This window comes from Sphingobacterium sp. JUb20, from assembly GCF_004342035.1.
Taxonomy (GTDB): domain Bacteria; phylum Bacteroidota; class Bacteroidia; order Sphingobacteriales; family Sphingobacteriaceae; genus Sphingobacterium; species Sphingobacterium anhuiense.
Map to the genome: position 1 here is coordinate 173,015 of NZ_SLYV01000004.1, position 57,671 is coordinate 230,685.

The window sequence follows — 57,671 nt, forward strand, 5'->3', positions numbered from 1 at the left end:
TGTCTCCATTTTATCACTTCAAATTTACATTATTTTGGAGATGTAGAAAAAGGAAACGTAATCGAACAGACGCAGATACTAACCGTTTGGTGGACTTATCCATTTCAGATATTCTGTTTCTTTTTCGGATGGACACATGGTATTCATCATTTTGTCGTTAATGAATCGTTCTATGTAAGGCATATCGCCCGTAAAAAAGCACATGAAATCATGAAAGCACATGGTGTCCGTTTTAACGATATGGGAACATTTAGAAGAGCAAACCGTTTTAATGAAATAGGTTAGTTTTTATAAGTCTTGGAATTGCGAATGAAATTGATTGTTGGCGCTTGGATGTAGGTTTTATTGCTGTCTTCCTGTGCCATTATCTTCCTTGAAGCAAACCACTCGATGTCGCTTTCTCTTTCGCTTCTTTTAACTTTTCTTTTTCATTTTTATAATTGTTTTTTAACTTTTCGAGACGTATTTTCTTTTCGCTTTTGCTTAAATAATGATCAGCCTCAATAAGTTTTTTGTCGGCATCATAACGATTTTCCAATTTTTCTAATGCCTCATCTGCCTTGTCGGTCACATTATCTTTAATGGAGGCTCGTTCATCACCATATTTTTCCAACCAGGTTTTTTGTTGTTCTGCAGTTAATACGTTAAAAATTTCTTTCTTATGTTGCAATGCAAGTTCACGTTTCTTTTGTCCCTTTTGATAGCCGGATAAAGATGAGTTGCGGCCAATTGCTTCAAACTTAGCCCCTGTACTTTTATTTATAGCATTAATTTTTTCTTCCTGTTGAAGAGTTAGTCCGAGTTCCTGATCATGTTCCAGACTATCGGTGTATATAGAAGTACTTTCATTTTTTGTTCCATTTTGTTGCGCGCAAGCACTAAAACTGAGGGTGAAAAGAGAGATACCTGTTAATATAGTACGTTTTATCATATTAATTTATTGAACTTGAGTACGTTGAAAATCGTGCCAAACATACCTGATTTAATCTTCAATTAATACAGTTTGCATTGATGGGCGGTAGAGCATGCAAAGAAATGTTATACGGGTTTAGTAAAAGTGGAATCAGTAAATTTTACAAATCAAACTCAAAATACCGTAAAATACCAAACCCAACTTTTGCTCATCTTTGTATTGTCCTTTCGATAGTAGATATTTAAGTAGGGCGGAAAACAAAAACGTAGATTTCAAGATTTAATCTACAAACAACATGCATATATGAAAAATTTAAAAAATATATTTTTAGGATTGACAGCCATGACAACATTAGTAGCCTGTAACAATCCAGGAAATAGTAAAACAGAAACCATGACAGCACAACAAGACTCGACTCACAATCACGAACATACTTATGCCTGTACGATGCACCCTGAAGTAACAGGACATAAAGGTGAAAAATGTACCAAATGCGGTATGGAATTACAGCCTATTCATAAGGCAGATGCCGCGAAGCTATCGGTTAGTATTTTAGCTTCACCGCAGCCTATAGAAGCCGGAAAACCAACAGCACTTTCGATCTCGATAAAAGAGAATGAGAAAAATGTAGCATTAGAAGAAGTACATGAAATGAAAATGCACCTCTTGGTAGTAAGCGAAGATTTATCCTGGTTTGATCATATTCATCCCGAAGAACAGCTGGATGGTAGTTATAGTGTGAAAGAAACATTTCCCGCCGCAGGCAACTACCTGCTGTTTACAGATTACAAACCTAAGGGATTGGCTGGAGAAGTTGCGATGAAGAAACTTGAAGTAACAGGTACTGCGGGTGCCACTTCTTTTGAATTGAATCCAAAAGCAGTTTCAACAATAGCAGGATATACCGTTACTTTGATTAATGCTAATGATCTAAAAACAAATTATACACAGGATCTGCAATTCTCAGTCGAAAAGAATGGCAAGAAACTCGTGGAAAGCGATTTTCAAAATTATTTAGGAGCAACGGCTCATATTGTTATGATCGGAGCAAAAGATAAAGATTTCCTTCATATCCATCCGGTATCAGACAAGCGCTTTCCGATATATGCGCAAACCAATATTAAAAAAGCGGGAGTATACCGCATGTGGGCGCAGTTTAAAATTGATGGACATGTGCATACAGCAGATTTTACGGTCAATGTAACAGAGGGAGCAAAAGGTGCTGGTGAAGGAAAAAACCATGGACATCAACATTAAATGAGCATAAATAATTAATGTAAGAATGCCTAACTTATTAATTAAAGTTAGGCGTTCCTTTTTATAATAACTTTTTAATCGCTATCTACAGTCTTGATAGTCTGTTAACTTAGTTTAATGGTAATAGACAAAGTTGTGTTTTTGTTAAACAGAAGTAAGGTGTTTTTAGACTTGATTTGGCAACACATTTTTATATAAATTTTAGGTGAAATGAAGACACTTGAAAGGTGTAAGGATTGAAATATCAAGGAAAAATTTTATTAGCGGTATTGTTAAAAATGCCTTTAAAAATTTTAGTGTAAAAATTTCGTAAGAAAAATATAAATTTGTTCTGAGAAATAATGCTTCTCTATCAATTCTTAAAATCATTCTATGAAAACATTTAAATTATTCCTTTTCTTTTGCTTATTTGGTGCCGCATCATGCTCAGATAAAGAAGAAAAAAGTGTTGTAGATTGTTTGGGTGACGCTATTTTAACCAGTATCGACCATTTAGCTTCAGCTCAAAATTCATCATTAATTAATTTTGAAGTGAAATATTCAGGGAATTATACACTTGACAGCACTGTTAAATGGGATTTTGGAGACGGAAAACAACAAACTGGTACAGGTAAAACCATAAGTCATACTTATACAGCTCCAGGTACTTACCATGTTATCGGAAAAGTTAGTGTAAATAATGGTGGATGCATTCATGATGTTAAGGAAACAGTTGTTATACCTCAATAATTATTTTAAGAACGTAAAAGCTATTTATTCATAATTCCTTTGGATATTATCAATTCATAGCGGTTGAGATTTTTTTTTATGTAGTTTATTTTTAGGAATTACGCAAGAACTAATAAAACAAAAAATCTGGAAAACCCGATATATAAGCAAAGCCATTCTTTTAAGAATGGCTTTGCTTATATATCCCATTGTGACTTTGAATAAGTTCTAATCAAATCTCTCCGAAAACAAAAGAGATCGTGACATTTACGCTATTTTATGATTACATTTCAGCACTAACATCATCTTTCTTTTTGTTCATTTTTACTTCGAGATAAGGATTGTGATACTGTTTGTAAAACAATTTCTTGTCATCTCTATAGCTAGAAATAGCGCCCAGTTTATGCATTAATTTGATGTAATACCATGCGAGATCTACCTGATGAGGTTTGAAACCACTGCGTGCACTTTTAGGAAATAAATGGTGATTATTATGCCATTCTCCTGCCACAATTCCGGGCCATACCTGGTTGATAGATTTGTCATTCACACTGAAATCTGTGCCTTCCTTTTGTTTATCTTCTCCTTTGGCATGACCTTCATAGTTAAAAGTACGGACACCAATTCCCCAGAAAGCTGCCGCACCAAACAAACTGCAAGCAAGTGGATGACCGCCTATTAGGAAAAATACAGTGTACCAAAATGCCCAGTTTAATAATGATGCTACTATAGCATAAACAGGAGGTACATATGATCCCCATTTTTTATATTGATGATAAGAGTTCGCTGGTACACCCGTATGTGACATCAAAGATTTTACTCTGTTATAATCCTGCTCATTTAGGTTCTTAGATATCGGCTGATGATTAACATCCGCCAGGAAACAATAAAGAAATCCGGCTTGGGCGTTATAAGGATCACCCGGCTGATCTGATTTTGCATGATGTACGTGGTGTGATATGACATATATCTCTTCAGGAATAACACTGATCGTGAGATTTTGGGTAATAAATCGCCAAAAAGGATTTTTAAATTTATAGGCCCCATGCGTACAATAGCGGTGGTGCCAGATCGTTCCATGGGTTCCCATGATGATCATGCTGTATACAAAGGCCGCCAGGACTGTCCACCAGGTCAGGTAATTCGTTAAAAAAATAAAGAAAAATGGAATGAGGCAGGCAATCTTGAACCAGCTAAAAAAAGGAAGCCAATTTCGACGATCCTTAAAGATATTAAGTCTCTTAAAGAACTCAGTAATGATTTCTTTGTTACTCGGCTTAATTAGTTTGCCCGTCGCGTCTTGCCACCCATAGGAAGGAAGTTGTAGCACATGATCTAAAAATGACATGTTATTAATAAATTTATAGTTTAGTGTGATAATAAATACATTTTTCAATGCAAATCAATCGCAATGATAATAAATATTTAAAATATATACAATTGAAAAATAGTTGTGCGAATCGATAAATGAAGGGACTTATTTGGTCAATATTGGAATTGATCTGTTGATGTAATTAATGCAAGTATAATCTTTTGGAAATTAATCACAAGTACATGGTAAAGACCATTTTTGGCGTGGTTGATGAAAATGATTTATGATGGGAGGGTACATTTAAAAAATGTAGTTAATTAGCACAGATGCTAATCACTACATCAAAATACCGAGAATTAAGATAATTCCCGAATTCTTTTATCTTGCTATGCGCACATTAAATGCGTTAACACCTTTTTGACCGTTTTCTACTTCGTAAGTAACTTTTTCGTTTTCGCGGATATCATCCATTAAACCTGTTGAATGTACAAATACATCCTGACCACCGTTTGCTGGTGTAATAAAACCGAAACCTTTAGTAACGTTAAAGAATTTTACTGTTCCTTCTTGCATTATATTATTGTTTTTATTATAAATTATTTAATTCTGAACTCCTGTAAAAGACATGAAACATGACTTTCAGAAGTTAATCGATCTGCTAGAAAGAAAAAGAATGTGTGTAAATTGAAGGTTGATCGGAGTCAAGCTCTAAGAGTACTGCGCACTTTTTATGAATAACAAAAATTAGCAATTAATATGCGAAGACAGTTATCATAGGATGTATCCTACTATTTCTAATAACCGCAATTACTGCTTGATTCTATGACAAAGATAAGTATAAATTATTTTAAATCAAAATATTTTTTCAAAAGTCATTAATTTTTATTTTCGGTAGAATATTAAAACTGTAGCTCAAATTAATGAATACTGAAAGGTTATAGAGTCAGAACCTGTAAAATACTAATATACCAGTCCACTTTCACCAATTCCGATCCAGGCATATATGGTATTCTCTTTTATGAAAGGATTATTGTTTTAATTCAGATTTTTCAGCTAAACCTTTTCTGTGATTACTAATTTAGAGATCAATTCATCATATTCTATAGAGCGAGTCCGTTATCTGTGGAAGTGATTTTTTATTGAATTGAAAAACCATTGTGAAAGGCTTATGAGTTTTATGCTCATAAGCCTTTTATTATTAGTTCCTTTTTATCATTAATTAGTAAAGCCCCAATTCAGCTATAGCGGCATTTCCTGTCCCATCCCAAGAGGATTTAAGAATAATTTTAAATGATTTTACGCTATGCTCGCTGTTGAAGTGAAAGTACTGAGGGCCTTGGCTATATATCGTTTGAAACTCGCCTGCTGAAGTAAAGTTTGTACCATCATCACTTATCTGCACCTCAAAGTTCTTACTATGTCTATAAGCACCTGGGCGAGCGTGATACACAAGTCCTTTCGCTTTTACAGCAGTAGATCCAACATTGATGGTGAGCGAATGCGGATAAACAGTTGCATTGGAAGACCAACGTGAATGCCAATAGCTCATTAAATTCTGGTCAATAGCTGCCACTGCCTTTCCTTCTCCAGATTCTTCAGAGCTAAAAGCATCAATAGACCAATCAGCTTTGCTAAGCTCCGTTCTTGTGCTGATGTTGAGAACGGGCAGGTTATTAACAAACCGGTATGAATAAAAGGCATTAGAAAAGATACCATTTTCATGGATCAGGAAAATTTTAATTTCATAATCTTCATTGTTTCGATAGGTGAAATCAGTTACCGGCATTTCCAGATAAAACCGATTCCCATTTAAAGGTTTCGTAGCAAAGCTTACGGCATTGTAATCCTTGTTGGTTCCGATACCTTCGTTGTTGACTTGCGGATCATTGTATACCGCAATGCCTGTAATAGGTATGTCAGTCTCATATTTCCCCGACAAAATAATTGCACCCTTAGACTGATCGTAATTTCCGGTGATCTCTGTAATCCGTGCTTTTGCCGCACCGTAGTATTCTTTCTGTTCCTTATTGAACAGCTGGTTTACGGACAGCATTTCACAGTCGGCAGGAGTTAAAAAAGTAGGTTTTGTTCCTAACGTATAATTACCGATATGCATCATAGACGATCCTTTATTAGGATCATTTAGTTCACTTACAGTCTGCATATTGTGCGGTAGATTGAGTGCATGGCCGAGTTCATGTAGTAGACCGCCATAGTACAATCTGAACCATTTACCTTTATCAGTTTTGTCGTCCATGTTTTTCATTTCCATGTCTTCGTAATCAAGTACAAAACAGGTTCTGTTTTTGCCATACGTAGCTCCATGGTAAGGGGGGCCGGTAGGTTCTCCAGAAACTTTGAAGCTATACCGTGGCACAATATTAAGAAAGTGATCGCTTAATCTTTCCTGCGGATGTGCTTTGTAATATGCTTCTATTTCATCCCAGATCGGTTTTGCTCCTCCCTCCAGGGTATATTGACTTGATGTTTTTGTACCGTAAATAGTTGTTATCCGCACTTTAGTTTTCTGGTCATTGGTTAATAGACCAAAGGTCTTGTCATATGAATACAGTTTCATTTTGTCGTGAAACCACTGTTGACCCCAGAGCATCATTTCATCCAATCGCTTTTCATAGCCTACAAGGGTGTCCAAATCTTTAGGAACAAAATAAACAATATTGAGATTGTAGGGACGATCGGCTTTATCCGTACCGGATCTTGAACCCGATTCCCGCTTGTTTACTTCTATAGGCAATTCAGGTTTTGGAGATGGAGATTGCGGTAATGTAGTCGTTTTCGAACAACTCAAAAATAGTACAAGCCCAATCGCTTTTAATAATAAATGGTATTTCATAGTTAATAACGATATATATTTATCTCTCCTAAATTGGTTGATGCTGCTGTACTGGTATTTCCGACGGTCATGACAATTTTGATAAACTGCCAATATCCATGTTCTACAGGATATTGTTGAAAAGCCTTGTTTGCAGGATCAAATACCAGATCTTGGCCGAGCACAGTCCACTTAGTACCGTCCTTGCTTGCTTCAATATTGAACTTGGTAAATCCATTAGTAGTATTCTGTCTAGCAGAAAGATCGATACGTGTCACATAAGATTCTTCTTTCATATCAATCTGTAACCAGTGCGGAAATTTGTCTGCTGTTCCTTGCCATTTGGAGTGCCAGTAAGTATTGACATTGTTGTCTATAGCCTGTTGCGCCCGTCCATTGGATGATCCTTCCCCCACTAATTCTTCACTATTTGCTGTAATGCTCCAATTAGTTTTGCTAATCGCGACCTCTTGCAGTTGACTAGCGATTAGAAAAATTGTTTTATTTGAACCGATCTTATAACCATTAGCCATACTGACACTTATTGGCAACATATAGTCTTTTTTCGGATCAAATTTGCTGGAGAAGTAGTCAACTGATAAATAATCTGAATGTAATTCTCCAGCCTTTATAATCGTATTGTAATTGCTGATTTTGTATGCATCTGCGGGAAATACTTCATATGGCGTCAGTCCCGCCTTTGTTCGACCGCTGTTAACACTGTCCAATGCACGCTGGTCAATAGCGAATTCTACTGCTATATCTTCTGCGGGTACGCCGACTGCTCCAAATGAGGCGTTGAATTTAAAGGATCTAGCTTCATCCGTAAACGGAAAAGTTACTAACGGCTGATCTTTCCCCGTAAATCTGGCAACATATATGGAAGCAGCATTTTTATCTGTGATAGCTTCTGTATAAGCGCTTGGTGCTTTCTCACAGGAAAGTGCGAGGAAACACAAACCAATACTTAAAATATTTAAAAATTTCATATCATTATTCATTAATATCCAGGAAATTGCACCAATTGTTTATTTCTGTCCATTTCGTCCTGTCCATGTGGATAGAAGTAAAATTTACGTTGCCATACTGCTCGTCTGAAGGCTAGCGTTCGTTTATGAAATTGTGGATCGGATAATGATGTTCCAGCATCGACATTCATGCCGTAATAAGCTCCTCCTTGTATAAAACCTTGTTTTTCGGGAACTTTCCAACGGCGGACATCAAAATAGCGGGTACCATTTTCATAACAGAGCTCCACGCGTCGTTCGCGCCAGATGTGAGCTCTCACCACCGATTTGTCTGTATCTGTAATATTAGAAAGCCCGCCACGGTTGCGTACAGCATTGAGGTATTTTAAAATATTCGGATTTCCTGGGTCACTTTCATTCAATGCTTCTGCATAATTCAAGTACAGTTCTGCCAGTCGGATCAGCATAGCAGGTCTGTTTACACGTATAGATGGACTAAAGCTAAAGGTCGGATGTACATTCTTTCGGGCAGTATAACCTGTTTTTGGCCAGTTCCGTGTTTCTCCAGCTTTACCAGAGTTACCCGTATAGAAAAATTCAACACGAGCATTGTTACTGCCTGATTTCGGAACACCAATGGTCGGAGCACCATTAAAGGTTACATACGCATAAAAACGAGGTTCCCTGTTGGTGTACATGGTGTTGGTGCCTGAAACGTAATAATCAGTAGCCGTTGTTGTATACGTGTTTTCATTATAACCGCCACCACCGATTTCAGAACCATCTTTCATACGGAAATCGTCGACTAGCTCCTGTACAACTGCCATTCCGTTCCAGGCAGTTCCTTGCACCGATCTAGGTGCCGCATGGTTTTCCCAACCTGTATAATCATTGGAAGTCCGTATCCATATTCCTTCGTCTTTCCATCCATCCCAGAATAGATTCCGTGACGATAGAAATGCGGCTTTAAAAGGATCTGCATCATTGACTTTGTATAATTTTTTGCCATTTCCTTCTGCCAGATCAATGGCTTGTTTTGTCATCTGCGCTGCAGTGGTCCAGCGCTGTGGATCTGCAGTCTGATTGAAGAGCTGCTTGCCGTCGAGATTCAGGAAGTCAGCCAATTCTGTGTTGCCATTAAATAACGGACTGGCATGGAATAGAAGAATCTGTGATTCTACCGCTGTTGCTATCATCTGATTAATTCGGCCTACTTTCGTCGGATCAACAGTTGTTGTGCCGTTAGCAAAATTATTCACGGGCAATTTTTCTTTCGCTTCAGCTATCTCTTTTAAAACAAAGGCTACACACTCATCCCAGGAGCTGCGCGGAATCTGATAGTTATCCTGAGGCCCACCTGACTGGAGAGGTAAAATGGCAACAGGGCCGTACTGTTTCATCATGACCCAATAGTAGTAGGCACGTAAAAATTGTGCTTCTCCCTTATATTGACGGATGATCTCTTCACCATTGTTCAGGTTTCTGATTTCTGCGTTTTTATCAATATTTTCAAGAAAAATAGAAGCGAGACGGATTTTTTCATAAAATCCCAATCCTCCCATATTAACCGAAGTTCCATTCAGTGCACCACTGTTCATTCCGGGATTATCCCAGTTGCTGATATCGAGTTCGTCGGTTGTCACGGAAAACCAGTAATTAGAACGTTGTGACCATGGATCATGGATCGATGTGTATAGTCCTGCAAGCCAGCGTTCTGATTGTCCCCGATTTGTAAATACACCGTCTATGGTGACGATATTATCCGGAATGGAGTCGAAGAACCCCTTTTTGCAACCGGTTACTGATAGCATCGTAACAATTGATGCTGCCATAAAATATTTTTTCAGTTTCATGATTGTCATTTTTATTTAAAGTTGATACGTAACCCAACATTGTAAGTCGTAATGTTGGGGTAGGAGGCTCCGCGACCATCACCCAGTTCAGGATCCCAAAATTTCCATTTACTAAGGGTCCAGAGATTCGTACCATTGGTGTACAATCTTATCTTCTGGATTGACCATTTTTTCATAAAACCGCCATCAAAGGTATAGCCAAGCTCTGCACTTTTTAAACGGATATAATCTGCGCGCTGTATCCACCAGGTTGAAGTCTGATAATTGGTGGTTAAATCCTGATTAGTCGATAGTCTTGGGTAGAATGGTCTTGGATTCGGATTCTCCGGTGTCCATCTGTCCAATACTTGTTCGTACATATTACCCCAGGTTGGTCCCTGAGAAAATGGGGTCGTTGCATATCCCGATGCATAGTTGAAATCGACCTGTCCAGCTCCTTGAAAAAATAGAGCAATATCAAAACCGCTGACGCCAGCTCCTATATTAAGACCATAAACAATTCTTGGTACAGCGCCATATCCGATAGCCGTCTGGTCATCACCGTTAATAATACCATTGCCATCCAGATCTTTATATCGGATATCTCCCGCACGTGTGTCACCTGCTTGGGTCGCAGCATTGTCTACCTCATCCTGCGATTGAAACAGTCCCGTCGCAATGTATCCAAACCGCTGACCGATGGGACGTCCAATGCGATCCAGATACGGATATTTCCAGCGTGCATTTCCATCTTCGACCACCTCGTTCTGATTGTAATTAAATGATCCTCGGAAGCTGATAAAATTCTTCACTGCGAAATTTTTCGTGTAGTTTAGACTGATATCAATTCCTTTGTTTTTGGTTCGACCCACATTTCCCCAAGGTAGGTTCTCATAGAGGAATCCAGAGTTGAACGGGATGTAAGTAGAAGGAGTCAATATATTTTCACGACGTTCCTTAAATAGTTCGACAATCAGTTCCAGATCTTTGTTTAAAAAGTTCATTTCCACCCCTAAGTTTTGTCGATAGGATGTTTCCCATTTCACATCACCACCGATCAAGGTCTCTTTGTAACCCGTATATCCGATCGTACTTCCAATATCGCCAAAGGTATAGGACGAACCATTCCCCAAAGTGGAAAGATATAAGAAACGGTAATTTGGATCATTCAATGCCGCATTACCCGATAGTCCGTACGTATAGCGTAATTTAAAGTGACTAACAACAGATTTTATAGGTTCAAAGAAGGACTCGTTGGATACAATCCAGCCCAGTCCTCCTGAAGGAAAAAAGCCAAAACGTTTACTGGGTACGAATGCATCGGATCCGGAATAAGAGAAGTTCCCTTCCAGGAAATAACGATTACTGTAGCCGTACGTAGCTCTACCTACAAAGTTGCGCTGTCTGTATGGTATTGCTGCTTTATAGCCAATATCGTCCACACGCGATTGCGCATCGCTAAAATCAGACTGGTTGAAGAGGAATAGACCTGACACATCATGATCACCAAATTTACGTGCATAATTGATAGCTGTTTCCGTGTAGATTCGTCTATCGGAGAATCGGCTGATCCCGAAGTTAAGATCGTTTGTTCCTTCGTATGCAATTTGGGTGAGCAACTCTCCGGCATCGTCACGTCCTGTGGCAAAATAAGTCTGTGGTGTTCTTCCACGGCTCGTCGTTGAGTTGGAATTGACATCAAAGGCAAACATGGTCGAAACCCGAAGGCCTTCGGTTACAAAGTCAAGTGCCTGTTCGGCCTTGATATTTGAGCGGAGCACGTTTGTAAAAATAGTCCGTACTCCAGATTGGGTCAGGAACATATAAGGACTGGGAATGGATCCCTGTAGCTGTGGCCACTGCCCATTGCTGTATCGGGTTGGCATGGTATGTGGCGGAGCCTGCGTAGCTATTGCGAAAATGGTATTGACACCATAGTTTGGTTCATTGTAATTGGTAATATATCCGTTTGCTCCAAAATCCAGTTTCGTGGTCGGCGTAAGCTTCAGGTTGAGATTACTGGTGAAATTAAAGCGATCTAGTTTAAGGACTGAATTGAAGCTTTGTACTTCATCTTGTTTAAACATCCCCGTTTCGCCGAAATATCCGGCAGATAAATAATATGAAGCATTTTCGGAACCTCCATTGGCATTTAAAGTCGCGCGTCTGTTTTGCCCATATTCTTTAAACAGTTCTTTATACCAATCTACATTTGGATATAAATCTGGATCAGTTCCATCCTTATGTAGATTTATACGCTCATCTGTATAGAGTGCTGTGCGGCCTCTCATAGTCAATCCTTCGTTATAAAGTTGCATGAAAGTTGGACCATCCAAGAATTTTGGTAACTCTGTAAATTTATTTATTGCCTGGTTGACTTCGGCGTTTATCTGTGGTTTTCCTATTTTTCCTTTTTTAGTATTAATAATGATAACACCATTTGCACCCCTTGTACCGTAGACAGCAGTAGCAGATGCATCTTTAAGCACCGTAAAGCTTTCTACATCTTCTGGATCTATGTTGTTTATGGATCTATCAGGTACTCCATCTACCACTAAAAGAGGTGAGCGTGGACTAGAACCAAGTGTTGCAATACCCCGAATAAAGATATCTGCCCCATCTGCACCGGGAGCTCCTCCTCTTTGGTAGGCAACAACCCCAGCAAGCCTTCCTGCAATTGCATTGGTAAGATCTCTGACTGGTAGTTTCAGCTCCGCGGGTTTAATCGTGGATTGTGAACCAACCAGACTTTCCTTCTTTTGTGTTCCGAATCCGACTACAACTACTTCTTCTAGACCTTGGGTGTCATTCTGAAGGGTGATGTCGAGCTTATTATCCGTTACATTTTGAACCTCTTGTGTAAGAAATCCTATGGATTTAAAGATGAAAGTTTGTCCCGGTTCAACAGAAAGTATATAACGCCCATTTTGATCGGTTATCGTCCCGGTGCCGGTTTTTCCTTTAATGGTGACGGAAACACCTGGAAGTACGTTACCAGCAGCATCTTTGATTATACCTGAAACTTCAATTGTTTTTTGGCTTACATAGTTTAAAACCCCATTCTCTCCTTTTGCGATCGGAGGGGTTAACATGAGTATACCCATTAAGGTAGGAACAAAGGAAAATCTTCGTCCAAATTTCAGCCCATGCGAGAGTAAATCAAGTCTCTTGCATCGATTTTGTTCGATATTCATTATTTTAGATTAGTGGTTAAATATTTGGTTATTTGATTTGGAGGTTAGGGTTTAGGAGCCCTAGCCGTTGTATGCTCATAATTTTTTTGTCGTCCTCCTTCTTTAAATGGTTATTAATTTTTAATTTATTATAGGGCAGTGATTAATAATACCACACTGCTTCGCTTAGCGCTTACTTGCGGATTAAAACCGACTTTATGTAAAAAATCGCCTGAATAAATTGCGTTACTGTCGATCGGTGACTTTTCCCCTGGAAAAAGGTTGACTTCGATTATTTTATATTTTTTACTTGGATCGAGCCCTTGCATTTTGATCGGTTTGGCGATTGTGGTTGCATAAGTGATGGGCATATGGTAATTGAGCACCACTGCTGTGTCTTTTTTACTGTCGACGTAGCTTAAAGAAGCAACCTTGTTTTGATAAGGATCTTGTAAACGATAGAGATCTCCCCGCCAGATGAGATGTTTTAAATTGTCATATTGCTTGATCGCATGTTGCGTAAATAATAATTCGTCGGGTTTTAACTCTTCCACTTTAATATCAAAACCAAGCTTTCCCATAAGTGCAACGTCGATTTTAAATTTGATAGATTGGTTCCCCATGTCCGTAACATGGTTATCTACACTTATTGACGGGAAATAATACGAATATTCCCACTGCATGAAAATGCGGTCATAGGCATTGGTATTGTCGCTGGGCCAGAATTCGGTAAAATACTTCAAGGCGCCGTAATCCACACGCGAACCTCCTCCTGCGCAGAGCATCATCTGCAGATTCGGGTGCTTTGACCTCAAGCGTTCCAGAATAGAATAAAAACCCTGGACATAGTTGATATAGAAATGATTCTGGTTTTTTAGTGTCGCAGAATGGGCGTTGTAGATGAGTGAATTGCAATCCCATTTTATAAAAGCAAGTTCTGGAATTTCCTTAAAAATATTTTCAATCGTCTGAATGATAAAATATTGCACCTTTGGATTGGAAAGGTCCAATACAAGCTGGTTACGCATATAATATTCCGGAAGTTGCGCATGTTTTACCACCCAGTCCGGATGTTTTTCATAAAGTTCACTTTTGGGGCTTATCATTTCGGGCTCGAGCCATAGACCAAATTTTACACCTTTGCCATTTGTCTCCTGGACAATCTTCCCTAAGCCGTGGGGAAGCTTTTGTCTATTTGCTTGCCAATCTCCCAGTGCTGCGTTCGCCGCATTTCGGGGATATTTATTACCAAACCATCCGTCATCGAGAAGAAAGACATCAACCCCGATCTCCTTGGTATCAGCAACCAGACTTTTAAGTTTATCTTCATCAAAATCAAAGTAAGTTGTTTCCCAGTTGTTCAAAAGTGTGTAACGTTCACCTTGACCATGTGCAATTTGATATTTTCGCGCCCAATTGTGCATATTTCTGCTTACCTGTCCACGGCCTTGATCTGAATAGCTGTAGACAAAAGCAGGAGTGGTCAGCGATTTGCCTTTCTCTAGCGTATAAGCAGAAGCGAAGTTATTGATCCCAGCTGTTACGCGCAGGTAGTATTCGTCAAAAGTCTCGAAATCGATTTTGAAATTACCGGACCAGGCTAAGCTTCCCGCAATCACTTCACCGGTTGTTTCGGTAGCCTGTTGATCTAGCGATAGCATAAAACTTGACGAATGCAGCAAATTGTTTCGGGTACCGAGTTTAGAGTCCAAAGTGTAGATTCCCGACCCAAGTTTTTGATCTGCAGAAAGCATCTCTTTTCCCCAGCCGCTATGATGGCTTTTTAGATGAAAAGAATTTGCGGTGAGGGTTAAATTTGCAGAGCCAAATTTGTGCAGGGTGACGTCGCCTTTTTCATTGTTCTTAATTTCAGACCATTGTTCAATCACATCTTCAGCAAAATAAGCTCTGTAATAGAGGACAACCGACAGTTTGTATCTGGGATCGATAAGAATGATTTTGGTCAACCTGCGATTACTATCTATTTGCTCAATCTGATGACTAGAATACTGGAGAACAAGAGCATTATTACCATCCGCATGTGTTAACGCCAATGCCGGTTCAAGGAGATTTGTAGTTCCAGAAGAGACATAGGCAAGTCTCTGGTTAAAAAGATCGTCGTTTCCGGGTTTAAATTTATCAAGGCTCTGAATAGCACTATATTCATCATGAAGGAGCTTTTTTCCAAAGTAGGTCGATAAAAGCTGTCCCTCTTTAGTGGTTTGAAGACAAAGTACAGTGTTTCCAGTCTCTATCTTTAAGGTCTGCTGTGCCAAAAGTTTACTCATAGTTGATAGCAATAAAATTATAATCGGGGTTACGTGAATTGATTTCATCTGTTATTATTTCGATCTCGATTTTTGGTTATTTCTGAATATAGGGCACTGTGGATAAGTCTTGAAAATCCGTGTCATTAATCCATCCCCAGTTCAGTTTTTTATCATGATTTAAATATCTTTCGTAAAAGTTTTCATTTCTGCTGTCTCCATATTTATATAGTTCGAATACATCTCCATGGCCTAGGATTCTTGGATCCTGTTGTTCCCGCAATTTTGTGAAGAGTAATTCTTTCATGTTTCTGTACTGCTTGCTATACGAGCTATCGCCCATTAGATTATGCAGGCACTCCGGATCCGTTTGTAGATTATAAAATTCCTCCTGTGGGCGTTTTCCAAAAGACCATTCCCAAAAAAAGGCTTCTTGTGGTGTATGTACCTTTCTAAGGATTACTGATTTTGTTGGACTACCGTCGGTATTCGGATATCCCGTTTCGGGATTTCCTGCCGGCCATCGCTCAGGTTTAAAATTGTGAATATAGAGCATGTTGTCTTGCACTATTCCCCGGATAGGATAACCCTGATCGTGGGGGCGTCCTATGTCATGACGTTCTTTTCCGATCAGTACAAAGTTGTCACGGTTTTCTACAGGATCATTTTCCAAGATAGTAACTAGGCTACTTCCTGTGATAGGTTGCATATTGGTGTTTTGCTGCTCAATATGAGCGAGCTCTAAAAAAGTAGGGGCAAAGTCTATAAAACTCATATAGCTATCTACCGTGCGCCCTGGAGACTGAATACCATCGGCCCACATCATCGCTAGCGGTAAGTGGTTGGAGTATTCGTAAGCTTGGCCCTTTACTCTAGGGAAAGACATACCGTTATCACTGGTGACAACAATTAGTGTGTTATTTAATTCACCAATTTCTTGAAGCTTGTCTAGCATTTTTCCGAGTTGCAGATCGAAGTATTCAATTTCGAAAGCATAATCCAGAAGATCCGTTCTTACGGAGTCATTATCAGGAAAAAAGGAGAAAATATCTTTTTGCTTTAAATCAGTTATTTTTTTGTTTCCTTTAATCGTTCCTGACCCATATTCATATCCCCGATGAGGCTCAAGTCCACCATACCAAAAAAAGAAAGGCAGCTTGTTATCTTTCTGCTCGGACAAAAAGGCTTCAAAATTGGCGGCATAGTCCACATTGCTGATATTTGGAGTTGGGGGCAATGTTTTAATCGTATTGTATGGCCTGATAAGCAGATCTCGGTTTTTTCCATGGGCATCTTTTGTTACTGCTGGGGCAAAACCTTTACCTGTATAGGCCACCTGATATCCGTTTTTTGCTAAGACCTCAACGAAGGACACAAACTTTTGAGGAAAGTGTGGCCAGTGGTTGGCGGCTTCTTCGAGTTGCCAGGAATTGCGGCCTGTCAAAATATTAGCACGAGAAGGGGCGCATTTGGCATTATTGGTATAGGCACGTGTAAAAAGAAGACCATTTTTTGCAATGCGGTCAAAATTAGGTGTTCTTACCCAGTTACAGCCATATATTCCCATATGTTTATAAGTAACGTCATCCATGACGGCAAAAAGAATATTCGGCTTTTTTGCCGGTATTGAAGACGATTTACATTGATATAATACACTTATAACTAAGAGTATGTGGAACATATGGAATTTCTTCATTAATCCTGGTAATTTGGTTATAATTAATAGGGTTAGGTCTGTAACAAATATGGTCCGAAAAAGGGAAAGTGATGTTCGATAAATCTGTTTGTTTTGTGTGTCGTTTTTGTTTGTAGCACCGAACATATTGGCTCTTTTCCAGCCTTTAGACATACTTAGGAGGTGATTTGACAGATTTGTCTACTAAATTTCATAAAACCATCTACAGTCTGATATAATTTTATTTTTCTGTTTGGGCCTCAAAATGATATCTTTACAACAACAAAACCTATTTTGAGATGTTGCCTATTTCGATACGAATTATAACCGATCTGCTTTCTTGTAAACGACTCTTATTTTTTGGTTGTATGATGTTCATGCTTGTTGCGACAGCTCGTGGACAAAACCAAAGTAGCTTCACTCAGATATCTCGTGTTTTCGATGTAATGTCCCGTACAGCGACCGATTCATTAGGTTTTATGTGGATCAGTGATCAAGATGGACTGTATAAGTTTGATGGTTATGGATTTAAGAAAATTGCCTTTACACAGATATTTGGTGCAGATTTTAAAAATAGAAGTACCAGTTTATTTGAAAAAGACAAGCGTGGTAATTTTTGGATGGCGACAGATAATGGGGATCTTGTTAAAATGGCTCCAAATGGCCGTATAGTTAATTATTCCACAGCTACCGGACGAATTGTATTTCGGTGTGCCGTTTCAAATCAGAATGCTGTTTTATTTGGGAGCACAACAGGTGAATTATGGACGATGGACCTGCAGACCGATAAACTGAAAAGAATAGTTAAATTTCCGCCTACCAAATATGGAAGTACCGCTGTCCAGGATATGACGCTGTCAGAGAAAGGTGATCTCTATATTTCAACAGTAGCAAATGAGATCTATGTATATGCTGTAGCTCAAAAATCATTAAAGAAATTGAACCTACCGATACAAGGCGGGGCCGTTGAAAAGTTATTTTTGGTCAATGATAATAGAAATAGATTATGGATATCAACGGAGTACCACGGGCTTTTCTGTTATGACCCAATGAATTCGCATCTGCAACAGTATGGTGAGCGGGGAGATAACCATAAAGAGTACATGATGTATCGAACTATTCATTGTGATCGGGAAGGGATAATTTGGCTCGGGACAGATGGGTATGGGTTGCGCCGGTTAGATCCCAACTCAGGAAATATAACGGCATATCAACACCAGATCGGTAATGTTTATTCATTAGGTAACAATACAGTTCGTTATATCAATAATGACGACAACGGTAATATCTGGTTAGTATTAAAAGATGGTATTACTCAGGTACTGGCTTATAAGCAATATCCTATCCAGAATTATAGTGGCCTACCTGCCCATGTTCCTCATCGTGTGATATCGATTCTTAAGACACAAGATAAATCTTTATGGATAGGTTCGGATGGTCTTGGGCTTAGTCACATAAACGCAAATGGGCTACGAAAGCATTATGATGAACAGAATGGTTTTAAAGGTCGCTTTATACAAGCGCTGGCAGAAGATAAACTCGGGTATGTATGGATCGGTACATATCAAAATGGACTTCTTCGGTATTCAAAGACAAACAATTCTTTTGTTGAAATACAACTTGGACGCTCTCTGGGCATCCCATTTTTAAAGGATTTTCGAAACATTTTCGTGGATTCCAAAGGAAGAATCTGGATCAGTTCAACCTATGGTATACACGTTCTTAACTCTGAGGCCAATGTACTTGCGACCTTTCCGTACAGTAACAGAGGTGATAATGGCACTGTTGCAGATGCAGTCTTCGAGGATAGACATGGACAGCTGTGGATTGCTTTTAGTCAAGGAATCTTGACCCGATTTATGGAAGACCCTCATAGTCTTGGTCAATCTACCTTTCAGACGGTTGATTATCATCAATGGGAAAATAAAGCTCCACGATATTATAGTATAACACAGATCTGCCAAGACAAAACAGGTTTGCTATGGTTTCGTTGTGACGGTGGTTTTATGATCCGCTTTAATCCTGAAAAAGAAACTTATCAAAGTTTTGAAAACCATGTCGGGCTCCGTAATACGGTCATCGTATCGATGCAATTGGACCGCGATGGTCTGCTTTGGTTAGGGAGCCGGAATGGATTGCATCAATTTGATCCCCGACAGCAGCGTATCTTAAATTACACGATGTATGATGGTTTGCAGGATAATCTCTTCATTCGAAAAAGTTCTTTTCAGTCGGATGACGGAGAATTGTTTTTTGGCGGGATCAATGGTGTTAGTTCTTTCTATACCAAAAGCCTCGCCATAAAACCGGTAACAGCTCGTCTGTTGATCAATGATATTACGGTATTGAACCAGCCTTATGAAGAAATCACAACTGAAGGGAAAGAAGGAGTCCGTGTCGAACAAATTCAAGAAATGCATCTCAAAGCTTACCAATCTTCATTTTCAATCAGTTTTGCAGCAATTGGAAATCTCTTGAATACCAATTACCGGTACCAGTATCGGTTAAAAGGGTTTGATGAAAATTTTTCAAGACCAAGTGTTGGACGTACAGCCACCTATACCAATCTTCCTCCTGGTCATTACACCTTTGAAGTTGTTGCCGCACCACAGGGAAGTGATTTATTTGCAGTGGGACCTTTATCCATTCCTATCTATATCGCGTCTCATTGGTGGCAAAGCTGGCCCGCTAAGCTGTGTTATTTTTCAATTTTAGCAGGTGTTGTGTATTTGATCAGCAGGTGGTTATCGCTTCGGTCAAGACTTTTTCAAGAAGAGATGGGAAGACACAGGGAAAAGGAATTGTATGATATGAAAATGAATTTCTTTGCCAAGATTTCCCATGAAATTCAGACACCGTTGAGTTTGATCATTGGACCATTGGAAACATTTTTTTTCAAAAAAGAACAGGAAATCAGATCAGAACAGGATGAGCAAGCCCTTTATATGATCAAAAATAATGCAGAGCGGCTTTCAAGGGTTATAGCCGAATTAACCCATGTGCGCGACAGGGAGATCGGTCAGTTGAGACTCGCAAAAAAAGAGGGAGATCTGGCTCATCACCTGAGAAATATTTCAGTCTCATTCGGCCACTTGGCGAAACAAAAGGGTGTTAGCTTACATACAGAAATACCAGAAAAGCAGTTGATTTTTGCTTATGATTATTTGAAGATAGAGCATGTGCTCTACAATCTGCTGGGGAATGCCATAAAGTTTACGCCGGCTAGTGGTCATATTGACCTTCAGGTTCTTCTTGATAAAACAGATAGTCAAGTTATTATTCGAATTACGGATTCAGGTCCGGGTATTGATGAAGAAACTGCAGAAAAAGTCTTTGATATTTTTTATCAAGGCACTGTGGGTAAAGAAATCGGAGGACTCGGTATCGGATTGGCGCTTAGTAAAGAAATTGTTCAGCTGCATAATGGCAGTTTGACGATGCATAGTAAGCTCGGTGAGGGAAGTAGATTTGAAATTTTATTGCCTCTTTCTTATAGTACCTCCATGATGAATCAGGATGTACAATCCCAAAAAAACAAGTCAGCAATAGTATTGAGCAAGCGGGAAGAACTCCTTATTACGAATAAAGAAATACTCATTGTCGAAGACAATCTGGATATGCAGCTATTTTTGAGCGGGCTCCTGCGCGAAAAGTTTAACGTAACCATTGCTGGCAATGGTTTAGAAGCTTTGGAGATTCTGAAAAAGAAGCGTATGGATCTGATTTTAAGCGATGTTATGATGCCTAAAATGGACGGTGTACAGTTAGCGGAGAAGCTTCATGCAGATCCAATAAGCCAGCATATTCCGATTATTTTACTGACGGCCTTTCCTTCCGGTGAAAATAGGGAAAGAGGTTTATTGGCAGGAACAGTGGCTTATCTGAGCAAGCCCTTTCATGCACATGAGCTTGTGTTGCTTGTCGAAAATATACTGGTAAAACAGCAACATGCTATTGCAAAATATAAAAACAATTTGGTCGCTACGCCGACAGTTGAAGAAGGAAAATTAGGCAAGGCAGACCTCTTTTTAATCAAACTGACCACGATCTTGAAGGAGCAGGTTTCCGATTCCGAATTTCATCTGGAAGACCTTGAAGGGCTGTTGCATATGAGCTATTCCGTTATCTTTAAAAAATGTCAGGAAACAACTGGGTTTACACCACTGGAGTATTTTAGGAGGATTAGGATAAAAAAGGCGGCAATGTTACTGGTCCGCTACAATTACACGGTATCTGAAGCTGCTTTCGAAGTTGGATTTACCGATAGCAGATATTTCTCACGTTTATTTAAAGAAATGATAGGCAATACACCCTCCATGTTTAAAAACCAGATAAAAGAAGAAGATCTCGATAATTTCCTGCAGCGATTTTAAAAAAGCAACAAGTAGTTTCTAAGAGTCATAAATCTCTAAGTTCATATGGTGTTGTACAATAGGTTTTTATCGATCTCTGGGGCCGGTCAGAAGAAACGTCTCATTACTTGGGAAAGGTAAGGTTCATTAAAGAAATGTAACGTATTGCAATACTCAAATTATTTAAATACCTTTAAGAAAGATTAAACTAAATATCACTCGCTTTTAGGATAATGGAATCTACCTTTAATAATTTTAATGATGATGAGATATTTGTTTTGGTAAAACAGAACAATGAAAAAGCTTTTGAATTTTTGTACAACAAATACTGGAAGAAAATGCTCTATAAAGCTCAGATTAAGCTTCAATCAGAAATTGACGCAGAAGAGGTAGTACAGGACGTTTTTGTTGACCTTTGGAATAGCCGGGAAAGGATTACTATAAATTATAGTTTTCAAACTTACATTGCCGCAGTGACAAGATATAAAATTATGGCAAAAATGGTTTTAAATAAAAAAAAGCCTATAGGCAACTTAGACCAAGCCAATGAATTTCAACTTTTAGACGACTCGACACAGCAATGGCTTGATTTTTCTTATCTTCAAGCTCAGATTGAGATGTCTATCAAGGAGCTTCCTGAGAAATGTCAGCTTGTATTTCGAATGAGCCGAGAATCCTGTTTAACCAATAAACAGATTGCAATAGATCTAGGCATTTCTCAAAAATCTGTAGAAGCACATATCAGCAGAGCGTTAAAATCTTTAAAAACTTCTATTGGAAGATTTCTTTTCTCCTTTTTTTTCTAATTTTTTTTCAACAGATATAGGGTACTTGAATAGTTTAATACACTATTTAGAAAAAGACCCTAGATTATGACGCAACCAACCAAGGAAGAGTTGTATCATTTAGCAGATAAATGGATAAATGGTACAATTACATCTCAAGAAAAAAAGATATTAGATACTTGGTACGAGCAGGATTTCAACGAACCCTTAGTTTGGTATGGGGTTGATCGTTCAGAAAAAGAGCTATCCCTACGTTTATTGAAGAATATTAACAAGAAAAGGGATCGAGTTAAAATTCGAAGAGTAAATTGGAAATGGACATCAGCAGCAGCTTTGTTGTTGATTTTCATTGGAGTTATATTTTGGTATCACTCTTTTGAATACCAAAGTAATAAGAAACAAGCAATAAATGTACAAGTTATTAAACCGGGAAGCAGTAGGGCGGTATTAACACTCGATAATGGTGAAAAAATTTATTTAGATAGTACTATCGGTGGACAGGTTGCCCTACAATCAGGGGTACGTATCGTCAAATCCTCTGATGGCAGCTTATTGTATGAAACAGTAAATAATTCAGAGAGTGATCAAGCAACAGTTTCTTACAATACAATTGAAGTACCTTCAGGTGGGCAGTGGCAGGTTATTTTACCTGATGGTTCCCATGTTTGGTTAAACTCGCAATCCAAACTGAAATATCCTGTCAAATTTATTGGAAGTGAACGAAAAATAGAATTAGAGGGTGAGGGATATTTTGAGGTTGCTAAAGATAAAACAATGCCATTCCGGGTGGTCACGGAAAATCAGACGATAGAGGTCATAGGTACACATTTCAATGTTAATGCGTATTCGGATGAAAAGACAACCATTACTACTCTTATAGAAGGATCTGTTAAGGTTGCCCACAGAAAATTGTCTGATGCCATTCTTCTAAAGCCAGACCAGCAAACATCGTTAACAGACAATGGTATTAAGCTAACTGATGTTGATCCCGAGTCTGCTATTGCATGGAAAAGAGGGATGTTTTTCTTAAATGATGAACCTTTAGAGGTTATTATGCGTAAGATAGCAAGGTGGTATGATGTTGAGATTGTTTACAAAAATGTCGATAAAGGTCTCCGATTTGGGGGAAGTGTATCGCGATATGATCACATAGGAAAGATTCTTACAAAACTTGAGTTTGCTGGAGATATTCACTTTAAAATTGAAGGAAGGAGGATAATCGTTATGAAATAAAATCCTACAAAAGGATAGAAAAAGGCCGAAAGTGCTCGTTACACTTTCAGCCGAATGCGTTGGCTATCCAATCAGATTATTTGAAGCTTGTAATTAAATTAACCAAAACTCCTAAATTTATGATTTTTTTTAATAACATCCAAGACGGGTTGTACCGTTTTGTGCCCAATCAAGTCTTAAAAACTATGAAATTGACTACCCTACTAGTAACAATTTCGCTTGTACAGTTACATGCCGCTAGTCTTGCTCAAAAAATTACTATTCAAAAGAATAATACAAATCTAAAGTATGTTCTCAATGAAATACGAAAGCAAACTGGATATACACCCATGTATCAAAGCGCCTTACTGGAATCAGTAAAGCGAATCGATGTGAACTTGAAAGATGTTTTCCTAGAGGAAGCGCTAAATCAAATGCTTGTAAAGAACAATCTATCTTATATTATTGAAGATAAAGTTATTGTCATAAAAAGAAAAAATCAACTTACTATATCTAAAGATCTAACAAGGTACATGTTAGTTGATATTAAAGGGAAAGTTGTTAATGAGGATGAGAAGCCGATCGAAGGCGTGACAATTAAGGTTAAAGGGAAAAATAAAGGAGTATCTACAGATAACAATGGTGTATTTTCACTTAATGTCGATGCTAATGATATATTAGTGATTTCTAGCATTGGTTATGTGAGCCAGGAAATCAGTATCAATAACAAAAGTGATCTTTATGTTATCCTCAAAACAACACAGCAGGACCTTCAGGAGGTTGTGGTCGTTGGGTATGGTACGCAAAGAAAAGATCAATTAACATCGGCAGTTTCGACGATAAATGCAAAAGATGTCGCGCTGATACCTACCACTAATCTTTCTAATATATTGGCGGGTCGCATGTCAGGTGTGTTCGTGACTTCTCCTACAGGTACGCCGGGGATCGGGTCGCAAATAAGGGTAAGAAGTGCTTCTACTTTCAGTTCGGGTACTGGTCCGCTATATGTTATTGATGGTGTGGTCAGAGATGCAGCAAGTTTCAATGCTCTTGACCCAAATGAAATTGATCAAATTTCTACGCTTAAGGACGCCGCATCAGCGGCGATTTATGGAAGCAGGTCTTCCAACGGTGTAATATTGGTAACCACAAAAAAAGGAAGTTTTGGTAAACCTACTATTAGCTATAGCACAACCTTTGGCGTGCAAAAGCCAGGCCAGCTACCGAAGTATATGAGTTTTGATGATGCGGTTAAAATGGGACGGTATATCTATGGTGATGATCTTGTCACAGACGATGAAGTGGCCGATATCAAATCATGGAACCCTGATGGACAGGCGAATTTTCGCTTGGCCTATAGAGATCCGAAAAATCAACGTCATGCGCTGACAGTATCAGGAGGTTCTGAGCATATTACCTATGCCTTGATGGGATCGTATGTTCGAGAAACCGGATTTTTACCGAACCTAAATTATAATAAGTATAATCTTAGATCTAATATAAATGCTAAAATAACCGATGATCTAAGCGTGTCTTTAAATTTGAACACCAGTACAGGAAAACGTCAACGTTTCAACTTTACTTATGACTATGGATCTGATGATTTAAATAATCTTTGGGGTAAATTGTATTATTTTAATGTACAGTCGCGCTTATATGTTGATGATAAACCAACTTTTCCAGGCTGGTTGGGCAATCCAATAGAAATGATGAAGAATGGAGGTTATTGGAAAAATAATAATCAGCAAATTGATGCTTTGGCAAATGTAAAGTACAATGTACCCTTTATTCCAGGTTTATCCTCTCAAGTCAGCTATAGTCAGAATATTAACAATGACAATACGAAAAGTTTTGCAAAGAAACAGCTTCTTTATACGTATGCAATCAACAGCCATAATATCTTAGATCCAACGCAACCGCTGGGTACGCAATACAGTGGCGATCCTGCTACAGAATATATATCCTATGGAACTGGAAGAAACTCCGGTTATCAATTGAATGGACAATTGAATTATGATAAAAAAATTGGTAAACATTTAATTAATGTTATCGGAGTATATGAGCAATTTCAAGGTGACAATACTTCTTTTGGAGCATCAAGAAATAATTTTCCACTTTTCCCAAATGATCAATTTGCATTCGCAAGTGGAGATAATAAGGATTGGGGAAATAGTGCTGTCGAGTCGCAAGATGCACGCCTGTCTTATATCGGGAGATTTCACTACGAATATGATAACAGGTATATCCTAGAAGGAACAGTTCGCCGGGATGGATCGTTGAAGTTTGCACCGAGCAAACGGTGGGGCTCGTTCCCAACGGTATCAGCAAGGTGGAATATCAGTAATGAATTATTTTTAGAGAACACAAGTTTTATTGATATGCTTGCCCTAAGAGCTTCATACGCGACGACAGGGAATGATGCAATCGGAGGGTGGCAGTGGCTGGAGCAATATAATATTCAAAACGGCAGTTATTTTTTGGGTACGAATGGCACCACAGCGCCAATATTGAGATATGGGGGTATTTCCAATCCAAATCTAACTTGGGAACGTTCCGAAACCTTAGGTGCAGGGTTGGACTTCAATATTTTAAAGCATTTAACACTCTCGGCAAATTTCTATAGTCGCCGTACTACCGATATTTTAGGAACACGAATTCTAGCGATTCCTGCTGAATTTGGAACGAACCTTCCGGCTGTAAATTATGGTCAGGTAAACTCAAAGGGTTTAGATCTTGATCTTGGTTATTTTGGAAATATTACAAACGACTTGAGTTTCAATATTAAAGGGACATTTGGATATGCTACTAATGAAGTAATTATCAGAGATGTTGCAACAAATGCCCAGCCAGTTGACAATCCGATTGGTAAAACGCTTAACTATATCACAGGATATGAAAGCGATGGTATCTACAGAACGCAAGCAGACCTGGATGCCGTTCCATCCAATTTTACGATACTTGGTGTATCACCGGATCTGGGGATGCTGCAATTTAGGGATATCAGCGGGCCTGATGGCGCCCCTGATGGTATTGTCGATACGTGGGATAGAGCTGTTTTGGCAAAATATACGATCGAAAATGCTCCGGTTCAATATGGCTTAAATTTGGGTATCGAGTACAAGAATTTTTCGATCAATGCCATGTTTACCGGTCTTGCAGGTTTTAAAAAGTCTTATAATGATGGTGCTAGTCGAAATACATGGTGGTTTTATGCCTATCCGGAAATATGGAACGGCTATTGGACTGAAGATAATATCGATGCTTCTGTTCCTAAGCCTTTCCCGGGAGACGATCCACGTCTGAACACGGTTTTGAACAATAGTAATTTTAACGTCAGAGATGGTAGTTTTGTCAAATTGAGTTATTTGCAACTCGGTTATCGTGTACCCGAAAGTGTCATAAATCGTATTGGTGTGAAAAACTTGACTGTATTTGCCTCTGCGACAAACTTGTTTTACATTTCTAAATTTAGACTTTATGACCCAGAAGTTGCTTCAAGTATGAGTTATCCTAATTCAAGAGGATTTAACTTCGGAATTAATTTCAACCTTTAAAAGCCATTCACATGAAAAATATAAAAAAATATCGGATAGAATTTGTTATTGGTTTAATCCTTGTTTTATTTGGTACTGCATGCAACAAAATTTTGGATAAAGAAAATCTTACTGCAGTAAATCCGTCACAGATTTTAGGAAGTGCAAATATTTTAAAAGCTCAACTGAACGGTATATATGCCGACAATATGCCTGGAATGCCACAGGGTACAGGTAATGGTACGGACGAAGCCGCACCTACCGGTTTCAATGCTAGCGCTTGGTTCAGGGGCTCTGCGACAGTAGATAGTTACGACATCTATGCGAGTGCATATACCAGATTGAGAGGCATAAATATTTTTTTGGACAATGTTGATAAAGCTTCGTTTGATCAGGCAGATAAGAATATCTTAAAAGGACAGGGATTATTTTGGAGAGCTTGGAATTACTTTCAATTGGTAAAAAGTTATGGCGGCGTTCCATTAATAATAACTGCGGACGAAGTACCCGACGACTTTACCCAGCTACTGGTTCCACGTAGTAAGACTTCCGAATGCATTGCTCAGATGGTGGCAGACCTTGACGTTGCAGTAGATGCTTTACCAGATGTATGGACGGGTGAGGATGTCGGCAGGATAGATAAAATCGCAGCACTAGCTTTCAAAGGACGTGTGTTACTTTTTTTCGCTAGTCCGCTTTTCAATCCATCAAATGATCAGGCAAAATGGCAGGCAGCATATGATGCCTGCCTCGCCGCCAAGCAGAAAGCCGATGAAAATGGAAAAGGGCTTTTTGCTCCATTTAATAAAATATGGGATACTGAACTCAACAAGGAAGTGATCATGGTGAGAAGATATAATTTTCCTCAGGCAGCATATTTCCAAGGTGGAATGCTTCCGCTTACTTATTCGCAGGACCTGCAGGGGCAGGATAAACCAAGTTTAGGATTGGTCAATGCATTCCCGATGAAAGATGGTTCAAAATGGGGCGACAAAGCAAGGCTGTATGATACCCTGTTCAGAAGCAGGGATGAGCGTTTTTATGAAACAGTATTGTATAATGGTGCTCCTTACCAATATCTAGCAAAAATGCGTGATCAAAACGTTTATCACTGGACATTCTATTCAAAGATAACCGGATTTAATAATAATACCGGTGTGATTGGAGAACTTAATCTTCTTTCACCAAACGGTGGTTCACCTACTAGCTTTCACCGTATTAAAGGGTCGGACAAATCAGCCAACTTAGCTACATCTGTTTACAACGCAGCAGTAGACTGGCCAGAAATTCGTTATGCCGAAGTACTCTTAAATTTTGGGGAAGCCGCAAATGAGCTCGGAAAGAGCTCAGAAGCATTGATCGCACTATATGAGGTCCGTAAGCGCGCTGGAATATTAAGTGGAGATAATAATAAATATGGAATTACTGCGAATTCAAAAGCGGCAATACGAGAAGAATACAAGAATGAAAGGTTTGTGGAATTTGCGTTCGAAAATAAGCGCTGGGACGATTTGAGAAGATGGCGGATGTTTGGATATTTACGGGATTTGGTCAGAAGAAAAGGTTTGGCCATAGCTTTGAAATCGGGTGAAACTGCTCCGCAGATATTAGCAGATATTGATGCCCAAGCGATATGGTCTAAGTTTACTTACGAAGAGATTGTTACAGAATCTTCGGATAACGTAATCAAGGATAGTTATTATTTTTATCCAATTCCGCTAGCCTATATAAATAGAAACCCTCAGTTAATTCAAAACAACAATTGGGGAGGAGGATTTGATCCGCTTCAATAAAATTGAAGTAGGAGCACCTTCGTGAGGCAACGTGTTTCGGTGCTCCGACTTCTAATTGATTTTTACACTAATGCTAATACAACAATATATCTTCATTATTATTACAAAATCGATATGAAATTAAAATTAATGAGCGTACTAGCTCTTTTTCTAGTCTTTACTCCGCGCATTGGAATGGCTCAAAATCCGGAGGTAGCTAAACCAACCGATCCCCAGCTTAAGTATTCTGAAGCAGAATTGGGTGCTATAATTCACCTTGACCTGGAAATATATAAGCCTGAAATTTTTTGGAAAGAACACCTGGGAAAGGATCAGATAAGCAAAGCATTACCTTTAGAACTTTTTAATCCTTCAAAACTGAATACAGATGACTGGGTTAAAGCGGTAAAAGATATGGGGGGAAAATACGCAGTACTGGTAGCTAAACATACGTCCGGATTTGCCTTGTGGCCAACAGAAGCCTATGACTATCATGTTGGAAATACACCATGGAAAGAGGGTAAAGGTGATATCGTAGCTGATTTTATTAAGTCCTGCAAGAAATACGGTATTCTTCCTGGCATCTATTGCAGCTATGCGGCAAATGCCTATTCCAATGTGGATGGCGGAAGAGTACTAAGGGGAAATGAATTGCAACAAGACGAATACAATAAGATTTATACAACGATGGTTTCCGAGTTATGGGCTGGTCATAAATATGGAAATAAGGAGTTATTTACGATATGGTTCGATGGCGGAATTCCTGAGAAATCGGCAGGAGGGCCTGATTTGATCTCTCTGGTTGAGGAATCGATCAATCCGGTAACTAATGTGTTCAACGGTCCGGCATATACCAAAAATATCGTACGATGGGTAGGAAATGAAACCGGCGATTCTCCTTACCCTTTTTATATTCCGGTCAATCTAGCTGTAAACAAAAGTGGGTATTATACTCCTGAAAACTATCATGGTAGTGCTTCGGGAGCACATTGGGTACCAGGGGAAGCCGATTTTCCTTTACGTGAGGATCACACTTGGGTTCAGGCTGGCTGGTTCTGGAACGCCAAGAACCAACGCGTGATGTCAGCGCCGGAACTTTTAAAAAAATATTACACTTCTGTTGGAAGCAATACTAATATGCTACTAGGCCTTGTCGTAGACACTACCGGACAAATACCTAAGGAAGATCTAGCCGTATTGAAAGAATTCGGAGGTCTGTTAAAGAAGTTTGACCGTCCGGTAGCAAAAAGCCAAGGTAGTACAGAAATAGTAATTACACTAAAAAAGCCGCGGCAAATTAACACCCTGCTTATTCAGGAAAATATTGCCGAAGGACAACGCGTGACACAATACATGGTGGAGGCTCTTGTCAACGGTCAATGGAAGAAAATTGCCGACGGACAAACGATTGGTCATAAACGGATTCAGGAATTTGAAACTGTTTCTACGAGCAAAGTGAAATTGACGATAACAGAATCCATTAGCCCCCCTATAATCAAGAATTTTTCTCTTTATAAATTTTAATGTGGGTAAGATTGATAACTAATAACCTAAGAAAGATACCTTTTAAATATGATATATGATAAGACTTTATTTTGCTTTTTCGTTAACTGTGACGGTGATATTATTGTTAAGTTGTAATGCTCAAAAAGTCAGATTCAGTAACGTGCCGGATAACAAAGAAAAATTCCATATTTTTATATTAATGGGACAATCTAATATGGCGGGATATGGATCTCTTCAAGAGGGCGATACGATTGCTGTGCCAAATGTGTTCAAATTACCCACCCTCTATTCCGGTCAACTAAAATGGGAGCCTGCAGCACATCCATTGCATAATAGGTTGGAATCAGACCGTTTTGGTTTGGGCTTACCTTTTGCGCAAGAGTATTTAGCGGATCACAAAAATATAGCTGTCGGGTTGATACCACTTGCTTTTGGTGGAGCTGAGATTGATCAATTGAAGAAAGGTACATCAGTATATGATGATTTTTTGAAAAAGCTTATATTCGCACAGCAAAAAGGAATCATAAAAGGTTTGTTGTGGCACCAAGGGGAATCGGATACTGTAGATGAGCTGAAGGCTATCGGGTATGAGGGGAAATTGATTCAGTTAATTGAGGACGTCAGACACGATGTCGGTGACCAAAATTTAAGCGTTGTTGTGGGAAATCTGGCCGAATTTTATGGTACCTCTTCTGAACATAATATGCCCGAACGTGTAAAAAGAATTGATCGTATAAAAAATACGCTTCGGGATTTGCCTAAAAAGATCAAGAAGGTCGCTTTTGTAGAATCTACAGGAACAACTTCAATTGACAAGCATAATGTTCATTTTGATAGGGCTTCATATATACTTCTTGGTAAAAGATACGCACTTGCTATCGATAGTCTAAAGTAAGACATATATCTATGCAGGAGAGATTCGAATGGCCAGAGGAATATGAAGGAAGATCTAACTCAGACTATAATTTTGACATTAAAGGATATTCATATGGGATAAAAATATCCTCAAGCTTTTCTATAGCACACTATAATCATCTCTTGTCAATTAACTAAAAAGCCTCAGATTTATACAACCTGAGGCTTAAAAATAAACATTAGCTACTAACGCAATAATTCGGCTCTTAAAATTAAAAATTGATTTTAAAATGTCAAAATATAACAAGAAAAATAGCTCTAGGGGGTAATCCTAGAGCTATTAACCAATATATATTTATGATAGCATGCTTATTAAAAGCAAGACTAAAATAAATATTTCCAATAATTTTTCAAAAAAAAAAGGATCTCTCAAAAAAATGAAAGATGTACAAGATTGTGCTAGAAGTAAGTCTGAAATAGCAAACTTTTTTTTAATTACTTATTGAAAGGAAAGCAATGTGTTTTGAAATATGTTGGCTTCGATAAGGTGGATTATTTGTATATGTACTGCCTTTTTGATAAGGAATATTACTGTTTATATTTCATTTTCTCTGCTGCCTTTAGCCACTTTATCTTCAATTAGATTTGCTTCACCATAAATATCCTTAAGTGTTTTGAAGAACATCGAGATTCAATCCTTCGATAAAACAGATTAATTTTACTACTAGAACTTTCTTAACATCTTCGTGTGCTAATTGGCTAATTTTAACATCTGATATTTCGATTTTTACTTCAACCTTTTTTGCTCATCTTCAGGTAAGCCTATAGGAATCTAGACCTTTATCTGGTAAATTCTAGTTGCCTCGTCCCATGGGTGGTATCCTTGCCCAATGTACTCAAATCCTAATTTCTCATAGTAGCCGATATGGTCAGTGGAGAGGTTTAGATATGGAAAGCCAAATTTTTTTGTATCCGTTTTGGCATGTTCAATGAGTAGGTTTCCATAATTATACCCTCTGTACTGCTCATCAATAAATAGCGCACACAGCCATGGATATAAATCCATTCGGCTAATAAAATCGTTTGTAATTAAGCCTGCACAACAGATAATTTCATTTTCTTTCTCTAGCAGATACCATTGCGGTAATGATTGCGGAGCATTTATACAGTTTAAGATGCAATCTTCATAGATAATTGGTAATACTTCCGACCAACTGTTTTGGAAATATTGGATTGCTTTTTCCTTATATTCTGGATTTTCTCTTATGGAAATTATCTTTATTTTGTCAATGTTCTTTTATGGATGTACTGGTTATATTTTCCTGTTCATTGTCCTTTTTATTTATAGAGCTTATATTTCGATCTTTGAGAGGATCATATCAAGGTTATAATAAATAGAACTTACAACTGTTCCTTTTGATATTCGTTTTTATATGCTATAACGAAATCTTGTAATGCTTTCACGAATTCTGGATTATTAACCTCTTTTAAATTACCATCTTTATCAGGTGCTTTAACTTTTTGTGGCATTCCCGATTTAAGTAAACGTTTATATTCATGTTGTAATGCTTCTGCTAGTCCAGTGGATACTCGCGGGATGGAATTAATAAGTTCTAAGTTATCAATTTCTAAGATTTCACCGACAGCATTTAATCTTTTTAAACTAGGTTGAGCTTTATTAGAATTCCATTTACTGATTGATGTGTCATCTATGTCTAAGTACAAGGCTAAAGCCGCAACTTGAAGTTTGGATGATTTTATTGATGCGCCAATTTTGTTGATTTTATCTGCCATTATTTTTAAAATACTTGCCTTATATATCAGTTTTATTATTATCTTTGTTTTAACGATTTGAAAATCATGGCTTATGCCTTGATAAACGATGTTTTCTCGATTTCAAAAAAGGACTATTTTTTCGCCGAGGAAGCCGTGCAAATCGCTCCGTGCTATTGTATGTTTAAAAAGTTTTGATACTTTTGACTTATGCGGCATGTGAGCGGCTTCACGTAAACTTTGGCGAAATATTCTCGAAATCTTTTTAAGATAAGAGGGTAGGGATTAGTCCTCCCTGAAATCAAAGTGTGAAGTCGCTCCTTGCTTAGCTATCTGAACGACTATCATTAAACTAAGAGCTTAACATCATTTATATAACCTTTTAGCATTATGATACAACGATTAAAAACAATCCAAAGAACCAACAGCGACCTGATCCAGGATCAAGGTTATCGGTTTGCCCATTTGAATCTTGTAAAGAACGTTATTTGTGCTCCGCAATAGCAGCGACCCTAACACATATTGTCCAATAGGAGGAAGCTAGCTCTTGCCAAATCCAAAGACGCGTTTGTGGTAAAAAGTATGGCGTAATGGCCCGACCTTGATACTGAAAAAACGGAAATGGAAGAGGGCTGGAGCAAATAAGCTGTTATTCCCTAAAAGACATATGTTACCGACTTTTATTCTATTAGTATACAATTGCTTGTTCCAACAAAAAGAGGATCGGAGGCCTACTTTTCATTTTGCACCTTAAAAGTACGACGTTTCTCTTAGTAAAGCAAATAATTGTCATTACAATTTTATCGTGATGCACTAATATTTTAAGAGTCGGTTTTAGTTCTTTATCTAAATTATGCAATAGCGATGACCAGTTATAATCCTTGATGTAGACCATAATTGCATTTTTTCTAATCTTATTTTTTAACTATTGAAAGTTGAACAGGGAGTCTATTGACTAGATTTTTGCTCCTTATCGACCCTCAATTTAAACTTAGAATCATGCAAAAAACTTGCAATGGGGAGAGCTATGTGCTACCCCAAAGGAAATTTATTGTCCCAAATCCAGCGTTATTTTTTGGTCTTCCATCCAAAACAAACCAAAAAATAAACACATTGAAAAGTTCTATACTAAAAAGTGAAAACGTTAAACATGATTATGCTTTTCAAGAGCATAATCAACTTACGGTTTCACATATAAAAACACATTGGAAGCTAGCGCTATGTATCCTGCTTTCTCCAATGCTGCATGCCTTTAATCTACTGTTATGCTTATTAAAGGCCATTAAAGTAATTGCGAGACCCTGTATCATGATCATTGCAGTATTTCATAGTTTATGTTTATCAGCTCAGACACCCCGCAAGGACAGTGGGGTGAATGGGCAGGTAAAATCTGAGCTAACTGGTGTTGTTGTATCCTCCTCCGATGGTACACCACTGCAAGGAGTGTCTGTGCGAATCGATGCCGAAAACTTACAGATTAAAACTTCCCAAGATGGAAGGTTTCAACTGACAGTCACTAATAAAAAAGGAAAGATTGGATTCTCCTCCATCGGTTTTAAAAGCCAAGAACTCAATTATACCTCAGGAGTATCAATGACTGTGAAATTGATACCTGAAGATAACCAGCTTGATGAAGTAGAGGTAGTATCTACCGGGTACCAGAAGATACCCAAAGAACGAGCAACGGGAAGTTTTGTTCAGATTGATAACGAGCTTTTAAATAGGAGAGTCAGTACGAATATACTGGATCGATTGGAAGGTGTAACGAGCGGTGTTAACTTTAATCGCTCTTCTGGTGGAGCAGGAGGTTTATTACCAGCCAATGAGCAGACTGGTGTATCTATACGCGGGCGATCAACTATAGATAATGATGTAAGTGCTGATCCACTTATTATTCTAGATAATTTTCCTTTTGAAGGTAGTTTAGAGCAGATCAATCCTAATGATATTGAAAGCATAACGGTATTACGTGATGCTGCAGCAGCTTCTATTTGGGGTGCACGTTCAGGAAATGGTGTCATTGTGATAACGACCAAAAAAGCTGCGTTTAGAGAACAAACAAAGATTGACTTTAATACTTCAACCACAATTGGAACAAAACCTTATCTGAAATATAGCCGAAACTTTATTCCAAGTTCGGAGTTTATGGATGTCGAGCGTCAGCTTTTTCATAAAGGTTTTTATAATGATATGTTATCCAATAACACAACTTTTCCTTTAGTAAGTCCTTATGTTGAATTGTTGGATCGACACCGATCGGGTGATATAGATGAAAATATACTTAAGCTTGCAGAAGAAGGGTTTGCTAAGATAGATAGTCGAAATGAGACTTTAGAAAACTTTTACCAAACTTCAGTGAAGAACCAATATGCGTTTGGAATTCGCTCCGGAGGAGAAAAATTTAGCAATTATTTTTCTGTTGGCTACAATGATAATCGAGAAGTCGTTCAAAAGAGTGGTCTAAAAAGATTGACAATGAATATCTCTCCGCAGTTTAAGTTATTACAAAATCTAACTTTTTCTCCATCGGTATCAGTGACCAATACCACAGAACGATATGGTTACATCTACAGTTCACCCTATCCCTATATTTCATACACAGGTGAGGATGGTATTCCGCTCATGGTACCAAGTGGTTATAGAGATAGCTATCTACGAGAAATGGAAAGCAAAGGCTTTAAAGACTGGTCACTTCGCCCATTAGAAGAGAAAGAACTCAAGGATACCCATGCTAAGCGGTTGCATACAATTTTAAATGGTCAATTAATGTATGCTCCTTTGAATTGGTTGTCATTCGCCTCCCTCTTTCAATATGAACGTCAGCAGAGTGAGTATGAAGATTTGAAGAATAAGAATAGCTATTATGTCAGAAATTTAGTCAATCGCTATACGCAAGTGAATGGTACAAATTTTACTTACCCTATACCCGATGCGGATATACTTGATCATACTCGAGATAGGTTAGAAGCTTATAATTTTCGGATTAATAGCGCGATGAATAAAAGATGGTCAGACAAGCATCAATTAAATGCTTTATTAGGTGCTGAAATGAAATCGACAATTATTACAGCTCACTCAGGTCGGTATTATGGCTATAATCACGAGACTGGAACGATTTTAAGCAATCTAAATTTTAATCAATACTATCCAATTAATCCTAATGGATTAGGATCACAGCTGATTGATGATGGTATAGGGAATATGAGTGAAGTGACTCGACGTTCCGTTTCTTATTTCTTCAATGGGGCATACCAATTTCGAGAACGGTACACACTATCCGCTTCCGCCCGTAAAGATGGTGCTAATTTATATGGAGTTAAGACTAATGATAAATTTGTACCACTGTGGTCGTTGGGAATTTTGTACGATATTTCAAAAGAAAATTTTTACAAGTTGGATTTCTTCCCGACAATGAAACTTAGGTTTACGTATGGATATAATGGAAATTCATATAATCAATCTGCTTACCTTATTGCAAGCTTTAATAGGAACACACTCAATGGTTTTCGACAAGCTACCATTCAAAATCCTCCCAATCCATCTTTACGATGGGAAAGAGTGCGTAATATCAACTTATCATTGCAATTTGCTTCGAAAGAAGATCGTATTTCGGGTTCAATAGAGCTCTTCCAAAAAGATGGAATGGATCTTATACAGGAGATCTTGCTTCGACCTTCCTCAGGTTTTAATAGTTACAAAGGTAATTCTGCTTCAGTCCGTAATAGGGGGATGGATATACAATTAACTAGTATAAATACAAAAGGTAAGTTTAATTGGAGTACCGTATATCTATTAAGTTTGATCAAGGATAAGGTTCTTTCTTTTAATGAAGAATATCCAACAAGGTATTTGGTATCTAATTCGTCCGCAGTTGACGGACCTGCACGCTATGGTCTATACATTAAAGAGGGTAATTCGCTTTATGGCGTATATAGTTACCGGTCATCTGGACTGGATGAAAATGGAGATCCTATGGGCTATTTAAATGGTGTTGAAACTAAAGATTATGCAGGTATTATTGCCAGTAATACTATGGATAATGTTAACTATCATGGTAGTAGTAGACCTACGTTGTTTGGTTCATTGCGCAATACTTTTTCTTACCGAAAGTGGTCACTTTCAGCTAATATTCTTCTTAAGTCTGGTTTCTACATCAGAAAGAAAAGTAGTAGTACTAACTTAAACGAGGTACTTTCGATGCCAAATGCAGATTTTATGTTGGCATTTGATCCTCAGAATCCAAATAAAGAAACATCGATGCCTGCATTGGTCTATCCTGTTAATGCAAGCCGCAATACATTTTACCAAAATTCGGAAGCCTTAGTTTTATCAGGTGATCATATTCGTTTACAGGATATTTCCTTGTCGTACCGGATGAAGTTTTCACGATTTACAGTAGATTTTTATTCTTACATAGACAACCTTGGAATCTTATGGCGTAAGAATAAAGTAGGTATAGATCCTGATATTAACGATTATTTCGGCTTATATCCAATACCAACCAGTTACTCACTTGGTGCTCGTATCCAGTTCTAATTTAAAAATTAAGATTATGAAATATCTCATTTATTTTTTCTGCCTGTTCTTCTGCCATTCTTGCAAAAAGATAGATAACTGGCTGGATGTAAAATCAAAAAATAGTGATGTCATACTAAAAAGTTTGGATGACTATCAATCATTATTGGATAATACGACAGTGATGAATACTACGCCTGGAATGGGAATTATCTGCGCTGATAATATCCATCTCCTTGAAAGTACTGCTTTAACAGTTGGAAATCCTTCGGAGCGTAATGCTTATATCTGGAAAGAAGATATTTATGAAGGTGCAATTGGAACGGGAACTGGAGATTGGACAGTACCATACCGAGCTATAGCGTATGCCAATATCATTATAGAGGGAACAGATAAAGTCACAAATTCAAGTGCCGAGAAGGATAATATTCGAGGTTCTGCATTGTATTATCGTGGATTTCATTATTATCAGTTATTACAGCTTTATGCTCCTCAGTATGTAAAGGGTGCTTCACTACCTTGTACGCTTCCTATGCGCTTTGGATCGGATATCAATGATAATGGTAGTCTGATCACGTTAGAAGCTTGCTATGAGCAGGTAATTACAGATTTGACTGCTTCATTAGCCATTTTGCCCATCGTTCCGGCAAAGAAGACACGACCATCTCGCTCATCAGCTTTATCTATGCTAGCAAAGATCCATTTAACGATGCACAGTTATGATAAAGCATTGCAATATGCAGAGGAGTATTTAAAGTATAATAATGAGCTAATTGATTTTTCGAGTTTGGAAACAGCAGCTACATTACCTTTTCCAACCATAGAAAAAGGAAATAAAGAGATCGTGTTCTATGCTGGTCCGATCAGTTACTTTTTTGTATCGTATGGAGATCTTAGGGTTAATGATGCTTTATTTGATACCTATAAAGATAATGATATCCGAAAATCTGCCTTCTTTAGAGTGAATGTTGATGGTACAAAATCCTTCAAAGGGCGTTATACAGGTACAGTTGGACTGTTTTCAGGATTGGCGACTAATGAAATTCTTCTGATTAAGGCAGAATGTCTTGTTAGAAATGGTTCTTGGAAAAAAGGAAGGGATGTATTGAATCACTTTTGCAATTACCGATATAAAGATTTTTCAGCACCACTGAATGAAACGACTGATGATGTGCTTTTTCGAGTCTTGGAGGAACGTCGTAAAGAGCTAGTGTTTACAGGTAATTGTAGATGGGAAGATTTGAGAAGATTGAATAAGGATTCAAGATTTGCAAAAACCCTCACAAGAACACTTTCTGGTAAACAGTATATATTACCTCCTAATGATCCCAAATATACTTTGCCAGTTATTCCTCAAGAATTAATCATTAAAAATAAATAGTTATCATGAAAATACGAATAATACATTACTTAATTTACCTATGCATTTTTTTTGGTTTTAATCATATCGCTTTTGCACAAACTGCAACTATTGATATTAGAAAATTGAAAGATAGTCACTTAAAAAATGAATTGAATTGTTACTGGACAGATGACAATTTCGAATTTTTCAATCGAACTCCTCACAGAAAAAAGATGGCAGTAAAACATGATTCTATATTTAAGATTAAGTTTGATAGAGGAATAGATTACCGATATATCACTTTAAAAACGGGTAATGAGAAAAATGCGGACAAAATATTATTATTGGATTTTTTAATTTTTCCTGGTGATAGCGTGGTCATTTCTCAAGAAGATGATCGTTTAGTATTTAATGGTATTGGGGCTGAAATTATGAATTTGCAATATCAACTTAGTCGAATAGAAAAAACAGTATCATTTCCACATTTTGCAAATAAAAAGATCGATCTTGTAGAGAAGGAACCTGAACTGTCTTCGATTCTTCATGATAAGCTCCAGTCACTTTTACAGTATAATTACATGAAGCGTGATAGTCAACTAATTGTTTTAGATCGTTATATAAATCAAATAGACAAGAATAGTTATCGATTGCTGAAATTAAATATTATTGGTAAAAATGAACAAAACTTGCTGACACAATTGATTATGGTTTTTCATCGTATCAGTAAAGAAAATCCCAATCTTGAAAAGGAGAAATCATTATTTATTCAGGAATATCTGAGGCGGAATAAACGACTTCATGAAGTTCCTGATATGAATTTTTTTCAGGCAAACGAAATGGAAAATTATTTTATGGAAAGAATGAGGCTAAGAAAATGGCTAGGCACAGCATTTGAAAAAGAGTGGGATTCCGGGATGATGAAGAATGAAAGTCTAGATAGAATATATTATCGTTATTTTTTTCAGAATTATTCTAAAATGGATGATGATCAGCAGTCTAACATAGAGTCAAATGTCTCAAGTAATAAATATAGAGATGCAATTCAGCTATTTCGTATGCAAACAGCTCAAGGACAATTTTTACCAGATTTTAAGTTGATAGATACAAGTGGAAAATTGGTGCAATTTTCTGATTTACGCGGGAAAATTATTGTTCTTGATTTTTGGTTTACTGGTTGTGCAAATTGCAAAGTATTACATGAGGAAATGAAGACCGTAAGGAAAGAATTAAAAAATGTGAATGATCTTTGTTTTGTTAATATTTCTATAGATGAAGACATGGCGAAGTGGAAGAAATCTGTTCAATCTGGATCGTACTGTGATTCATCAGATATTAGTCTGAACACTATGGGTGAAAAATCGTTACATCCTATTATAAAGTTTTTTAATGTAATTTCTTATCCGAGGCAAGTTATTTTGGATAAAGAAATGAGAATCGTAACGACTCAGGTTCCAAGACCGAGTTCAGAAGAACAAGCAACAGCTTTAGTAAGTTTAATAAAGAGTATTAAATAAAAAACAGCACCTGAAATTTTTCAGGTGCCGTTTTTTAATTCCATTATTCGTTTGTGCGGAATACTCCTTGATCAGCTTCCTGGAAATTAGCAGGATTTTTGTATTGATCATTCATTGGTCCTGGAGCACTACCAATTTTATGATAAGAACATGTAGAACTTGCATCTAAGCATTCTCCTGCAGGATAATTTGAAGCAGGTTCCCAAGTTGTTCCATCTAATGTTACAAAATCACCAGCTGGTGGAGTTAATGATTTTGTAAATGATTGCGTTAATGCCGCACCGCCTAATACAGCTACTCCAAGTAGCACTTTTGTGAAATTTTTTAATGAGGTTTTCATACCTTTAGTTTTAATTGTTTATAATTTTTGTTTTTTTAGGGCATAGATTCCGGCGATAAACCAGACCACATTAAAGATAATGTGTGTTCTCCAGCCCATGGATTCAATGACCCCTCCGCAATGACATAATTTATCTTCAACATATTTTACCATCAGAACTAAGTAAAGCGCAAATATGCCCATCAATAGGGTAGATGATAATAGGGCATAACGCTTAATCTTGTAAAGAGGTATAACCAATAACACAGCTAGCACGATTTCCAAGATTGGGATGCCCCAGCCGATCTGTTCTGCATATTGCCCTATAAAAGGTATTTTCCTGTTTCCTCTAATAAATTCCTTTATATTAAGCAGCTTTGCTATGCCTGTATAAAAATACATGAAGGCATAGCCATAAATTGTCAAATGCATTATGAAAAAACTGATCAAGCCTGCTAACCTGCGGATTAAACTACCGCGTTTTGTGATTACTGCAAGGTGTGCTTCATTGTTGTTCATATTGATGATAAACTTGTTCTTTACGTTATAATCGATTTTTAAATCTTTTCTACGGAATAGCCAACTCCCGTCAACTGATTTCCTGTGTGCGGGTCTTACCCGCCGATGGGGAAGATTGCAAATTTTTTCTTGTACTGTTTCATAATTTGTTTTTTTAGTGAGCAGATCGGAAAAAATGATACTATTACCTTTGCTTTCTTCTTTTAAGTTGGATGTTAATGATCTCTTTCATCCGACCTGCTATTACAAATTTCAGCAGCATTTTTTGTTATATTTTGGGAATTTGGACACTATGTTTTGGGTTTTTATTCCCAAATTATTGGGCATAAAAACCCAAATTATTGGGAAAATGCCTATTCTCTTTCTCTTTCTTTTTCGCGTATAAGTCGACGAAGCAACTCTTCACTGATCCCCATAAACTGGGCTAATTCTTTATGTTTGATATACTGGCGTATATCCGGATATTTGTCAAATACAAAATCATACTTATCGGGATTGGGCAATGAAAGCAGTTTTGCCCGATAATCGAGGTACTGCTGCTGTTTGTCCATAAGGCTGGCGTAGATCGGGAAAAGCTTTGGGTTTTTCGCATTTATCGTAAATAGCTGTTTCCTTGTGGTCATGTAGGTGCTACAGTCACTCAATGCTATAAACTGATAATTGTGACTATGGTTGGGGATCATCAGCGATTCGCCACTAACAGCATACCGTACCGGACATGTCTTTTCATACTTTCCAAATATACCTTCTGCAATGAGGTAAAGTTCGTCCCAGTTGTTGGTCAGATACTCGCCCTTAACAAATCGGATCTCATCAAATGCGTTCGTCAATTCGGGTATGGCAGATACCCACTCTGCATGGATGTCTATTAAAAAACTGGCTAAAATCTCTTCTTTACTTTTCTTCATAATTAAGTATTGGCTGGTTTTAAGCATAAAATAAGCCCAGAATTTATCAAACGATGTTTGCAAAACCAATTATTGGGAAATATTGGCTTATTCAGAGACGAATTTTTTGAAAATAGTACCCTATTTCAGAGTGACTTGATTCTTATTTTCTTATAACCAACTTCTGCTTTTACCTCACTTTTCTTCGACTTGGCTTCGAGATTTCATCGGCGGCCATGCATGAAAACTCGAAGCGCACCCGATGCCGAGCCGATAAAATGGTGGAAAAGGTCAGGAATTAATTACCTGTTGATGTCTCATTTTTTAAGTGAATTTTACACTGATTTTCGCCTTAATTTTTGTTCAACTCGGCAAGGGGGCGGTCAAAAATCCGATGCTGTTCGGTCGCGTAAGGCACTGAATATTATTAAGTATATCGCACTGGGTCTTGGTGTGGTGGAAACTGTGCTGGATGATAAAAATAAAAAAGAAGAGGAGGAGTCACCACCATTGACGAATAGTTTGCCACAGAAAGAAAAGGAGGTTCGAGATGAAAGGCAATGATATCCGTATTGGTACTTTAGGAGGGACACTCTGTTCGATATGGGCAAGCTTTACACTTGGTGATGTCATGCATACAGCTTTGATGGCTGTAGTCGGAACTGTCGTGAGTTATGGGACTAGCCGGTTCTTAGGGAGAATAAGGCGTAAATAGTGTAAATAAATAGGCTTATCTGTTGCGGGATAGGCCTATCTATTTTTTGCATATAACTGTAGGTTTACCATTGATTTCTGCGATGATAATTAGTGGCATATGCCTTTAAAGTCTGCTAGTGGCTGTAATGATTTAGGTGAAGTGCTAATTTAATATTGAGTTTTTTACAAAATTTCCATCAAGTATGCTTTCCCTATTGGAGGGAAAAGTGGAGGGTTGTAAACTAAATAATTTTGCTTTGCGTAATTATTATTAAATTAGTTCCGAAAACCTAAATAGTATTGTAGTTTTTAATTGCTGCATTATAAACACTATAACTTATTATAAATAATCAATTTTAATAAATTTTTCATCTTATGAATTATGTTCTAACGTATTTTTCTCGAATATTGGTAATGCTGCTAATTAGTGTCATTTGGAAGGGAAGTACTGCTATTGCTCAGTCTGTTGTGACTAAAAAAATCTATATTGCCAAGTCGGGTAAAGACAGCAATCCAGGGACTGTAGATAAGCCTTATGCAAGTCCTTCTGCGGCGATAGAAAGTGTTGCTAAATTGAAGAAAACTGGTTATAAAGGAGCAGTTGAAATTTTGATTAGCAAAGGCAAATACGATATAAATAAACCACTTATCGTTGGAGCTGAATTGTCTGGTACTGCAGCTGCACCATTTACGATTAAAGCGATTGATGGGGAACGTGTTACTTGGAGCGGGGCTGTGCCACTTAAGCTATCCTGGACAAAAGGTGCTAACGGCATTTGGCAAACTCATGTACCTAAAGGCATGAATTTCCAAAGCCTATTTGCAGACGGAAAGCAGTTAATTCGTGCGCGATATCCAAATTATGATCCAGCAATACTTCCGTTCAATGGGTATGCTGCTGATGCCATTAGTCCAGATCGAGTGAAAGGCTGGAAAAATCCTGTAGGTGCCTATGTACATGCGTTGCATATCGGCCGATGGGGTGGGTTTCATTACCGTGTTGTAGGTAAGGATAATAATGGGGAACTGAAACTGGAGGGAGGCGAACAGAATAATAGACCTAGCACTATGCACGATACCTATCGTTTTGTCGAGAATGTTTTTGAGGAATTGGATGCCGTTAATGAGTGGTATCTGGATGAGGGTTCAGGTACATTATATTACTATCCTGCCACAGGAGTAGATCCTAATAACCTGCAATTGGAAGCACCACAGTTGGAGAATATCTTAACCATTCAAGGTAGTTTATCGAAACACGTGCATGATGTACATGTATCAGGTATTCGTTTTGTCTACACGGCGCCTACTTTTATGAAGACTTCCGAGCCTCTACTGAGAAGTGATTGGACAATTTATCGGCAGGGAGCAGTTAAAATTGAAGGTGCTGAGCGCTGTGAGATCAAGGAATCGGAATTTGTAGACTTAGGCGGTAATGCCATCTTTGTCAGTAATTACAATCGGGATGTGAAGATCTCAAATAACTTGATTGAACGAATAGGTGCTGGTGCAATCAATTTTGTGGGAAATCCTGATGCGGTGAGATCGCCGTCTTTTCGTTATGAAAATTTTGTAACGGCAAATGAAATGGATACGATTCCTGGTCCTAAATCGGAGGATTATCCAATGAATTGTGAGGCTAGTGACAACTTGATCCGTAAAATAGGAACGATCGAAAAACAGGTTGCTGGAGTTCAGATCGCAATGGCCTCGTCTATCAAAGTACTGCACAATACCATATATGAAGTTCCTAGGTCGGGAATAAATGTAGGAGATGGAACATGGGGTGGCCATGAAATTGCTTACAATGATGTATTTCATACCGTACTTGAAACGAGTGATCATGGTGCATTTAATTCTTGGGGAAGAGACCGGTTTTGGCACCCTGACCGCCAAGAGATGGATCGACTAGTGGCGGTACATCCTAATTGGGTAACGTTAGATGCGGTGAAGACGACTCTTTTACATGACAACAGATTTCAGTGTGATCACGGTTGGGATATTGATCTGGATGATGGTTCGACGAACTACCAAATCTATAATAATATTTGTTTAAGCGGTGGCCTCAAACTTAGAGAAGGATTTTATCGAAAAGTATATAATAATGTGATGATCAATAATGGTTTTCATCCACATGTATGGTTTAAAAATAGTCATGATGTATTCAGAAATAACGTGGTTATGAGGTCTCATCAGGATATCCAGGTTAAATATTGGGGAGATACGGTTGATAATAATTATTACACAAGCAGTCAGGCATTGTTAAGCGATCAATCAAAAGGAATAGAAAGCAATGGAAAGGTGATCTTAGCAAAATTTAAAGATGCGTCCATTGGTGACTTTAGGTTAGATGTTCCTAAACTTGATGGCTTTGAAAATTTTGACATGCTACATATGGGAGTTCGTAATCCTCGTCTTAAAGCATTAGCCGAAGGACCTCAAATCCCTCAGGTAGCAGAAACGAGAGCGGATACGAAGAAAGATGTATATATGTGGAAAGGAGCAACCCTCAAATCTATTGAAAGCTTAGGTGAGCAATCTGCAGCTGGCCTAGCGTCCATAGCTGGTGTATTGGTAGTTAAGGTTGATGAAGGTAGTACAGCATATCAAAACGGATTGCGGATAGGGGATGTGATTATAGGGTGTCAAGATAAAAAGGTAGATCATCTAGCCGACCTTCAGCGAATTTTAAAACGAGATGAAGCAAAAGATTCATTTACTTTAATCGTTCATAGGAACCAAAATAAACAAACTATTGTGATCAAATAGTTGATCATTAAAAGCATGTTGTTGCTATTGCTACTGAATGTAAGCCACGTGCTGTTGATTGTGTTTTATGAAATAGATTAGATCTTCATATGGATAGAGAAAATCTTTAGATCTACAATAAAAGCCTCTCAGATAATTTTTGAGAGGCTTTTGTTATGGTAAGAATTTTATAATCCTTACTAAACTTAAGTTTTTTTAAAGATGTTAATAATGCATGCAAATCGGGTAATATAACGTGTATTTGGGATAGATTAGTTTAATAATTTTAGGGTAACAAACCAGTTACATTATAAACCAATTTACCTATGTATTTATTCAAACCTATAATTCCTGGTGCATATCGCATGCAGGTATTTCTAAAAAAGACTACCATACCTTTGGTAGTACCGTTCTTTTTAAGCACGCTGTATCTTCCTGTTCATGCTGCATATACAACAACTTATCAACAGCAGGTTTCCATCACTGGAGCCGTTAAAGATGCACGGGGTACAGTTCTTCCTGGTGTCACTGTTCAGGTTAAGAGAACTAATCAAACGGTTAAAACTGATGAACAAGGGCGCTTTAGTATCAATGCTACCGCAAAAGATGTTTTGCATATTACCTCTGTTGGTTATGAGCCTCAGGATGTGGTGATCGGGGATGCAAAAACATACAGTATCACTTTGCAGGAAGTCAGTGAGCAGATCGACGAAGTTGTGGTTGTAGGATACGGTACCCAGAAAAAAGTCAACCTTTCCGGGTCTGTGGCGAGTGTATCGGGCAAGACCATTACTGAGCGTCCGGTTCCTAATGTTCAAAACCTATTGCAGGGACGCATCGCCGGACTTGATGTGGTACAACCTACCGGGGAGCCTGGCAGGGATAATGGGAGCATGCGGATAAGGGGGCTTGGGTCGAGCGGAGCGTCGCCCAACCCGCTCGTACTTATTGATGGAGTTGTTGGATCGATGTCCAACTTATCACCACAGGATATTGAAAATGTTACTGTTCTTAAAGATGCATCTTCCGCTTCTATATATGGCGCAAGAGCAGCTAATGGGGTTATTTTAGTTACCACAAAAAAAGGTAAGCTCGGAACCAGTAATATTGAATATACAGGAAACTGGGGGACCAGTGAAGCGACCAAATACCCAGATCTGATCACCAATTCGGTGACCTATATGGAGATGTACAATTCGGCAAGAGCCAGAAGCGGACAGCCAGCGGTATACACGCAGGCGCAGATCGATAGTTATAAAAATAATCCCAATAGCGCCGAATATCCAAACTTTGACTGGTTAGATCATGTGCTCGGAAAAGGTCCTATTCAGAATCACAATCTCAGTGTTAACGGTGGAAGTGAGAAGAGTACGCACAATATCTCCCTCAATTATCTGGATCAGAACAGTATTACCAAAGGATATCTTTATAAAAGATATAATGGTCTAACAGATTATACCAATCAGGTTCACAAAAGGATAAAAGTAGGTACCAATGTCAACTTTTCTTATCAGGATTTTAAAGCGCCCTGGTTGACCAATGATGACTTGTTATTATTGGCCTATGCGGCTGCACCGACGTTTTCACCCTATTTACCAGATGGTAGCGGTCGATCGGCTGGTCGCGATTATATGAGTACAGGCGGAACTAACCGTACGACAGAGGAAGTGTACAATACAGGTGCACAGCTGACCAAAAATTACAATGTCAATGCGCAGGCGTTTATGGATGTCGACCTTATGGAAGGATTGAAATGGTCTTCAAAGGCAGCGTTTACGTTTTATAATCAGGAATATAAACAGCGCCAGTTTGGTAGCCCTGCCTACGCCTTTCATCCCAACGATAAAGGCGAATATGAGCAGTCGGGAAATGGTAATCCAACTTTTAATGGGCTTAGACAATCGTCTGACCGTAATATTACCAAAACATTTTACTCGACATTAAACTATGTAAAGACGATAGCTGAAGATCATAATATCAGTGTGTTGGGAGGATATGAACAGCAGGATAATAGAAGTACTACAATAGGAGGTGGACGCTATAGTTTTCCTAACAATGTTCTCATGGAACTGGACGGAAGTTCTCCTAAAGATCAAACCTTGAATGGTAGTTCTTTTGAATGGGCGCTCAAGTCTTTTTTTGGAAGGGCAAACTATGACTACAAAGGAAAGTACTTCTTGGAAGGTAATATTCGTCATGATGGAACCTCGCGGGTAGGACCAAAATATAGATGGGGAACATTTGGTGGAGGGTCTGCCGCTTGGCGCATCTCAGAAGAAGATTTTATTAAAAATAATGCAACTTGGCTGGATAATCTGAAACTACGTGCTTCTTATGGCGCGTTGGGAAATCAGGAAATAACAAGAGATGGGAATCTCGATTATTATCCTTACCAGAATATCCTTTCCAGTACAACCTATACATTCGCAGATCTAGAAGCTGGTGTTATGAAGAGGCGTCTTGTTGAGAATAATTTACGCTGGGAGAAAACAGCGATTACCGACATTGGTTTAGATGTTGATATTTACAAAGGGCTCTTTGGTGCAACCATCGACTGGTACAATAAAAATACGACGGATATCCTGGAAACAAGAACGGATGTTCCGGCTAGTATGGGTTTAATGCCTCCGATCATCAATGCAGGGGCTATGGTGAATAAAGGAATAGAAATTGAGCTGAGACATCAGAATCAGATAGGTGAATTCAATTACGGTGCTAATGTGATCTTCAACCGTTACCGCAATAAAGTGACTAATAGATTGGCCGAGACTTTAGGAACGATTGAAATTGGTCAGCCTTATAATAATTTCTTCCTTTACGATTGGATCGGCATCTTTCAGAGTCAGGCTGATATCGACAATTCACCGAAACAGCCAAATTCTGGTGCAGTTAAACCTGGTGACCTGAAGATGCGAGATGTGGACGGTAATGGAAGTATCGGTCCAGAAGATCGCATCCGGATCAGTAGATTCCCGGATTACAGTTATTCTTTCAATGTCTATGCAGGTTGGAAAGGATTTAATCTAAGTGCATTCTTTCAGGGCGTACAAGGACAAAAGGTGCAGGTTAGCCAATGGGGTTACGATCCTTTTATGCAGGGATCAGCGCCACCGACGAGATTTTTGGATGCATGGACACCGACCAATCCGAGTAACACCGTTCCGGCAGTGTACCTGTCAGGTTATGCCGGCGTATCGGGATACCCGTCAACCTACTTCTTGCAAGATGCATCTTACTTACGGTTGAAAAATCTATACCTATCTTATACTTTTCCTGAGTCCATTACCAAACGTATAGCGGCTAAAGGAATTACGGTGTATGTATCGGGCGACAATTTGATCACCTGGACAAAATACGAAGGTAATGATCCGGAAAGATCGGGTTCTGGAAGATTTGCGCAATTTCCGCAGCTTAAGATGTATACAGCGGGAATCAAGATTAAATACTAATCTAGCCTCTTGAGATAATAAAAAAACGAATATTGATATAAAAATAGCAACAATGAAAGCAAAATATACCAGCATATCTTTGATCGCAGTTTTCGTGATCGGTATGCTTAGCTCTTGTAACAAAGACTTTCTGGATAAAGATCCGACTACAGCTATTGACGGAGGAGCCTTTTGGACTTCCGATACAGATGTGAAGTTGGCTGTAGCGGGCGTATATAGAAGATTGCAGTCTGGTTTTTATGGCCAGGGTAAATTATGGTTGGATACCTATTCGGATAATGCACTGGATCGCCATAGTTTTTATGGCTTTGGAGATTTGACCCAGGGTATCGTCAACTCCACTAACGTCACCGGTACTTTTTACAATACACCTTACGAAGGGATTGCGGGGTGTAATTTTTTCTTAGATAATATTGATAAGGCGCCAAGCAGCGATGCTCAAAAAGCTGTGTATAAGGCTGAGGTTAGATTTATCAGGGCGATGTTTTACTTCGACTTGGTACAGGCTTTTGGCGGGGTGATCCTGTATGAGACTGAGCCAAAGACTGTGGATGAAAGTAAAATCGTCCAGAGTTCGAAAGAAGATGTGCTGAAGTTTATTCACAGTGAACTTGATTATGCCATCACCAATCTGCCTAATTTAGCATATACAGATGGCCATGCCGTAAAAGGGAGTGCGCAGGCCTTAAAAACCCGCGTGTATCTTTATCAGCAAAATTGGACATTAGCTGCTAGTACAGCGAATGACATCATTACAGGGGGTAAATTTCAGATCTATCAAGGGGGGTATCAGAATCTCTTTTTCACACCTACGCAACAAAATAATCCAGAAATTATATTTTCAACGAAATATTCCGCACCCAACAATCCGCAGGGTGGTGAGGGTTTATTAGTCGAAGTCGGCTGGTATGGCAGTATAGCACCTTACCAAAATCTGGTCGATGCTTATGAAATGTCCAATGGTAAAATGATCAATGAAATGGGCTCAGGTTATGTGGCATCAGACCCCTACAGCAATCGGGATCCGCGTTTAAAATTTACGATCAAAGTGCCGACTGAAGAATATATCAATCCTGATGGATCAGTATTTGAAGAGTCAGATCCGCTATTGACGACTTATGTTCAGAAAAAATATGTAGATCTGTCGATGTTGCCGTTCAACAGAACGAAAACACCGCTGACAGATCAGAACATCATCCATACCCGTTACGCAGATGTTTTACTGATGTATGCCGAAGCCAAAAATGAAGTGAGCGGTCCTGATCAAAGCATCTACAAAGCGTTGAATGAAATTCGGGAAAGAAAAAGTGTCGGTATGCCGAAAGTAAATGAGGCCGTATACAATACCAAAGACAAGTTACGTGATTTTATCTTGCATGAGAGACGGATAGAATTGGCCTTGGAAGGACACCGTTATTACGATCTTAAACGTCGTAATCAAATGGAAAATGTTCTTTCTAAAATTAAAAATCCGGGCGGGGTACAATTGAAATTCGGTGAGAAGAATAATGTTTTACCTTTTGCGCAGGATGAATTGGATAAAAATAAACAACTGAAACAAAATGATGATTACACGCCGTAATCCCTAAACCTTCATGTTCGATATGACCATGAAAAGCCCCCTGATATTATTTTCAGGGGGCTATTTTAGTTTACAGGTTATGGCCTCTTACTGATGAGGACATATATTTACCTCGGTATTCCCGAGGTGTTAATCCTTTGAATTTTTTGAAAAACTTGTTGAAATTTGAAAGACTATTGAAACCGCAATCATATGCCAGATTGTTTACCCTGTAATCTTCCTGGGTCAGCAGTTTGCAGGCATGTCCGACACGTACTTCATTGACAAATTCTACGAAGGTTTTTTGCGTTCTACTTTTGAAATAACGGCAGAAAGATTGCTTATTCATATAGATCATCTCCGACACGTCTTCCAGATGAATCTCTTTAGCAAAATTATTGAAAATATGCTTCAAAATAATATCCATACGGTCATTGTCCTTCAGCTGATAGGTATTGGTATAACCTGCTCCAGTGAGTAAGTCGTATTCTTTAGTCTCACTCAGTATCTGCAGTATTTTAGTTAAGAGGTTCAAACGGGTGAGTACGTCAACTTCATCTGCTAATTGGATCAATAGAGTTTTTATCTGCAATTTGGTTTTACCTTTAAAGCGCATACATCGTTTACTCAGCTGAAAAAAATCAGCAAGTGTTTTGACGTTTCCGAATTGGGAAATAATCTTAATAATCTTATCCGGATGAAAAAATAGGGTCACAGATTTAGCTTGATTTTCATTCTCTGAAGCTATGAAGTATTCTTTACTATTGTGCCAGACGTGAGGTATGTTGGAGCCTACCAAAATGAGGTCATCTTGGCTAAAACTTTCAATGCTGTCACCGATCATTCTGGTGCCCTCACTTTTGACGACATAATTTATCTGACATTCTTCATGAAAATGAAATAGCGTTGAGAAATAAGGCGAGTTGACGATTTTGGTGTCAAACACATCATTTTCTTTACCTTCTAATATTTTAGCTGGAACTGGTTTCATAATATCTAGCTACCTTTAATATGATCCCGAAGCAATGCTCTATTGCTGCTATATTAAAGTTTGGTTTTTTAATTATGCTAATATAGCGTATAAATTGGTGAATTGCCAATTGGTTTTTAATTTTTTAAGCCTTTAACTTAGTGATCATATAAACCAGAATAAAATCTTAAGTGTATAATTATTTTTAATATGGCATCAATAGGAAAAAAAAGACTTTACTCCAAGTTGAAGATTGGAAAGTTAGGACTTTTGTTAAGTACAATCTCGATGCTGTCGGGTAATGTTCAGGGACAAGAAAATAAGAGTTTGTATACTTTACAGTCAGATTTTGTCGATCTGAGATTTGGGGTTATGATGCATTTTAATATGGGAACATTTACCGATGAAGAATGGGCTTCCCCCAATCACGATCCTAAGAAATTTAATCCGACCGAGCTTGACTGCAATCAATGGGCTGATGCATGTAAAGCTGCAGGTATGAAGTATGCTATTTTAACCACAAAACATCATGACGGATTTTGTCTATGGGACTCTAAGTATACGGATTATGATGTCGCAAGTAGTCCCTACAAAAAAGATGTTGTAAAAGAATATGTGGATGCATTTCGTAGTCGGGGTATAAAGCCTTGTTTATATTTTTCCATTTGGGACCGTCACAATGGTGTTGAAAACGGAGGTCTGAAAGAAGAGCAGTTAATACTGAATCAACTCACGGAGCTCTTAACAAATTATGGAGAGATCCCGCAAATTATCTTCGATGGATGGAACTGGAAAATGGGCCATACCCTTATTTCGTATCAACGCATCTATGATCATGTTAAAAAATTACAACCCAATTGCCTTATATCTGAACATAATGGCAACAGTAATTTTCAAACGGATTTGATTTATTATGAAGGACCAAAAGGGGTATTTCCTCCTGGAAATAATGTGTTTGCTTCGCAGATGGCTTTGACGATGACCAACGGCTGGTTTTGGCATGCAGATTCACCTAAGAATGTCAAAAGTCTGGACTATACGCTGGATAAGCTACAACGTCTTGAACCGCTATATTGCAATTTCATGCTCAATATAGCGCCTAATCGTAAGGGTCTTTTTGATAAAGAGGTAGTCGATCGCTTGGTCGAAATTGGAAAAAGATGGAAACCGGATACCTCCCGTTTACCGCTACCGGCACAGCCCGAAACCGTGAATAGTTACATTTTACCTGTGGGTATTACCGCTACTGCTGGTAAAGCAGTCACCCAGCCAGCACCTCCTGCTAATGATGGCTCGCCGATCGCAGCGCTGCTGACCCAGACCACAGCGAACGTGATGATCGATGGTTGCAGTGACGAGATTCCTGATAACGGCGGGTTTTCTCCTTTTCAGACTTATTGGGAATTTGCTCCTCATAAATCACGAGCCCTCATCCTTGATCTGGGAACAGCCAAAGATATAAGGAAGCTGTACTATCTGCCGGCACGCTGGTTAGGTTATAATGGGATAATAACTAAATATATGATCTCCACAAGTTTGGATGGTCAAAACTTTAAAAAGATAACGGAAGGGAAGTGGCAGAAAAACACCAATTTAAAGATATCGGATTTTGCTTCAGTAAAAACGCGTTACGTGAAATTTGAGATTGTAGAATCTGTGGGAGAAGCCATTGTCAGTGAAATTGGCGTTGGAAACTGATTATGATATAAGTTTTAGAAGAATTTAAATTAATTAAAATAATACAACTATGTTAACAGCATTTTCATTAAAAGGCAAGACAGCCTTGATAACAGGTGGCGGAACAGGTATTGGATTTGGAATAGCAAAAGCAATGTTGGAGGCGGGTGCGAGAGTGGTCATTGTAGGCCGTCGAGAAGAAACGCTACAACAGGCACAACAGGAGTTAGGAGGGGATGTTCATTATTTTGTATTTGATCTAGCCATTACCGAAGCTATTCCTGGATTGATAGATCGTATAGAATCTGCAGTAGGACAAATTGATATTTTGGTCAATAATGCAGGTGTTCATTTAAAAAAATATGCACTGGAAACTAGTGATGCTGAATTTGAAAAAATTATACAGACCAACGTGCTCAGTGTATTCAGCCTAAGCAGGTCGTGTGCCGCTAAAATGGTTGAAAGAAAAGATGGAGTTATTTTATTTATAGGGTCTATGACCGGAATGTTTGGTATGGATCGTGTCTCGGCTTACGGTACTTCTAAAACTGCTTTGACTGGCCTGATGCAAAATCTGGTCACTGAGTTTTCGAAATATAATGTAAGGGTCAATACGTTAGTTCCGGGTTGGATAGAGAGTTCGATGTTTTTTAAAGCAATTGGTGACGATCCGCAGCGCAAAGAAAAGATCGTTAATCGGATCGCTATGGAAGGTTTTGGAAAACCTGAAGATGTGGGGAATGCCGCCGTTTTTCTCTCCTCTCCAGCAGCACGTTATATCACCGGGGTTTTATTGCCTATTGATGGTGGGGCGACTGTTAATTTTTGACCTAAGGTCAAATTGAACATAAACAAGTATTTTTTTAATGAAAAACATGAAAGCAATTATATTGCATGAACCAGGCCGGTTTGAATATATTACCAAAGAAAAGCCATCAGATCTTAAACCTGATGATGTATTGTTGAAGATAAAGAAAGTGTCGATCTGTGGTACCGATCTGCATGCCTACAAAGGCAAGCAACCTTTTTTTACTTATCCTCGTATTTTGGGGCATGAAGTATCTGCCGAAATTGTTGCAGTAGGAAGTGAAGTGAAAGGGCTTAAGGTTGGAGACAAGTGCACAGTTGAGCCTTATCGTAATCTGGTAGAAGATCAGGCTGTGCGCAAGGGTAAAACAAATTGTGGGAGCACCTTAACCGTATTGGGCGTTCATGAAGATGGTGCAATGCAGGAATACATTACCTATAAAGCCACTAATGTACATCTTACAGAGGGGCTTGATGACGATCAGATTTCCTTGGTGGAACCGCTGGCGATTGGTGCGCATGCTGTAGACCGCGCTCAGATCTTGCACGACGACACTGTTCTGGTCATCGGCGCCGGTCCAATCGGATTGGGCGTTGCAGCTATCGCACGATTGTCGGGAGTGAAAGTTGCGGTTGTGGATTTGTTACAAGATAGGCTGGATTTTATTAAGCATAAATTTCCTGAAGTAGAAACCATCTTATTGTCAGATCATACTGAAGGTGCTATCAAAGATGCTTTTCAAGGAGAGTTACCGACTATGATATTTGATGCAACGGGTAGTAAAGGATCAATGGAAAATTCGTTTAACCTGGTTGCGCAAGGAGGAACTATTGTTTTTGTAGGATTATTTGTTGGATCTGTTACTTTTGATGATCCTAATTTTCATAGGAAAGAAATAACATTAAAAGCAAGCCGCTCTGCCCGGGCTCAAGACTTTAAGAAAGTAATCCAGTTGCTACAAGCGGGACTTATTGATACGGATGGATACATTACCCACCGGATTCCTTTCGATCATCTTATTGATGACTTTGAAACGTTGTATCAACCAGACCAAAATCTGATTAAGGCTGTTATCGATTTTTAAACAAACTTATTGCTTCATCAAAACAGCATATTAATTGCATTAGAAAAAAATTATTAAAGATAGAATTTCCTAATTCTAATCTTTAATAATTATGCAAGACAACTATTCAAAGGCTTAAAAAGTAAATTGTATGGATTATTATACCAGCTTGAGAAATATTCTGCGTCATTTTATAAAACCATTCGAAAATATTTTTTGGATCTCATGTTAACATGACATTAACATCGGTTAATATAACGTTAATCGTAAAGTGAATAACTCTGTATTTTAGCATATAACCTTGAATTATAGATTTATCTAATAATGCCAACAATAGATGTGCAAAATATGCCCTGTACTTTAGAAGAGTTTAGACTATTTCAATTAGGTCAAGAATCTGCTTTCCGTACTATTTATGAGTATTATCATCCTCTCTTGTATCGAAAAATATGTAAGTTTTCTTATGATGTGCTAGAAGCTGAAGAGCTAACTCAAGAGATTTTTGTGCAATTATTTTTACGAAGGAGTGATATCAAGAGTGTGGAAGCTATTTTTCCTTTTTTATATACTGTGGCTAAGCGGATGTCGATCAGTTCGTTCCGAAAACGTATTGTACACTTGCGTTATCAGCAAGAAGAGTTAAAGAGCTGGAATGAAGGGTCTTTAATGAATCGAAATGATATAGAATTTAGGGAATTGGAGACTATTCTAAATAAGGTGATAACAGCATTACCTCCGCAGCAACAACTCATATATCGAATGAATAAGTTAGAAGACAAAAGCTATGATGAGATCGCTGAAATATCAGGATTATCAAAATATACTGTTCGAAATCACCTTCATTTAGCAACAAAATTTGTTCGCTTCCACCTTAATAAAATACTATTAATCATTTTTTTGTTAAAAATTTGATTTTCCATTGGTACAATTGATAGACTTGTGCGAGTATTCCTCATGAAAGCATAGGATCGATATGTCAAAAACCGAAGATTATAAACAGTTAATTCGCCTTTATTATTCGCAGCGCTGTAGTGGAGAAGACATTGCATTGATCAGGACATTGATCGATAATCCCTTGTTTCAGTCTGCTTGGGAAGAAGTCTGGTTAGAAGATGGGCTGGAAGATAATAATCGTGTTCAAGATCTCATTGCCCGGAAGATGTATGCTAATATAATCCGAGATGAGCGTCTGCAGTTTCAATCATCTATCGTTACTGTTCAAACTTCAAGGCGAATAATCTTATATAAAAAACTAAGTATCGCTGCTTCCTTATTTGTAGGTGTTATCGTTGCTTTATTATATTGGAAACTTGCGGATAATAATCTCTCGGATAATATAAAAGTAGTACAAGAAAGTAGCAATTCAAGAATTGTGCCCGGGCAGGAACGTGCAACCATCATTCTGGATGACGGACGCAAGATTGATCTGGATAAAATAGTGGGAGATACAGTTATCGATTTAGGTTCTTTCTCCATTGTAAAAAGTAAAGAAGGGCATATATCTTACCGGTTAAAATCTTCGTTGCAGCAAGCGAACAAGTTGGCACATAATACAATTGTAACTCCTCGTGGTGGCGAATACCAGTTGCTGTTACCAGATGGTACACAAGTCTGGTTGAATGCTTCAACTACATTACGCTATCCCATTGTGTTTAGCGCTGATAAAAGAGCGGTTGAACTGGATGGTGAAGCATATTTTAATGTCGCAAAGCATCAGGTCTCTGGAAAGCATGTTCCCTTTATCGTAAATACCGGAGAACAAAGACTAGAAGTACTGGGTACACAATTTAATATAAATAGCTACCAAGCGAAAGTCGTAACAACTCTTGTAGAAGGAAAAGTAAAGTTGGAATACCCAAGTATGGATATGGAATCAAGAATATTATTACCTAATGATCAATCGACATTTGATCCTCAAAAACAACAATTTGAGCAACATCAGGTAGATCCCTTATATATTATTGCCTGGAAAGAGGGCAATTTTTCCTTTGACAATGCATCCCTTAGTACCGTTATGGAAGATATATGTCGTTGGTATAACGTTGATGTGCAGTACCATGGAAATTTTGATCACGTTCATTTTTCTGGAACCATTTCGCGCTATTCGGATATTGATAAACTATTACAAACAATTGCTTTAACAGGAGGATTTAGCTTTAAATTGAAAGGAAGAGAATTGCACATCATGCTGTAAGAAATAAAAGAATCAAAGATTCAGGAGCGTTGAGACCGCCCCTGAATTTTGCGTCCTTGATGGACATGTGATTGAATAGAACCTATAAAAATTATATACAACCAATGCTAAATTACAAAAATAAATGGGATGTCTTGTCAATGGACAACAGGCGCCCAGCTACAAAAATTCCAATTGCTATGAAACTGTCATTAGCTATTCCCTTATTACTGGCTACTAGTTTGCAGGTCAGTGCTTTTTCTTTTGGTCAAAATGTAACCATTGCGAAGAAAAACGTTAAATTATCTTCTGTACTGAAGGATATTCAAAGACAGAGTGGATATAATATTTTTTATAATGAAGCTTTGCTCAATAAGCAAAGGCTGGTTGACGTAAATTTTAATAATAGACCTTTTAAGGAGGTATTAAAAAGTGTATTAGAGGATTACCAGTTGGACTTTAAGCAAGTAGACAAAAATATTATTCTAAGTAAAAGAATGGGATCCAATGCAGAGGTGTCAGCAGATAAAACGATTCTTCAAAAACGATCTATTTCAGGTACCGTAAAGGATCAGGACGGTAAACCATTGAGTGGAGTGACGGTTACAGAAAAAGGGCGAAATAATCAGGTTGCCAGTAGTACCGGTGGAAAATTTGAGATCGAGGTGACCGATAAGGATGCGGTGCTGCAGTTTTCAATAGTGGGT

39 protein-coding genes (2 of these 39 running past the window's edge) are annotated in these 57,671 nt (G+C 38.3%); 24 read left to right on the top strand and 15 right to left on the bottom strand.

Translation table 11 applies throughout. The annotated features are described in order from the left end of the window. On the top strand, nucleotides 1-285 hold the end of the coding sequence (locus EDF66_RS08570) for a fatty acid desaturase (RefSeq protein WP_165902404.1). 759 nt of this gene lie to the left of the window's left edge; the window shows 285 of its 1,044 coding nt (coding positions 760-1,044); its start codon lies off the left edge, out of view; its stop codon occupies nucleotides 283-285. A gap of 79 nt (nucleotides 286-364) precedes the next feature. Here the strand turns inward: EDF66_RS08570 and EDF66_RS08575 are convergent, their stop codons facing one another. Then, nucleotides 365-931, bottom strand: coding sequence for a hypothetical protein (locus tag EDF66_RS08575; RefSeq protein WP_132841992.1), 567 nt, complete (start codon nucleotides 929-931; stop codon nucleotides 365-367). 285 nt (nucleotides 932-1,216) lie between these two features. Between EDF66_RS08575 and EDF66_RS08580 the strand changes: the two genes are divergently transcribed. Next, nucleotides 1,217-2,170, top strand: coding sequence for a heavy metal-binding domain-containing protein (locus EDF66_RS08580; protein ID WP_243656015.1), 954 nt, complete (start codon nucleotides 1,217-1,219; stop codon nucleotides 2,168-2,170). A gap of 372 nt (nucleotides 2,171-2,542) precedes the next feature. Then, nucleotides 2,543-2,899, top strand: a complete 357-nt coding sequence (locus EDF66_RS08585) for a PKD domain-containing protein (RefSeq protein WP_132841994.1) — start codon at nucleotides 2,543-2,545, stop codon at nucleotides 2,897-2,899. Nucleotides 2,900-3,161: 262 nt separating this feature from the next. On the opposite strand, the gene EDF66_RS08590 is transcribed toward EDF66_RS08585, so the two are convergent. From EDF66_RS08590 to EDF66_RS08625, 8 genes are all read right to left on the bottom strand, one after another. Next, entirely contained in the window at nucleotides 3,162-4,226 is a 1,065-nt protein-coding gene (locus EDF66_RS08590; RefSeq protein ID WP_132841996.1) for a fatty acid desaturase, read from the bottom strand. A gap of 342 nt (nucleotides 4,227-4,568) precedes the next feature. Next, on the bottom strand, nucleotides 4,569-4,763 hold the full coding sequence (locus EDF66_RS08595; protein ID WP_132841998.1) for a cold-shock protein: 195 nt from the start codon (nucleotides 4,761-4,763) through the stop codon (nucleotides 4,569-4,571). Between the two features lie 646 nt (nucleotides 4,764-5,409). Next, entirely contained in the window at nucleotides 5,410-7,044 is a 1,635-nt protein-coding gene (locus EDF66_RS08600) for a discoidin domain-containing protein (protein ID WP_132842000.1), read from the bottom strand. A 2-nt stretch (nucleotides 7,045-7,046) separates the two neighbouring features. After that, entirely contained in the window at nucleotides 7,047-8,012 is a 966-nt protein-coding gene (locus EDF66_RS08605; RefSeq protein WP_165902405.1) for a discoidin domain-containing protein, read from the bottom strand. An 11-nt stretch (nucleotides 8,013-8,023) separates the two neighbouring features. Further along, on the bottom strand, nucleotides 8,024-9,844 hold the full coding sequence (locus EDF66_RS08610) for a RagB/SusD family nutrient uptake outer membrane protein (RefSeq protein ID WP_165902406.1): 1,821 nt from the start codon (nucleotides 9,842-9,844) through the stop codon (nucleotides 8,024-8,026). Between the two features lie 11 nt (nucleotides 9,845-9,855). Beyond that, nucleotides 9,856-13,017, bottom strand: a complete 3,162-nt coding sequence (locus EDF66_RS08615; RefSeq protein ID WP_132842006.1) for a SusC/RagA family TonB-linked outer membrane protein — start codon at nucleotides 13,015-13,017, stop codon at nucleotides 9,856-9,858. A gap of 128 nt (nucleotides 13,018-13,145) precedes the next feature. Continuing rightward, nucleotides 13,146-15,284 (bottom strand): alpha-galactosidase, encoded by a 2,139-nt coding sequence (locus EDF66_RS08620; protein WP_207898534.1) that lies wholly within the window; start codon nucleotides 15,282-15,284, stop codon nucleotides 13,146-13,148. Nucleotides 15,285-15,360: 76 nt separating this feature from the next. After that, nucleotides 15,361-17,112: a sulfatase gene (locus EDF66_RS08625; protein ID WP_207898536.1), complete on the bottom strand. Its 1,752-nt coding sequence runs from the start codon at nucleotides 17,110-17,112 to the stop codon at nucleotides 15,361-15,363. 194 nt (nucleotides 17,113-17,306) lie between these two features. On the opposite strand from EDF66_RS08625, the gene EDF66_RS08630 reads away from it, so the two are divergent. The 7 genes from EDF66_RS08630 (at nucleotide 17,307) to EDF66_RS08660 (ending at nucleotide 30,993) form a co-directional block, all read left to right on the top strand. Continuing rightward, nucleotides 17,307-21,311, top strand: coding sequence for a two-component regulator propeller domain-containing protein (locus tag EDF66_RS08630; RefSeq protein WP_165902407.1), 4,005 nt, complete (start codon nucleotides 17,307-17,309; stop codon nucleotides 21,309-21,311). Nucleotides 21,312-21,523: 212 nt separating this feature from the next. Continuing rightward, complete coding sequence (locus EDF66_RS08635; RefSeq protein ID WP_132842011.1) at nucleotides 21,524-22,096, top strand: sigma-70 family RNA polymerase sigma factor; 573 nt, start codon at nucleotides 21,524-21,526, stop codon at nucleotides 22,094-22,096. A gap of 66 nt (nucleotides 22,097-22,162) precedes the next feature. Then, nucleotides 22,163-23,308: a FecR family protein gene (locus EDF66_RS08640; RefSeq protein WP_132842013.1), complete on the top strand. Its 1,146-nt coding sequence runs from the start codon at nucleotides 22,163-22,165 to the stop codon at nucleotides 23,306-23,308. Nucleotides 23,309-23,493: 185 nt separating this feature from the next. Beyond that, the gene (locus tag EDF66_RS08645) at nucleotides 23,494-26,841 is read left to right on the top strand and encodes a TonB-dependent receptor (protein WP_207898538.1); all 3,348 of its coding nucleotides are present in this window, start codon (nucleotides 23,494-23,496) and stop codon (nucleotides 26,839-26,841) included. 11 nt (nucleotides 26,842-26,852) lie between these two features. Then, nucleotides 26,853-28,613, top strand: coding sequence for a RagB/SusD family nutrient uptake outer membrane protein (locus tag EDF66_RS08650; protein WP_132842017.1), 1,761 nt, complete (start codon nucleotides 26,853-26,855; stop codon nucleotides 28,611-28,613). 114 nt (nucleotides 28,614-28,727) lie between these two features. Beyond that, complete coding sequence (locus tag EDF66_RS08655) at nucleotides 28,728-30,116, top strand: alpha-L-fucosidase (protein WP_132842019.1); 1,389 nt, start codon at nucleotides 28,728-28,730, stop codon at nucleotides 30,114-30,116. A gap of 55 nt (nucleotides 30,117-30,171) precedes the next feature. Beyond that, a complete protein-coding gene (locus EDF66_RS08660; protein ID WP_132842020.1) occupies nucleotides 30,172-30,993 on the top strand; it encodes a sialate O-acetylesterase in 822 nt (273 codons plus the stop codon). Between the two features lie 792 nt (nucleotides 30,994-31,785). Here EDF66_RS08660 and EDF66_RS26320 read toward each other — a convergent pair. Continuing rightward, a complete protein-coding gene (locus EDF66_RS26320) occupies nucleotides 31,786-32,244 on the bottom strand; it encodes a GNAT family N-acetyltransferase (RefSeq protein WP_310438118.1) in 459 nt (152 codons plus the stop codon). Nucleotides 32,245-32,354: 110 nt separating this feature from the next. Then, nucleotides 32,355-32,747 (bottom strand): hypothetical protein, encoded by a 393-nt coding sequence (locus EDF66_RS08670; RefSeq protein ID WP_132842022.1) that lies wholly within the window; start codon nucleotides 32,745-32,747, stop codon nucleotides 32,355-32,357. A 978-nt stretch (nucleotides 32,748-33,725) separates the two neighbouring features. On the opposite strand from EDF66_RS08670, the gene EDF66_RS08675 reads away from it, so the two are divergent. The 3 genes from EDF66_RS08675 to EDF66_RS08685 are packed head-to-tail and all read left to right on the top strand — an operon-like array spanning nucleotide 33,726 to nucleotide 40,097. Continuing rightward, nucleotides 33,726-37,262: a SusC/RagA family TonB-linked outer membrane protein gene (locus tag EDF66_RS08675; RefSeq protein WP_132842024.1), complete on the top strand. Its 3,537-nt coding sequence runs from the start codon at nucleotides 33,726-33,728 to the stop codon at nucleotides 37,260-37,262. A gap of 16 nt (nucleotides 37,263-37,278) precedes the next feature. Further along, nucleotides 37,279-38,622 carry a RagB/SusD family nutrient uptake outer membrane protein gene (locus EDF66_RS08680; RefSeq protein WP_132842025.1) on the top strand — a complete coding sequence of 448 codons (1,344 nt, stop codon included), beginning with the start codon at nucleotides 37,279-37,281 and terminating at the stop codon, nucleotides 38,620-38,622. Nucleotides 38,623-38,627: 5 nt separating this feature from the next. Next, the gene (locus EDF66_RS08685) at nucleotides 38,628-40,097 is read left to right on the top strand and encodes a TlpA family protein disulfide reductase (protein WP_132842027.1); all 1,470 of its coding nucleotides are present in this window, start codon (nucleotides 38,628-38,630) and stop codon (nucleotides 40,095-40,097) included. A 43-nt stretch (nucleotides 40,098-40,140) separates the two neighbouring features. Here EDF66_RS08685 and EDF66_RS08690 read toward each other — a convergent pair whose 3' ends face one another. From EDF66_RS08690 to EDF66_RS08700, 3 genes are all read right to left on the bottom strand, one after another. Further along, nucleotides 40,141-40,437, bottom strand: a complete 297-nt coding sequence (locus tag EDF66_RS08690) for a hypothetical protein (protein WP_132842028.1) — start codon at nucleotides 40,435-40,437, stop codon at nucleotides 40,141-40,143. Between the two features lie 18 nt (nucleotides 40,438-40,455). Then, complete coding sequence (locus tag EDF66_RS08695; RefSeq protein ID WP_132842030.1) at nucleotides 40,456-40,935, bottom strand: MauE/DoxX family redox-associated membrane protein; 480 nt, start codon at nucleotides 40,933-40,935, stop codon at nucleotides 40,456-40,458. Between the two features lie 353 nt (nucleotides 40,936-41,288). Beyond that, on the bottom strand, nucleotides 41,289-41,843 hold the full coding sequence (locus EDF66_RS08700; RefSeq protein ID WP_132842031.1) for a hypothetical protein: 555 nt from the start codon (nucleotides 41,841-41,843) through the stop codon (nucleotides 41,289-41,291). A gap of 219 nt (nucleotides 41,844-42,062) precedes the next feature. On the opposite strand from EDF66_RS08700, the gene EDF66_RS08705 reads away from it, so the two are divergent. The 5 genes from EDF66_RS08705 to EDF66_RS08720 all read left to right on the top strand — a co-directional run bounded on the left by EDF66_RS08705 (nucleotide 42,063) and on the right by EDF66_RS08720 (nucleotide 50,294). Continuing rightward, complete coding sequence (locus EDF66_RS08705) at nucleotides 42,063-42,386, top strand: hypothetical protein (protein WP_132842033.1); 324 nt, start codon at nucleotides 42,063-42,065, stop codon at nucleotides 42,384-42,386. After that, the gene (locus EDF66_RS26085; RefSeq protein ID WP_165902408.1) at nucleotides 42,373-42,537 is read left to right on the top strand and encodes a hypothetical protein; all 165 of its coding nucleotides are present in this window, start codon (nucleotides 42,373-42,375) and stop codon (nucleotides 42,535-42,537) included. Before EDF66_RS08705 ends, EDF66_RS26085 begins: the two co-directional genes overlap by 14 nt. A gap of 356 nt (nucleotides 42,538-42,893) precedes the next feature. Continuing rightward, nucleotides 42,894-45,284, top strand: a complete 2,391-nt coding sequence (locus EDF66_RS08710; RefSeq protein ID WP_132842034.1) for a PDZ domain-containing protein — start codon at nucleotides 42,894-42,896, stop codon at nucleotides 45,282-45,284. A 305-nt stretch (nucleotides 45,285-45,589) separates the two neighbouring features. Continuing rightward, nucleotides 45,590-48,712, top strand: a complete 3,123-nt coding sequence (locus tag EDF66_RS08715) for a SusC/RagA family TonB-linked outer membrane protein (RefSeq protein WP_207898540.1) — start codon at nucleotides 45,590-45,592, stop codon at nucleotides 48,710-48,712. A gap of 52 nt (nucleotides 48,713-48,764) precedes the next feature. Next, entirely contained in the window at nucleotides 48,765-50,294 is a 1,530-nt protein-coding gene (locus EDF66_RS08720) for a RagB/SusD family nutrient uptake outer membrane protein (protein ID WP_132842036.1), read from the top strand. Nucleotides 50,295-50,364: 70 nt separating this feature from the next. On the opposite strand, the gene EDF66_RS08725 is transcribed toward EDF66_RS08720, so the two are convergent. Beyond that, on the bottom strand, nucleotides 50,365-51,264 hold the full coding sequence (locus tag EDF66_RS08725) for an AraC family transcriptional regulator (RefSeq protein ID WP_132770242.1): 900 nt from the start codon (nucleotides 51,262-51,264) through the stop codon (nucleotides 50,365-50,367). Nucleotides 51,265-51,453: 189 nt separating this feature from the next. On the opposite strand from EDF66_RS08725, the gene EDF66_RS08730 reads away from it, so the two are divergent. From EDF66_RS08730 to EDF66_RS08755, 6 genes are all read left to right on the top strand, one after another. Next, nucleotides 51,454-52,941 (top strand): alpha-L-fucosidase, encoded by a 1,488-nt coding sequence (locus EDF66_RS08730; RefSeq protein WP_132842038.1) that lies wholly within the window; start codon nucleotides 51,454-51,456, stop codon nucleotides 52,939-52,941. Nucleotides 52,942-52,990: 49 nt separating this feature from the next. Beyond that, a complete protein-coding gene (locus EDF66_RS08735; protein ID WP_132842040.1) occupies nucleotides 52,991-53,749 on the top strand; it encodes an SDR family NAD(P)-dependent oxidoreductase in 759 nt (252 codons plus the stop codon). A 46-nt stretch (nucleotides 53,750-53,795) separates the two neighbouring features. Continuing rightward, nucleotides 53,796-54,812, top strand: coding sequence for a zinc-binding alcohol dehydrogenase family protein (locus EDF66_RS08740; protein ID WP_132770236.1), 1,017 nt, complete (start codon nucleotides 53,796-53,798; stop codon nucleotides 54,810-54,812). A gap of 303 nt (nucleotides 54,813-55,115) precedes the next feature. After that, on the top strand, nucleotides 55,116-55,703 hold the full coding sequence (locus EDF66_RS08745; protein ID WP_132842042.1) for a sigma-70 family RNA polymerase sigma factor: 588 nt from the start codon (nucleotides 55,116-55,118) through the stop codon (nucleotides 55,701-55,703). Between the two features lie 61 nt (nucleotides 55,704-55,764). Further along, entirely contained in the window at nucleotides 55,765-56,985 is a 1,221-nt protein-coding gene (locus EDF66_RS08750; protein ID WP_132842043.1) for a FecR family protein, read from the top strand. Between the two features lie 104 nt (nucleotides 56,986-57,089). Next, a protein-coding gene (locus EDF66_RS08755; RefSeq protein ID WP_207898542.1) for a TonB-dependent receptor crosses the window boundary here: on the top strand, nucleotides 57,090-57,671 show its 5' portion. It continues 2,889 nt past the right edge of the window; the window shows 582 of its 3,471 coding nt (coding positions 1-582); its start codon is at nucleotides 57,090-57,092; its stop codon lies off the right edge, out of view.

Coding starts and splice junctions, on each gene's coding strand:
- EDF66_RS08575 (WP_132841992.1), bottom strand. CDS start 931: ATGATAAAACGTACTATATTAACAGGTATCTCTCTTTTCACCCTCAGT.
- EDF66_RS08580 (WP_243656015.1), top strand. CDS start 1,217: ATGAAAAATTTAAAAAATATATTTTTAGGATTGACAGCCATGACAACA.
- EDF66_RS08585 (WP_132841994.1), top strand. CDS start 2,543: ATGAAAACATTTAAATTATTCCTTTTCTTTTGCTTATTTGGTGCCGCA.
- EDF66_RS08590 (WP_132841996.1), bottom strand. CDS start 4,226: ATGTCATTTTTAGATCATGTGCTACAACTTCCTTCCTATGGGTGGCAA.
- EDF66_RS08595 (WP_132841998.1), bottom strand. CDS start 4,763: ATGCAAGAAGGAACAGTAAAATTCTTTAACGTTACTAAAGGTTTCGGT.
- EDF66_RS08600 (WP_132842000.1), bottom strand. CDS start 7,044: ATGAAATACCATTTATTATTAAAAGCGATTGGGCTTGTACTATTTTTG.
- EDF66_RS08605 (WP_165902405.1), bottom strand. CDS start 8,012: ATGAAATTTTTAAATATTTTAAGTATTGGTTTGTGTTTCCTCGCACTT.
- EDF66_RS08610 (WP_165902406.1), bottom strand. CDS start 9,844: ATGAAACTGAAAAAATATTTTATGGCAGCATCAATTGTTACGATGCTA.
- EDF66_RS08615 (WP_132842006.1), bottom strand. CDS start 13,017: ATGAATATCGAACAAAATCGATGCAAGAGACTTGATTTACTCTCGCAT.
- EDF66_RS08620 (WP_207898534.1), bottom strand. CDS start 15,284: ATGAGTAAACTTTTGGCACAGCAGACCTTAAAGATAGAGACTGGAAAC.
- EDF66_RS08625 (WP_207898536.1), bottom strand. CDS start 17,112: ATGTCTAAAGGCTGGAAAAGAGCCAATATGTTCGGTGCTACAAACAAA.
- EDF66_RS08630 (WP_165902407.1), top strand. CDS start 17,307: ATGATGTTCATGCTTGTTGCGACAGCTCGTGGACAAAACCAAAGTAGC.
- EDF66_RS08635 (WP_132842011.1), top strand. CDS start 21,524: ATGGAATCTACCTTTAATAATTTTAATGATGATGAGATATTTGTTTTG.
- EDF66_RS08640 (WP_132842013.1), top strand. CDS start 22,163: ATGACGCAACCAACCAAGGAAGAGTTGTATCATTTAGCAGATAAATGG.
- EDF66_RS08645 (WP_207898538.1), top strand. CDS start 23,494: ATGAAATTGACTACCCTACTAGTAACAATTTCGCTTGTACAGTTACAT.
- EDF66_RS08650 (WP_132842017.1), top strand. CDS start 26,853: ATGAAAAATATAAAAAAATATCGGATAGAATTTGTTATTGGTTTAATC.
- EDF66_RS08655 (WP_132842019.1), top strand. CDS start 28,728: ATGAAATTAAAATTAATGAGCGTACTAGCTCTTTTTCTAGTCTTTACT.
- EDF66_RS08660 (WP_132842020.1), top strand. CDS start 30,172: ATGATAAGACTTTATTTTGCTTTTTCGTTAACTGTGACGGTGATATTA.
- EDF66_RS08670 (WP_132842022.1), bottom strand. CDS start 32,747: ATGGCAGATAAAATCAACAAAATTGGCGCATCAATAAAATCATCCAAA.
- EDF66_RS08675 (WP_132842024.1), top strand. CDS start 33,726: ATGCAAAAAACTTGCAATGGGGAGAGCTATGTGCTACCCCAAAGGAAA.
- EDF66_RS08680 (WP_132842025.1), top strand. CDS start 37,279: ATGAAATATCTCATTTATTTTTTCTGCCTGTTCTTCTGCCATTCTTGC.
- EDF66_RS08685 (WP_132842027.1), top strand. CDS start 38,628: ATGAAAATACGAATAATACATTACTTAATTTACCTATGCATTTTTTTT.
- EDF66_RS08690 (WP_132842028.1), bottom strand. CDS start 40,437: ATGAAAACCTCATTAAAAAATTTCACAAAAGTGCTACTTGGAGTAGCT.
- EDF66_RS08695 (WP_132842030.1), bottom strand. CDS start 40,935: ATGAACAACAATGAAGCACACCTTGCAGTAATCACAAAACGCGGTAGT.
- EDF66_RS08700 (WP_132842031.1), bottom strand. CDS start 41,843: ATGAAGAAAAGTAAAGAAGAGATTTTAGCCAGTTTTTTAATAGACATC.
- EDF66_RS08705 (WP_132842033.1), top strand. CDS start 42,063: ATGAAAACTCGAAGCGCACCCGATGCCGAGCCGATAAAATGGTGGAAA.
- EDF66_RS26085 (WP_165902408.1), top strand. CDS start 42,373: ATGAAAGGCAATGATATCCGTATTGGTACTTTAGGAGGGACACTCTGT.
- EDF66_RS08710 (WP_132842034.1), top strand. CDS start 42,894: ATGAATTATGTTCTAACGTATTTTTCTCGAATATTGGTAATGCTGCTA.
- EDF66_RS08715 (WP_207898540.1), top strand. CDS start 45,590: ATGTATTTATTCAAACCTATAATTCCTGGTGCATATCGCATGCAGGTA.
- EDF66_RS08720 (WP_132842036.1), top strand. CDS start 48,765: ATGAAAGCAAAATATACCAGCATATCTTTGATCGCAGTTTTCGTGATC.
- EDF66_RS08725 (WP_132770242.1), bottom strand. CDS start 51,264: ATGAAACCAGTTCCAGCTAAAATATTAGAAGGTAAAGAAAATGATGTG.
- EDF66_RS08730 (WP_132842038.1), top strand. CDS start 51,454: ATGGCATCAATAGGAAAAAAAAGACTTTACTCCAAGTTGAAGATTGGA.
- EDF66_RS08735 (WP_132842040.1), top strand. CDS start 52,991: ATGTTAACAGCATTTTCATTAAAAGGCAAGACAGCCTTGATAACAGGT.
- EDF66_RS08740 (WP_132770236.1), top strand. CDS start 53,796: ATGAAAGCAATTATATTGCATGAACCAGGCCGGTTTGAATATATTACC.
- EDF66_RS08745 (WP_132842042.1), top strand. CDS start 55,116: ATGCCAACAATAGATGTGCAAAATATGCCCTGTACTTTAGAAGAGTTT.
- EDF66_RS08750 (WP_132842043.1), top strand. CDS start 55,765: ATGTCAAAAACCGAAGATTATAAACAGTTAATTCGCCTTTATTATTCG.